62 protein-coding genes (2 of these 62 only partly in view) are annotated in these 54,391 nt (G+C 61.4%); 42 read left to right on the top strand and 20 right to left on the bottom strand.

Annotated features, from left to right (window positions below; genetic code table 11):
- Window positions 1–137, bottom strand: partial view of a GntR family transcriptional regulator gene (locus V8J82_RS16955; RefSeq protein ID WP_339976891.1) — the beginning only. The gene continues 481 nt to the left of window position 1, outside the view; the window shows 137 of its 618 coding nt (coding positions 1–137); its start codon is at window positions 135–137; its stop codon lies off the left edge, out of view.
- Window positions 138–305: 168 nt separating this feature from the next.
- Between V8J82_RS16955 and V8J82_RS16950 the strand changes: the two genes are divergently transcribed.
- Window positions 306–779 (top strand): protein-tyrosine phosphatase family protein, encoded by a 474-nt coding sequence (locus V8J82_RS16950; RefSeq protein WP_339976889.1) that lies wholly within the window; start codon window positions 306–308, stop codon window positions 777–779.
- A 376-nt stretch (window positions 780–1,155) separates the two neighbouring features.
- On the opposite strand, the gene V8J82_RS16945 is transcribed toward V8J82_RS16950, so the two are convergent.
- Window positions 1,156–2,193, bottom strand: a complete 1,038-nt coding sequence (locus V8J82_RS16945; RefSeq protein WP_339976887.1) for an extracellular solute-binding protein — start codon at window positions 2,191–2,193, stop codon at window positions 1,156–1,158.
- A gap of 143 nt (window positions 2,194–2,336) precedes the next feature.
- Here V8J82_RS16945 and V8J82_RS16940 point away from each other — a divergent pair, with 143 nt between their 5' ends.
- A complete protein-coding gene (locus V8J82_RS16940) occupies window positions 2,337–3,218 on the top strand; it encodes a hypothetical protein (protein WP_339976885.1) in 882 nt (293 codons plus the stop codon).
- Here the strand turns inward: V8J82_RS16940 and V8J82_RS16935 are convergent.
- The gene (locus V8J82_RS16935; protein WP_339976883.1) at window positions 3,185–3,937 is read right to left on the bottom strand and encodes a FadR/GntR family transcriptional regulator; all 753 of its coding nucleotides are present in this window, start codon (window positions 3,935–3,937) and stop codon (window positions 3,185–3,187) included. The two genes, V8J82_RS16940 and V8J82_RS16935, sit on opposite strands and share 34 nt — an antisense overlap.
- Before the next feature lie 73 nt (window positions 3,938–4,010).
- On the opposite strand from V8J82_RS16935, the gene V8J82_RS16930 reads away from it, so the two are divergent.
- Genes V8J82_RS16930 through V8J82_RS16915 form a run of 4 tightly spaced genes read left to right on the top strand, consistent with a single transcriptional unit; the run spans window position 4,011 to window position 6,477 of the window.
- Complete coding sequence (locus V8J82_RS16930) at window positions 4,011–4,967, top strand: DUF2182 domain-containing protein (protein WP_339976882.1); 957 nt, start codon at window positions 4,011–4,013, stop codon at window positions 4,965–4,967.
- Window positions 4,968–4,977: 10 nt separating this feature from the next.
- Window positions 4,978–5,682, top strand: coding sequence for a DUF1326 domain-containing protein (locus tag V8J82_RS16925; RefSeq protein ID WP_339976880.1), 705 nt, complete (start codon window positions 4,978–4,980; stop codon window positions 5,680–5,682).
- 19 nt (window positions 5,683–5,701) lie between these two features.
- Window positions 5,702–5,965, top strand: coding sequence for a hypothetical protein (locus tag V8J82_RS16920; RefSeq protein ID WP_339976878.1), 264 nt, complete (start codon window positions 5,702–5,704; stop codon window positions 5,963–5,965).
- Window positions 5,962–6,477, top strand: coding sequence for a DinB family protein (locus V8J82_RS16915; RefSeq protein WP_339976876.1), 516 nt, complete (start codon window positions 5,962–5,964; stop codon window positions 6,475–6,477). The genes V8J82_RS16920 and V8J82_RS16915 overlap by 4 nt, the downstream gene beginning before the upstream one ends.
- Here V8J82_RS16915 and V8J82_RS16910 read toward each other — a convergent pair.
- The gene (locus V8J82_RS16910) at window positions 6,474–6,938 is read right to left on the bottom strand and encodes a hypothetical protein (RefSeq protein WP_339976874.1); all 465 of its coding nucleotides are present in this window, start codon (window positions 6,936–6,938) and stop codon (window positions 6,474–6,476) included. The genes V8J82_RS16915 and V8J82_RS16910 overlap by 4 nt on opposite strands.
- Window positions 6,939–7,008: 70 nt before the next feature.
- Between V8J82_RS16910 and V8J82_RS16905 the strand changes: the two genes are divergently transcribed.
- Both V8J82_RS16905 and acuI read left to right on the top strand, forming a co-directional pair.
- Window positions 7,009–8,112 (top strand): dimethylsulfoniopropionate demethylase, encoded by a 1,104-nt coding sequence (locus V8J82_RS16905; protein ID WP_339976872.1) that lies wholly within the window; start codon window positions 7,009–7,011, stop codon window positions 8,110–8,112.
- A 45-nt stretch (window positions 8,113–8,157) separates the two neighbouring features.
- A complete protein-coding gene (acuI, locus tag V8J82_RS16900; protein WP_339976870.1) occupies window positions 8,158–9,150 on the top strand; it encodes an acrylyl-CoA reductase (NADPH) in 993 nt (330 codons plus the stop codon).
- A 67-nt stretch (window positions 9,151–9,217) separates the two neighbouring features.
- On the opposite strand, the gene V8J82_RS16895 is transcribed toward acuI, so the two are convergent.
- The gene (locus tag V8J82_RS16895) at window positions 9,218–9,676 is read right to left on the bottom strand and encodes an Lrp/AsnC family transcriptional regulator (RefSeq protein WP_339976868.1); all 459 of its coding nucleotides are present in this window, start codon (window positions 9,674–9,676) and stop codon (window positions 9,218–9,220) included.
- Between the two features lie 114 nt (window positions 9,677–9,790).
- Here V8J82_RS16895 and V8J82_RS16890 point away from each other — a divergent pair, with 114 nt between their 5' ends.
- Window positions 9,791–10,024, top strand: a complete 234-nt coding sequence (locus tag V8J82_RS16890) for a DUF6356 family protein (protein WP_339976866.1) — start codon at window positions 9,791–9,793, stop codon at window positions 10,022–10,024.
- On the opposite strand, the gene V8J82_RS16885 is transcribed toward V8J82_RS16890, so the two are convergent.
- Together V8J82_RS16885 and V8J82_RS16880 are read right to left on the bottom strand one after the other, a co-directional pair.
- A complete protein-coding gene (locus V8J82_RS16885) occupies window positions 10,021–10,827 on the bottom strand; it encodes a hypothetical protein (protein WP_339976864.1) in 807 nt (268 codons plus the stop codon). The genes V8J82_RS16890 and V8J82_RS16885 overlap by 4 nt on opposite strands.
- A gap of 117 nt (window positions 10,828–10,944) precedes the next feature.
- Window positions 10,945–11,577 (bottom strand): YitT family protein, encoded by a 633-nt coding sequence (locus V8J82_RS16880; protein ID WP_339976862.1) that lies wholly within the window; start codon window positions 11,575–11,577, stop codon window positions 10,945–10,947.
- Between the two features lie 237 nt (window positions 11,578–11,814).
- Between V8J82_RS16880 and V8J82_RS16875 the strand changes: the two genes are divergently transcribed.
- The 3 genes from V8J82_RS16875 (at window position 11,815) to V8J82_RS23715 (ending at window position 14,349) form a co-directional block, all read left to right on the top strand.
- Window positions 11,815–12,567: a Stf0 family sulfotransferase gene (locus V8J82_RS16875; protein WP_339976860.1), complete on the top strand. Its 753-nt coding sequence runs from the start codon at window positions 11,815–11,817 to the stop codon at window positions 12,565–12,567.
- 227 nt (window positions 12,568–12,794) lie between these two features.
- Window positions 12,795–13,886, top strand: coding sequence for a ribosome small subunit-dependent GTPase A (gene rsgA, locus V8J82_RS16870; RefSeq protein ID WP_339976858.1), 1,092 nt, complete (start codon window positions 12,795–12,797; stop codon window positions 13,884–13,886).
- A gap of 127 nt (window positions 13,887–14,013) precedes the next feature.
- The gene (locus V8J82_RS23715; RefSeq protein WP_439650083.1) at window positions 14,014–14,349 is read left to right on the top strand and encodes a ClpX C4-type zinc finger protein; all 336 of its coding nucleotides are present in this window, start codon (window positions 14,014–14,016) and stop codon (window positions 14,347–14,349) included.
- Window positions 14,350–14,395: 46 nt separating this feature from the next.
- On the opposite strand, the gene V8J82_RS16860 is transcribed toward V8J82_RS23715, so the two are convergent.
- The gene (locus tag V8J82_RS16860) at window positions 14,396–14,857 is read right to left on the bottom strand and encodes a GNAT family N-acetyltransferase (RefSeq protein WP_339976856.1); all 462 of its coding nucleotides are present in this window, start codon (window positions 14,855–14,857) and stop codon (window positions 14,396–14,398) included.
- Window positions 14,858–14,911: 54 nt separating this feature from the next.
- Window positions 14,912–15,706, bottom strand: coding sequence for a LytTR family DNA-binding domain-containing protein (locus V8J82_RS16855; RefSeq protein WP_339976854.1), 795 nt, complete (start codon window positions 15,704–15,706; stop codon window positions 14,912–14,914).
- Window positions 15,707–15,862: 156 nt separating this feature from the next.
- Between V8J82_RS16855 and V8J82_RS16850 the strand changes: the two genes are divergently transcribed.
- On the top strand, window positions 15,863–16,198 hold the full coding sequence (locus V8J82_RS16850) for a DMT family transporter (protein WP_339976852.1): 336 nt from the start codon (window positions 15,863–15,865) through the stop codon (window positions 16,196–16,198).
- 110 nt (window positions 16,199–16,308) lie between these two features.
- Here V8J82_RS16850 and V8J82_RS16845 read toward each other — a convergent pair whose 3' ends face one another.
- The gene (locus tag V8J82_RS16845) at window positions 16,309–17,523 is read right to left on the bottom strand and encodes an NADP-dependent isocitrate dehydrogenase (RefSeq protein WP_339976850.1); all 1,215 of its coding nucleotides are present in this window, start codon (window positions 17,521–17,523) and stop codon (window positions 16,309–16,311) included.
- A gap of 149 nt (window positions 17,524–17,672) precedes the next feature.
- Between V8J82_RS16845 and V8J82_RS16840 the strand changes: the two genes are divergently transcribed.
- Together V8J82_RS16840 and V8J82_RS16835 are read left to right on the top strand one after the other, a co-directional pair.
- Window positions 17,673–17,987: a hypothetical protein gene (locus V8J82_RS16840; protein ID WP_339976848.1), complete on the top strand. Its 315-nt coding sequence runs from the start codon at window positions 17,673–17,675 to the stop codon at window positions 17,985–17,987.
- Window positions 17,988–18,004: 17 nt separating this feature from the next.
- Window positions 18,005–19,582: a methyl-accepting chemotaxis protein gene (locus V8J82_RS16835; RefSeq protein ID WP_339976846.1), complete on the top strand. Its 1,578-nt coding sequence runs from the start codon at window positions 18,005–18,007 to the stop codon at window positions 19,580–19,582.
- 11 nt (window positions 19,583–19,593) lie between these two features.
- On the opposite strand, the gene V8J82_RS16830 is transcribed toward V8J82_RS16835, so the two are convergent.
- Together V8J82_RS16830 and V8J82_RS16825 are read right to left on the bottom strand one after the other, a co-directional pair.
- Complete coding sequence (locus tag V8J82_RS16830; protein WP_339976844.1) at window positions 19,594–19,833, bottom strand: hypothetical protein; 240 nt, start codon at window positions 19,831–19,833, stop codon at window positions 19,594–19,596.
- A gap of 6 nt (window positions 19,834–19,839) precedes the next feature.
- Window positions 19,840–20,493 (bottom strand): alpha/beta hydrolase, encoded by a 654-nt coding sequence (locus V8J82_RS16825; RefSeq protein ID WP_339976842.1) that lies wholly within the window; start codon window positions 20,491–20,493, stop codon window positions 19,840–19,842.
- 194 nt (window positions 20,494–20,687) lie between these two features.
- Here V8J82_RS16825 and iscR point away from each other — a divergent pair, with 194 nt between their 5' ends.
- The 14 genes from iscR to V8J82_RS16755 all read left to right on the top strand — a co-directional run bounded on the left by iscR (window position 20,688) and on the right by V8J82_RS16755 (window position 31,854).
- Window positions 20,688–21,146, top strand: coding sequence for a Fe-S cluster assembly transcriptional regulator IscR (gene iscR, locus V8J82_RS16820; protein ID WP_339976840.1), 459 nt, complete (start codon window positions 20,688–20,690; stop codon window positions 21,144–21,146).
- Between the two features lie 153 nt (window positions 21,147–21,299).
- Window positions 21,300–22,361 carry a cysteine desulfurase family protein gene (locus tag V8J82_RS16815; protein ID WP_339976838.1) on the top strand — a complete coding sequence of 354 codons (1,062 nt, stop codon included), beginning with the start codon at window positions 21,300–21,302 and terminating at the stop codon, window positions 22,359–22,361.
- Between the two features lie 106 nt (window positions 22,362–22,467).
- The gene (sufB, locus tag V8J82_RS16810) at window positions 22,468–23,997 is read left to right on the top strand and encodes a Fe-S cluster assembly protein SufB (protein WP_339976836.1); all 1,530 of its coding nucleotides are present in this window, start codon (window positions 22,468–22,470) and stop codon (window positions 23,995–23,997) included.
- Entirely contained in the window at window positions 23,994–24,215 is a 222-nt protein-coding gene (locus V8J82_RS16805) for a hypothetical protein (protein WP_339976834.1), read from the top strand. Before sufB ends, V8J82_RS16805 begins: the two co-directional genes overlap by 4 nt.
- Window positions 24,212–24,565 (top strand): hypothetical protein, encoded by a 354-nt coding sequence (locus V8J82_RS16800; protein WP_339976832.1) that lies wholly within the window; start codon window positions 24,212–24,214, stop codon window positions 24,563–24,565. The genes V8J82_RS16805 and V8J82_RS16800 overlap by 4 nt, the downstream gene beginning before the upstream one ends.
- 56 nt (window positions 24,566–24,621) lie before the next feature.
- Entirely contained in the window at window positions 24,622–25,377 is a 756-nt protein-coding gene (gene sufC, locus V8J82_RS16795) for a Fe-S cluster assembly ATPase SufC (protein WP_339976830.1), read from the top strand.
- Window positions 25,377–26,681 carry a SufB/SufD family protein gene (locus tag V8J82_RS16790; RefSeq protein ID WP_339976828.1) on the top strand — a complete coding sequence of 435 codons (1,305 nt, stop codon included), beginning with the start codon at window positions 25,377–25,379 and terminating at the stop codon, window positions 26,679–26,681. The genes sufC and V8J82_RS16790 overlap by 1 nt, the downstream gene beginning before the upstream one ends.
- 7 nt (window positions 26,682–26,688) lie before the next feature.
- Window positions 26,689–27,192, top strand: a complete 504-nt coding sequence (locus tag V8J82_RS16785; RefSeq protein WP_339976826.1) for a YIP1 family protein — start codon at window positions 26,689–26,691, stop codon at window positions 27,190–27,192.
- Window positions 27,189–27,788 carry a Yip1 family protein gene (locus tag V8J82_RS16780; RefSeq protein WP_339976824.1) on the top strand — a complete coding sequence of 200 codons (600 nt, stop codon included), beginning with the start codon at window positions 27,189–27,191 and terminating at the stop codon, window positions 27,786–27,788. Before V8J82_RS16785 ends, V8J82_RS16780 begins: the two co-directional genes overlap by 4 nt.
- A 51-nt stretch (window positions 27,789–27,839) precedes the next feature.
- Entirely contained in the window at window positions 27,840–29,060 is a 1,221-nt protein-coding gene (locus V8J82_RS16775; protein WP_339976822.1) for a cysteine desulfurase, read from the top strand.
- 233 nt (window positions 29,061–29,293) lie between these two features.
- Entirely contained in the window at window positions 29,294–30,118 is an 825-nt protein-coding gene (locus V8J82_RS16770; protein ID WP_339976820.1) for a sulfite exporter TauE/SafE family protein, read from the top strand.
- Between the two features lie 2 nt (window positions 30,119–30,120).
- Window positions 30,121–30,858: a hypothetical protein gene (locus V8J82_RS16765; protein WP_339976818.1), complete on the top strand. Its 738-nt coding sequence runs from the start codon at window positions 30,121–30,123 to the stop codon at window positions 30,856–30,858.
- Window positions 30,859–30,940: 82 nt separating this feature from the next.
- Complete coding sequence (locus V8J82_RS16760) at window positions 30,941–31,132, top strand: hypothetical protein (protein WP_339976816.1); 192 nt, start codon at window positions 30,941–30,943, stop codon at window positions 31,130–31,132.
- Window positions 31,133–31,224: 92 nt separating this feature from the next.
- Entirely contained in the window at window positions 31,225–31,854 is a 630-nt protein-coding gene (locus V8J82_RS16755) for a VPLPA-CTERM sorting domain-containing protein (RefSeq protein ID WP_339976814.1), read from the top strand.
- Between the two features lie 21 nt (window positions 31,855–31,875).
- Here V8J82_RS16755 and V8J82_RS16750 read toward each other — a convergent pair whose 3' ends face one another.
- Genes V8J82_RS16750 through ccmI form a run of 3 tightly spaced genes read right to left on the bottom strand, consistent with a single transcriptional unit; the run spans window position 31,876 to window position 33,823 of the window.
- Window positions 31,876–32,112 carry a DUF1289 domain-containing protein gene (locus V8J82_RS16750; RefSeq protein WP_339976812.1) on the bottom strand — a complete coding sequence of 79 codons (237 nt, stop codon included), beginning with the start codon at window positions 32,110–32,112 and terminating at the stop codon, window positions 31,876–31,878.
- Window positions 32,109–32,594 carry a Holliday junction resolvase RuvX gene (gene ruvX, locus V8J82_RS16745; RefSeq protein WP_339976810.1) on the bottom strand — a complete coding sequence of 162 codons (486 nt, stop codon included), beginning with the start codon at window positions 32,592–32,594 and terminating at the stop codon, window positions 32,109–32,111. The genes V8J82_RS16750 and ruvX overlap by 4 nt, the downstream gene beginning before the upstream one ends.
- Entirely contained in the window at window positions 32,591–33,823 is a 1,233-nt protein-coding gene (ccmI, locus tag V8J82_RS16740) for a c-type cytochrome biogenesis protein CcmI (protein ID WP_339976808.1), read from the bottom strand. The genes ruvX and ccmI overlap by 4 nt, the downstream gene beginning before the upstream one ends.
- A 213-nt stretch (window positions 33,824–34,036) precedes the next feature.
- Here ccmI and V8J82_RS16735 point away from each other — a divergent pair, with 213 nt between their 5' ends.
- The 9 genes from V8J82_RS16735 (at window position 34,037) to V8J82_RS16695 (ending at window position 42,134) form a co-directional block, all read left to right on the top strand.
- Window positions 34,037–35,281, top strand: a complete 1,245-nt coding sequence (locus tag V8J82_RS16735; RefSeq protein ID WP_339976806.1) for a sarcosine oxidase subunit beta family protein — start codon at window positions 34,037–34,039, stop codon at window positions 35,279–35,281.
- Between the two features lie 385 nt (window positions 35,282–35,666).
- On the top strand, window positions 35,667–35,903 hold the full coding sequence (locus tag V8J82_RS16730) for a hypothetical protein (RefSeq protein ID WP_339976804.1): 237 nt from the start codon (window positions 35,667–35,669) through the stop codon (window positions 35,901–35,903).
- Between the two features lie 168 nt (window positions 35,904–36,071).
- Window positions 36,072–36,266, top strand: a complete 195-nt coding sequence (locus V8J82_RS16725) for a hypothetical protein (protein WP_339976802.1) — start codon at window positions 36,072–36,074, stop codon at window positions 36,264–36,266.
- 138 nt (window positions 36,267–36,404) lie between these two features.
- A complete protein-coding gene (locus V8J82_RS16720) occupies window positions 36,405–36,728 on the top strand; it encodes a sarcosine oxidase subunit delta (protein WP_339976800.1) in 324 nt (107 codons plus the stop codon).
- Window positions 36,725–37,495: a hypothetical protein gene (locus V8J82_RS16715; RefSeq protein ID WP_339976798.1), complete on the top strand. Its 771-nt coding sequence runs from the start codon at window positions 36,725–36,727 to the stop codon at window positions 37,493–37,495. The genes V8J82_RS16720 and V8J82_RS16715 overlap by 4 nt, the downstream gene beginning before the upstream one ends.
- Window positions 37,496–37,514: 19 nt before the next feature.
- Complete coding sequence (locus V8J82_RS16710; RefSeq protein WP_339976796.1) at window positions 37,515–40,499, top strand: sarcosine oxidase subunit alpha family protein; 2,985 nt, start codon at window positions 37,515–37,517, stop codon at window positions 40,497–40,499.
- Window positions 40,492–41,004 (top strand): sarcosine oxidase subunit gamma, encoded by a 513-nt coding sequence (locus tag V8J82_RS16705; protein WP_339976794.1) that lies wholly within the window; start codon window positions 40,492–40,494, stop codon window positions 41,002–41,004. Before V8J82_RS16710 ends, V8J82_RS16705 begins: the two co-directional genes overlap by 8 nt.
- A gap of 101 nt (window positions 41,005–41,105) precedes the next feature.
- Entirely contained in the window at window positions 41,106–41,450 is a 345-nt protein-coding gene (locus tag V8J82_RS16700; protein ID WP_339976792.1) for a hypothetical protein, read from the top strand.
- A gap of 84 nt (window positions 41,451–41,534) precedes the next feature.
- A complete protein-coding gene (locus tag V8J82_RS16695) occupies window positions 41,535–42,134 on the top strand; it encodes a superoxide dismutase (protein ID WP_339976790.1) in 600 nt (199 codons plus the stop codon).
- Window positions 42,135–42,270: 136 nt separating this feature from the next.
- Here the strand turns inward: V8J82_RS16695 and V8J82_RS16690 are convergent, their stop codons facing one another.
- Window positions 42,271–42,918: a protein-S-isoprenylcysteine O-methyltransferase gene (locus V8J82_RS16690; RefSeq protein WP_339976788.1), complete on the bottom strand. Its 648-nt coding sequence runs from the start codon at window positions 42,916–42,918 to the stop codon at window positions 42,271–42,273.
- 367 nt (window positions 42,919–43,285) lie between these two features.
- On the opposite strand from V8J82_RS16690, the gene V8J82_RS16685 reads away from it, so the two are divergent.
- Window positions 43,286–43,663 carry a GNAT family N-acetyltransferase gene (locus tag V8J82_RS16685; protein ID WP_339976786.1) on the top strand — a complete coding sequence of 126 codons (378 nt, stop codon included), beginning with the start codon at window positions 43,286–43,288 and terminating at the stop codon, window positions 43,661–43,663.
- Here the strand turns inward: V8J82_RS16685 and V8J82_RS16680 are convergent.
- Window positions 43,643–44,182: an LOG family protein gene (locus tag V8J82_RS16680; RefSeq protein WP_339976784.1), complete on the bottom strand. Its 540-nt coding sequence runs from the start codon at window positions 44,180–44,182 to the stop codon at window positions 43,643–43,645. The genes V8J82_RS16685 and V8J82_RS16680 overlap by 21 nt on opposite strands.
- Window positions 44,183–44,326: 144 nt before the next feature.
- Here V8J82_RS16680 and V8J82_RS16675 point away from each other — a divergent pair, with 144 nt between their 5' ends.
- A complete protein-coding gene (locus tag V8J82_RS16675) occupies window positions 44,327–45,763 on the top strand; it encodes a LysM peptidoglycan-binding domain-containing protein (RefSeq protein ID WP_339976782.1) in 1,437 nt (478 codons plus the stop codon).
- Window positions 45,764–45,832: 69 nt separating this feature from the next.
- Window positions 45,833–47,698 carry an ABCB family ABC transporter ATP-binding protein/permease gene (locus V8J82_RS16670; RefSeq protein ID WP_339976780.1) on the top strand — a complete coding sequence of 622 codons (1,866 nt, stop codon included), beginning with the start codon at window positions 45,833–45,835 and terminating at the stop codon, window positions 47,696–47,698.
- 76 nt (window positions 47,699–47,774) lie between these two features.
- On the opposite strand, the gene V8J82_RS16665 is transcribed toward V8J82_RS16670, so the two are convergent.
- From V8J82_RS16665 to V8J82_RS16655, 3 genes are read right to left on the bottom strand one after another with little or no spacing between them, the layout of a single operon-like run.
- A complete protein-coding gene (locus tag V8J82_RS16665) occupies window positions 47,775–48,689 on the bottom strand; it encodes a fatty acid desaturase (RefSeq protein WP_339976778.1) in 915 nt (304 codons plus the stop codon).
- Between the two features lie 54 nt (window positions 48,690–48,743).
- A complete protein-coding gene (locus V8J82_RS16660) occupies window positions 48,744–52,550 on the bottom strand; it encodes an efflux RND transporter permease subunit (RefSeq protein ID WP_339976775.1) in 3,807 nt (1,268 codons plus the stop codon).
- A complete protein-coding gene (locus tag V8J82_RS16655; protein WP_339976773.1) occupies window positions 52,547–53,830 on the bottom strand; it encodes an efflux RND transporter periplasmic adaptor subunit in 1,284 nt (427 codons plus the stop codon). The genes V8J82_RS16660 and V8J82_RS16655 overlap by 4 nt, the downstream gene beginning before the upstream one ends.
- 251 nt (window positions 53,831–54,081) lie before the next feature.
- Here V8J82_RS16655 and V8J82_RS16650 point away from each other — a divergent pair, with 251 nt between their 5' ends.
- Window positions 54,082–54,391: the 5' portion of a hypothetical protein gene (locus V8J82_RS16650; RefSeq protein WP_339976771.1), read on the top strand. The gene runs 575 nt beyond the window's last position; only the first 310 of its 885 coding nucleotides appear in the window; the start codon lies at window positions 54,082–54,084; the stop codon falls past the right edge of the window.

The following is a 54,391-nucleotide window of genomic DNA, read 5'->3' as shown; positions in this document are numbered from 1 at the left end:
TGCCGGACGGGGGTACGCGAGACGCCGAATTCCTCGGCCAGAGACTGTTCATGCAGGACCGGGCTGGCGGTCGGCGGCTCAAGGCAAATGCGTTTGCGCAGCGCGTTGGCGATTGTATCGGCGTTATGTTTTGCCATGGGATGCCTTTGTTGAAGAGTTGCGCGGTAAACAATACTGGTATAGATGTATACATCTTATTTATAGAAGTGTCTGCATCCATGTCAGCAAAATTGTCGTTGTGTGACGACGAGTTGCCGGGCGCACTGCGCGCGGTCGTTCCTGTGCCTGCCGGTGGACACATCGTCATGACAGGATTCCCGGGCCTGCGCACTGCCATGGATGGGCGCGCCTTCACCGACCCAGAGCATTGCCGCGACACGATCAAAGGCTTGGTCGAGCTGGGCGCAAATTCGCTTTTGGTGCTGGTGGAACGCGAAGAGCTTGAGGATCTGGCCTTTGAGGTGCTGGAACAGATCTGCGCGGCGATGAAGGTAACGGTCAGCTATCAATCCATCACCGATTATTCCGTTCCAAACCATGAATTTAGCGAATGGTGGGCCAGCCATCGTCCGGATCGCGAGGCGGTGTTTGCTGCTGGCGGTACAATGGCCTTTGCCTGCCAATACGGCGCCGGGCGCAGCGGTATGATGGCGGCGCTCTGCCTGATCGAACAGGGGGTGGCCCCCGACGACGCCATGGCGCGGGTCCGCGATGCCTTTCCGCCCGCAGTGGAAAGTGATGCGCAAGAGGCCTGGCTGCGCAATCGCGGTGACGGCTAGACCGGGCGATCAGCATACCCGTCCGAATAGACCTGTCTAAAAATACACTTGTATACTTCCATTTTCCCTGTATACAGGTACTCGAAAGCAAGCGGGGCGATTGAAGCGTGCCCGGGGAGACCCGGAAATCCCTTCGCGAGCTTCACCTCTTCGGCGGCGACCGATTTACCCGTGTCGCGGCCGCCGCTGAAGAGGTGCACTAATAATTATATAGGGCTGATATAGTCCGACCTGGGAGGTCACCTGAAAACGCACCGGAGCTAGTCCGTGTGCGTTTTTTCTTGTCCGCAAGTCTGACCATGAAACCGTGCCAATCGGCACGAAAAGGCGCGGCGCCAAGTGACGCCGCGCCGTGATGCTTATTCAGTTCAATGGTTTAGAAGCCGGCCTTGATGCGCTCGAAGGCCTCGGCCTGGCGTTCACGCTGGTCGTTGGAGATCGGCAATTGTGCCAGGACCGGCACCGTCACCTCGCCCAGACCGGCCGCCTCCATCGCCTCGGCGCCAAGCGCCTGCAATGCCGCGTCATTGGCCGAACCAAAACCGTTCTCTAACAGCGGACCGGCGGAGGCATCGCTGAGAACGGCATTCACGTAATCATAGGCCATCTCTTCGGGGCCGGGTGCCTCGACCATGTTCACATAGCCGCACAGCCAGACACTGGTGCCCTCGGCGGTGTTCCGCGCAAAGCCCACATTGAATCCTTCATCGGCCAGCGCCACGGGCACCTCGTTCCAGACCCAGGCGGCCAGAACTTCGCCCGATCCCATCAGCTGGCTGATCTCGGCCGGATCGGTCCAGTAGGTGCGCAGGTTCGGATGGATGCCGCGCAGCCAGGCGGCGGCGGCCTCGAATTGCTCATCGGTCACATCCGCCCAATCGGTCACGCCGGTTGCCAGATAGGCCAGCGCAAAGGCGTCATCCACATTGTCGGGGATCGACAGGCGCCCGGCAAAGGCGGGGTTGTTGAAGATCTCCAGGCTGGCGACGTCTTCTTCGCTGACCTCATCGACATTATAGGCGACCGCGGTCGAGCCATAATCGGTCGGCAGGAAATACAGGTCCTCGGACCCGGCCAGCACGTCTTGCCCGACAAGATCGGCATTCAACGTGTCGAACGCGGTGATCTGATCGGTGTCCCAGGCCTGGATGATGCCCGAGGCCTGCCAACGCGGCACGGAACCCGCACAGATATGGGTCACGTCCGATTGGAACCCGGCAAGCAGGCGCTGGAACGCTTCGTCCTCATCGCCGAAAAACACGAAGTCCGGGCCTGCGCCATGGGTCTCGATGAATGGCTGGTGAAACGCCGCATCCTCAAAGCCCGAATAGTCGAAAACGGTCAGGTCTTGGGCCAAGGCGGGCGCACCGAAGGCCAAGGCCGCGGCACTGCCCATCAGGAAAGATTTGGTCATGTGTGTGGGGTCCCTGTTGGTATGGAGATTGAACAAATCGGATCGGACCCTAGGGCGGCATGTCGCTTGCGGCAAGCGGATTTGCTTGACGCTACCGCAGCCGGGTGCTCGTTTGCACGCGCAGCAAAGCGGAGCGACACGGCATGGCGCAGACAGTGACGGGCGTAAGCATTTTCTTCGGTGCGCTTGGCGATGTGTTTCGCAATCTGCCTGTTGTGGCGCGGATCATTGCGCTGCCATTGGCGCTGTACCTCGCATTGGAAGTGCCCATGACCCGCGCCGATATTGCGGATTACGAAAGCTTTGAGGCCGGTTTTGGCGGCGCTTGGCTCTTTCGCTATATCGTTTTTTTGGGCGTCGTCGGGATCGTGTCGGTCTCGTGGCACCGATACAAATTGCTGGGCGAGGTTCCAAAGTCGATTGTTCCGCCTTGGCAATTCGGGCGCTGGTGGCGCTACGCGTTGGCGTGGCTGGTCCTTGGTCTGATCGTGGGCTTTTGGGTCGCGCTCTTGGTTGCTGCCCCTTTGTTCATTGCCATAGGCTTCTTCGCACCGGACCTATGGGATCGGATCCTAGGGTTCGGATACGGCACGGGCGGATTCTTCGACTTTGCTGATCCTGTCGCCATGTCCGTTGCGGCGGCGGGGTTGTCCATGATGTTGTTCACGGGCCTCTTTTTCACCTACCGTTTGCAGACTGGCCTGCCTGCGATCGCGATTGAACGCGCCGACGGGTTCAACATGACGCAGTCATGGCGTCAAACCGCGCCTTTGGGTGCGAAACTGTTGGTTACAGCTCTCCTCGCCACAGTCGGGCAGGCGATATTGATCTTCGTGCCCGAGATGTTCCTGTACAATGATCCTGCTTGGTCCGATCCGGCCATTCCCTACAGCTTCAGCTATATGTATTTCGACAATGTGGTTGTGGCGATCTCGGACGTTGTGTTGGCGATTTTCGGGGCCGCGATCCTGGCCCGTATCTACGAGGCCATTCAGCTTGCAGACGATCCCGTCGCCGTGTTCTGAGCCCGCGCGGCGAAGACCGATTGCGCCAACGCCTTGGTATAGGCCTCAAGCTCGACCAATGCATCGCTGACAGCCATGCCATCGCGCGCCTCGGCTGCATCGGCGATGCTGGTATGTAGGCGCACGATTTCCGCGCGGTCGCGCGCGGTGAAGGTGATCATGTTCATCAGCGGCTGCATCGCCTCGACGGCGCCGGCCAGTTGATAGGACATCACCGGATTGCCTGCGCCATCCACCAGCGCCCGATGCAATGCCACGTCCGAGGCGCAAAACGCCTCGTCGCTCAGGCCCGGCTGCGCCTGGCGCACGATCTCGGCCCGCATCGTGGCCAGATGATCGGGCAGGCGCCGCTCTGCCGACAAAGTGGCGCAAGCGCGCTCCAGCGCAAACCGCGCCTCGCAGGCCGTATCGAAGCTGACGCCGTTCATCCCCAGCAGCAGGGTCGAGGTCGTGATATGCTGGTTATACGCGTCCTGATAAGAGAGCCGGTTCACGAAGGCGCCACCAAAGGCCCCGCGCTGCGTGCGGATCAGCGATTGCGCAGCCAGCCGTTTCAGCGCCTCGCGCACGGTGGGGCGGGAGACGTTGAAATTGTCGGCCAGCTCTGCCTCGGATGGCAGACGTTCATCGACAATCAGATCGCCACCGATGATCGCATCACGGATGGCGGCGGCAATTTGCGCAGACAGATCGCCGGGGCTGTTGGGATCAATTTTCATTTGTCAGACATTTAATTGTCTGACATTGATCATGGCAAGAGGAGTCGCGTGCTTTTTGAGGGAGGAGCCGCCTTTGACCCACACCATTCGGTCCGCTTTATGGCTGATGTTCTTCTCGGGCATCCTGGTCGCCTGGGTCGTGCTCTATCAAATGAGCACGGGTATGGGACTGGACCTGATTGGGCGCCCCAATATGGATATGGGCATGGAGATGGCCGACGACGCGATGCCGATGGACATGGCGGATGGGGCCGCGCCGATGGACACGACCACGTCCGACGAAGCCAGTATGCCGACGGACGGGGCCACTGGCACGGAAGGTACAATGCCCATCGACGGCCAGATGCCTATGGGTGAAGGCACGGCGGCGCCCATGGATATGGCCGAGATGGAGATGGGCGGCATGGATATGTCCGCCATGACCCGCTTCGGTCCGCTTTTTGGAATGTGGTCGATCATGATGGCGGCCATGATGCTGCCCACGCTGGTCCCGACGCTCACAACCTACGAGCGACTGATCACCTCCGCCAATGGCACGCGGCCCGGCTGGCTGGGTGTGCTTGCGGGCTATTCCGTCGTCTGGGTTGGTGTGGCCGCTTTGTTCGCCATCCTGCAGATCGGCCTCTTACGCGCGGGGATCATCGATATAATGGGCATCGCCCAATCGCGCTGGATTGCGGGTGGCCTCTTGCTTGCCGTGGGCGCGTTCCAATTCACCCGCGCCAAGGAAATCTGCCACGGCGTCTGCCACGCGCCGATGAACTACTTCCTGGGCTATTGGTGCACGGGCTTTCAAGGCGGCGCGCGGATGGGCGTGGGCCTGGGCGTCTACTGCGCGGGTTGCTGTTGGGGATTTATGGCGCTAGGCTTTGTGGGTGGCATGATGAGCCTGCTTTGGATGGGCCTCGCGACACTGTTCATGGTGATCGAAAAGCTGCCCCAGATCGGGCACTACGTCACAAAACCCCTTGGAATTGCATTGATATTGGGTGGCCTCGCGGTCTTCGCGGCGCCGCTTGTCACCGGGTAAGGAGAAAGACATGGCCATCAAAAAACGCCCCGATGCGGATCGCTTGCCCGTCAGCCAGCGCATCGACCAACGCATGGACAACCCCAAGCGGCGGCAGATGAAGCCACGCGATTGGGCGATCAAGGGCGAGCTGTTCCTGAACTGCTCCTGCACCGTGTTCTGCCCCTGCGTGGTGTCGCTTGGCAAACACGACCCGACCGAGGGCGATTGCAAGGCCTGGATGGCGATTGCCATAGATGAAGGCCATTTCGAAGGCGAAAGCCTGGCCGGTCTGAATGTCGGTCTGATGGTCTACATTCCCGGCAAGATGGCCGAAGGCGGCTGGCAGGTCGCGGCCTATGTGGATGAACGCGCCTCGGGCAAAGCCTATCAGGGCATTCTTGAGATCTTCTCGGGTGCGGCGGGCGGCACGACGGGGCTCTTCACGCTATTGGTGTCTGACATCGTCTCGGCCGAGCGTGAAAAGGTCGAGATCGTGCGCGAGGGCAAAAAGCGCGGGCTCTATGTGGGCCGTAAGATCCAGGGCGAGATCGAGATGATCGACGGCGGTAATCCAGATCACCCGGTCATGATCACCAATTCGAAATACTGGATGGGCCCCGACATCATCGCCGCGAAGGGCCTGAAATCGAAGGTCCGTGACTTTGGCAAGATGTGGGATTTCTCCGGGAAATCCGCCGAGATCTGTCCTATCGAATGGGGAGGAAACGCCTAGCACGCAAAGGGGCATCGCCATGCCAATTCTCATCGCAATCGCCATCGCCGTGATCGGTTTCATCTGGTGGTCTTGGGGCCGCCACCGTGTGGGCGGCGAGGTTGCGACGCGGTTGGATGCGCTGACCCGGCGACGTGCGTGCAAATGGTCGGCCACGGGCGACAGGAACGGGCGGTTTGTCGAATACCGCTGCGAGACCTGCGGAAAGGCGGCCTATTCACGGACCGGAAGCGCGCCAACGGCGTGCCAGCGCAATCAGCCCGGCAAAGGGGGAACAAGATGATCGGACCAGATTATGCGCGCCACATGGCGCGGTACAATGCCTGGCAGAACCATTGGATGTTTGCGGCCAGCGACAAGTTGAGCGATGCACAACGAACACAAGATCGCGGCGCGTTCTTTGGCAGCATTCAGGCAACGCTCAGCCATTTGGCCTGGGGCGATCAGATCTGGACCGCGCGCTTTGACGGCGGACCGGGCCCGGACACTTCACTGGCCGAGTCGCATGATGCCTATGCCTGGGATGTGCTGATGACGCTGCGCCCGCAACTCGATGCGCGGATCGCGGCCTGGGCCTGGTCGACTGAGCAGAGCGATTTCGAAGGCGATCTGACCTTCACGCCCAGCTCGACCGGCATTCCGAAGACGCTGCCAAAGGCGATTTGCATCGCGCAGCTTTTCAACCACCAAACCCACCATCGCGGGCAGGTCCATGCGATGCTGACGGCACTTGGCGTTAAAACCGACGTCACCGATCTGCCTTTCATGCCCGATGAGGTGCCGGAATGGGATTAACGGCTGGCGGGCAGTGCGGTGTAGCGGTCGCGCGGCATGATCCTCAGATCATCCAGGCCCCAACTATCGTCGCCGGCACCGTCCAAGCTCAATCTCAGCACGATCAGGCGCCCATCTGCGCCGGAATTCAACGACAGCGCCTCCGGGCTTGCCTCGATCGCATAAGGAATGATCGCGCGCCCGTTGTCGTCATAGCGCACCGGCAGGACAGAGCCGTCCCAATTGGCGGCGGCACGCCCCTCGATTCCGTTGAAAACAAGCGCATCGTCCTGCTCTCCGGCCAGCACATCACCAAAGAAGCTGGCATTCTGCGCATTGCTGAAGCGGGCGATCTGCGCCACATCGCGCGCCACAAAGGCGTTCAGGATTTGCCCAGCCACGACATTGGCGGGCTGCGTTTGCGCGACCGACATGCTCGGTGCGCCGATCAGCAAGGCAAGCGGAAGAAAAAATCGTTTCATCACACCATCTCCTTCGGGATGGAAAGGTAGGTCGGGCATCGTCCCCTTGGCTAGGTAAGGTTTTCCCCAAATGACGTCCATTTCGCCTTCGCGCCGATTGCGGCGCACACCGTTTTCCGACGGAGTCGAGGCCGCTGGTGTCAGCGCCTATACAATCTATAACCACATGTTATTGCCCACTGTTTTCCGCTCGGTTGAGGAGGATTACCGACACCTGAAAGAGGCGGTGCAGATCTGGGATGTCGCCGCCGAGCGTCAGGTCGAAGTGCGCGGGCCCGATGCCGCCAAGCTGATCCAGATGCTGACGCCCCGGGATTTGCGCGGGATGCTGCCGGGCCAATGCTATTACATGCCCGTCGTTGATGAGACCGGCGGGATGCTGAACGATCCGGTCGTCGTCAAACTGGCCGAGGATCGGTGGTGGATTTCCATCGCCGATAGCGATTTGCTCTATTGGGTCAAAGGCGTGGCCTATGGGTATCGGCTGGATGTGCTGGTCGACGAACCCGATGTGTCGCCCCTCGCCGTGCAGGGCCCCAAGGCCGATGATCTGATGGCTAATGTATTCGGCGACAGCGTGCGCGACATTCGGTTTTTCCGTTTTGGCTGGTACGAATTCCAGGGTCGTGACCTTGCCATCGCGCGCTCGGGATATTCGAAACAGGGCGGGTTTGAGATCTATCTGGAGGGCGGTGAGATCGGCATGGATCTGTGGAACGCCTTGATGGAAGCCGGACGCCCCTATGATGTGCGCGCCGGATGCCCCAACGGGATCGAACGGATCGAGGGTGGATTGTTGAGCTATGGCAATGACATGACCGATGACAACACACCTCATGAATGCGGTCTTGGGCGGTTTTGCAACACCGCGACCGCCGTGGGTTGTATCGGACGCGACGCGCTGCTGCGGGTGGCCAAGGAAGGGCCGGTGCAACAGGTGCGCGCCATTGCAATCGACGCGAAGACGCTGCCATCCTGTGATCGCTATTGGCCGCTTATGGCGGGCGAAAAGCGTGTGGGGCGGGTGAGCTCGGCGGCGATCAGCCCTGATTTCGGCTGCGGCGTCGCCGTCGGCATGGTGCGCATGACCCATTGGGATGAGGGCACCCAATTGCGCGTCGAGACGACCGAAGGGGCGTATGACGCCAAGGTCTACGAGAAATTTTGGATTTGATTGCAGTGCGTTGCGCAGCGATCTTCAACGAAGGGAGATGAGGATATGAGCTTTAACGCATTGGTGGTCGAGAAAGGTGAAGACGGCAAAACCAGCGCTTCGGTTGAGGCCATCACCGAGGATCGTCTGCCCGACGGAGATGTTACGGTCGCGGTGGAGTATTCGACGCTCAACTACAAGGATGGTTTGTGTGTCGGGCCCGGCGGCGGGCTCGTGCGGACCTACCCCCACGTGCCGGGGATCGACTTCAGCGGAACTGTAGAAGCCTCTGATAGTTCAGCTTATTCCCCCGGCGACAAGGTTGTATTGACCGGTTGGCGCGTGGGCGAGGTGCATTGGGGCGGCTATGCGCAGAAGGCGCGGGTCAAAGGCGATTGGCTGGTGCCGCTGCCCGACGGGCTGACCACTCGACAGGCCATGGCGGTGGGCACGGCGGGGTTCACCGCGATGTTGGCGGTGATGGCGCTGGAAGATCACGGGCTAACCCCCGGAAACGGCGAGGTCTTGGTGACCGGCGCGGCCGGGGGCGTCGGTTCGGTCGCAACCGCGATCCTGGCCAATCTGGGCTACGAGGTCGCCGCGGTGACCGGCAGGCCCGAGCAGGAAGACTACCTCAAAAGCCTTGGTGCGAGCCGGATCGTGCCCCGCGAAGAATTGAATGAAACCACAAAGCGGCCGTTGGAGGCCGAGACCTGGGCCGGCTGTGTGGATGCGGTGGGCGGCGACATGCTCGCGCGTGTTCTGGGCCAGATGAAATACGGTGCCTCGGTTTCGGCTGTGGGCCTCGCAGGCGGCGCGGGCCTTCCGGCCACGGTCATCCCATTCCTTCTGCGCGGTGTGAATCTGTTGGGCATCGACAGCGTCATGCAGCCCTATGATAACCGCCTGCGCGCCTGGCAGCGGATCGCCAAGGATCTGCCGATGGATAAGCTGGAGGCGATGGTGCACCCCGCGACGCTCGGCGATCTGCCGGATCTGGGCCGGGCGATCCTGAAAGGCGGGGTGCGGGGCCGCGTCGTCGTCGATGTAAACGCCTAGTATCCGATATATCAGTATCGGATATCGAAGCGGTGCTGATATTCACTATCCGAATACCAAGTTCGGGTCAGAGGGGCAGGGCATGCCCCTCTTTCAATTCCTCCATGACAAAACTCGCCGACACATCGCTCATCTCGATGCGCGCGATCAGCCGCTGATAGAGCGCATCGTAACCGGCCATATCCGCGACGCGGGCGCGGATCAGATAGTCGAGATCGCCTGTCATGCGGTAGACGCCCAGGATCTCGGGCATGGCGCGTGCGGCGCTGCGAAACTGGTCCAGCCAATCGGCGGAATGATGTGCGGCGCGGACCTGGATAAACACCATCAGCCCCAGCCCGACGGCGCCCGGATCGACCAGCGCGACACGGCCCGTCAAGACGCCGCGATCCTCCAGCCCCTTGATCCGGCGCCAAACGGCATTTCGGCTGAGCCCGACATGGCGGCCCAGCTCCTCTAACGGTTCATCGCAGCGGCGTTGCAAACGGGCGAGGATGCGGCGGTCAAGATCATCAAGTGTTTCCATATCAAGCAGGTTAATGGGAAATTATCCCGCGCAAAATGATAAATTTTTATAAAAATGGGAGCGTTTCCCCGCCTGCAGGTGACACAGTGATGTGTAAGCCAACAGGAGCGTCCGATGATCAAAACCGTCTTTCTCGATCACCCCAAAAGCGTCAATGAAACCTATCTGGAACATGCAGCTTTCGCGGGGAAGTTCTCGGGCAAGCTGTTCCTGGCTGCGGGCGCCGCGGCAATCCATGCGGTGATCCCCTGTCTGTTCGAAAAGACCGCCAGCCGGATGATCGCCGAGATGTACGCCAAGACCCATAATCGCGGCGTGCAACCGACGCCCGAGGCCGAGACTGCCTAAACCGCCACCCCGATGCGTCTGGGCCGAGCAGCAGAGCGATGGCGCGCAATCAGCCCACCCATCGCGAGGGCGCTGAGCAACAGCGCGCTGCCCGCTGGAACGGGCACGGGGGCGATGGTGCCGGGCAGGACATCCGGAGGCGCGACAGGGGCCGTGTAGGTATAGGAAATGCGAAATTGTGGCTGTCCGTTGCGCGGCCTGGCATAGGCGGTGCTGCGGATTTGAGTGCCTTGGAACACCTCGGCGCCGACGGTCAGATCAAGGGCGATGAAGGTGCCGTTCCGGGTGAGACTCTGCCAAACGGAAGCCGGAACGGAAATGGCAGCCGACACACCCGCCCCGCCGGTGATGTCAAATCCGTAGGCATTGTCTTGGATGTCGGAGCAGGGCGCGCCACGGAGGTTCACGCAATTGATGAGTTGCGATCCACTGGCGCTGCCGAATGGGCCATCGGCGCCGATGCGCAGTGTTGCGCTGGACGTGGCAATCCCCGCACCGGCGGAGGGGAGGATCGGTGTGCCTTCGATGAGCGTGCTTTGCCGTACCGAGATGTCGCCGAACATCTGCACCGTGACCGCGCTTAAGATGCCCAGGGACGGGTCAAAGCCGATAAACGGCGTGACACTGACCGTGCGGGTCGCCGACACAAACCCATCGCCGTTGCGGGCGACGACCTCGACGGTTTCGTCGGGATCCAGGACAACCGGCGCAGTCACGGTGATCCGTGTGAACGGAACGGTGTCGGCCGAGGTGGGCCCGCACAGACACATTGCGGCCAACGCCGCCGAGAGCACAAATCGCATCACCTATATCCCCTAATCAATTGGTTAATCAAACCAGGGCATCGGATAAAACTCAACTGAATTTCAGCGATTTGTTTGATATGGGCGGGCCGTGGATACGACCGCCATGGCCATGCGTTAACGCCCGATATACAGATCGCCGCGGTGGTTTACGGCAACGATGACGTTCACAATCACGGCGCCCATCAACGACCAGGCCAACAGCAGCGGGTCGAGCACGGCGAAGGCCACGGCGAACAGCATCGCATCGAAGCCCAACTGCACCAGGCCCGCGCGGATATTGAAACGGTCTTGCAGGTAGAAGGCCAGGATGCCGATCCCGCCCAGCGATGCGCCGTGGCGAAACATAGCCAACAAGCCAAGGCCAAGCGTGGCGCCCGCCAGAAACGCGGCGAGGCCCGGTGCGATATAGTCGATCCGGAACACCTGCGGCGCAAGCTCGGTCATCGCCGACAGCATCGCGACGCCAATAACGGTTTTAATGACAAAGGCGCGGCCCATGCGCAGCAGCGCCAACAGGTAAAACGGGATGTTCACAAGGAAGAACACCCAGCCAAAGGACCAACCGCTGAGATAGGTGATCAGCACGGCGAGGCCTGCTGTCTGACCGGTGATCAGCCCGGCATGGGTCAGGAAATGGATGCCGAGGGCGCACATCGACGCGCCCAAGATCAGCGCCAGAGCGTCCTCGGCCCAGGTATGGGGTGTTTTCAGATGGGGCTCACGCCCTTGGGCGGCAGATTGGGTCATAATGCATGACCTAATTATATCCAACGCGAAGGCAAGTCCTAAGAATGGGCCAGCGCCAGGGGGCGTGGATGCTGTCAATGGGCCCGTAGGTCAGGATGGGACTCAGGCGGATCATATCGAGGAGGATGTGGATTGAAAACGTGTATGGCAACGCCGGAGCACAGATGGCGCGGCGAGACGCTCGGCGATACAGGCCCTGTCGTTGAGCCGTCACCGAAGGCGCGGTAGAACCGCCGAATGGATATGGTCGAGGCCTATATGATCTGTACCGCGCCGCGGTCGGGCAGCACGCTGCTGTGCCGAATGCTGGGGGATACTGGCGTGGCGGGGCAGCCGCAGAGCTATTTCTTTGAACAGACGCCCGCGGAGTGGGCCTCGAAACACGGCGGCGGGCCGGTGGGTGATCCGCCCAGCCGCACAGATCTGGCGCGGGTCTTTGCCGCGATCCGCGACACGGGCCGGGGCAGCACTGATCTGTTTGCGGTGCGGATGCAGGCGCCGAACCTGCCGGGCTTCCGGGCGGGACTGGCACAGTTTCTGCCCGATCTGGCAGGCGATGTGGCGCGGATCAACCGGGTGTTTGGTGCAATGCGCTACGTGCATCTGCACCGCGCCGATAAAGTGGCCCAGGCCGTGTCCTATCTGCGCGCGCAGCAATCGGGCCTGTGGCACCGCCATGCCGATGGCAGCGAATTGGAGCGCCTCTCGCCGCCCGCCAGACCCCTTTACGATGCGGAGGCGATTGCCGAACGTGTGGCAATGTTTGAGGCCTATGATGCGGCATGGGAGACGTGGTTTGCGGCAGAAGGTGTGAACCCTTTGCGGTTGGATTACGGGGCCTTATCACACGATCCGGGCGGCACGCTCGGCCAGGTTTTGGCCTATCTGGGCCTCGATCCCGATCTCGCCCAGGGGATCGCACCATCTGTCAAACGCCTCGCCGATGCGGAGAGCGCCGAATGGATTGCACGGTTCCGCGGAACGGCCTAACGCGCGCCTCTTGATCGGGAGCGCGGGTCGACGTATTTGTGAAGGGCTTAAACGCGGAGTTTTTATGACCTGGTAGGGGTGGAAGGCGGCAGCGCCTTCCGATGCACATCATCCAAGACATCACGTCACCGATATGGATCGGCGGCGATCTTTTGATGTGCAGCTATCCCTCATCAGACATCCGATCCAAAGCGTCGCTTTGGACCCCGCCATGAAAGCATTTCACAATGACACGGGACTATTCCCAATTCTTTCCGTCCGCGGCCTCAAGCCGCGTACCACCCCCGAAGGCCTCTGCCCTGACTGCGTTGGGCTGGGGCCCGTTTTTCGCCCAGCAGATCACCGTCGACGCATTGGAAACGACGCCCCCGGTACGGGTGGTTGCCGTCCATCGCTCGGGCCTTCAGGTGCAAGGGGACGACATTGATCAGATGATCCCGCCGGGCCCCGAGGCAACAGTGGGCGATTGGCTGTGCCTAGATTGGGCCCATCCGACGCGCAGCCAGGTGTTGCATCGTAAATCCCTGCTGAAACGCCGCGCGCCGGGCACGGATCGGCGCGTACAGCTGATCGCGGCCAATATCGACACGGTTTTTGTGACGACCTCGTGCAACGCGGATTTCAACCTCGCGCGGTTGGAGCGCTATGTCGCTTTGGCGCTTGAGGCCGAGATCACCCCGGTGATCGTGCTGACCAAAGCCGATCTGGCCGAGGACATTGCGCCGTATCTGGCGCAGCTTTCCGGTCTGGCGCATCTGGCCCAGGCCGTGGCGCTCGATGCGCGGGGGGCGGCGGCGCGCATGGCCCTGGCGCCCTGGTGCAAGCCGGGCCAGAGCGTTGCCTTTTTGGGCTCGTCCGGGGTGGGAAAATCCACTCTGACCAATGCGTTACTGGGCAAAGATGATGTCGCTACGCAAGGCATTCGCGAGGATGACGCGAAGGGGCGCCACACTACGACCGCGCGGCATCTGCACTTTGTGCCGGGCGGGTGTCTGGTGCTGGACACGCCGGGCATGCGCGAATTGCAATTGACGGATGCCGCCGCCGGGCTGGCCGATGTCTTTGCCGACCTGGAGGATCTGGCGCGGGCCTGCCGGTTCGGCGATTGTCAGCACAGTTCCGAGCCCGGCTGCGCGGTGCTGGCCGCATTGGAGGCGGGTGATATCGATGCCGCGCGCCTGCGCCGGTGGCGCAAGCTGCAAGCCGAGGAGGCGTTTAATGCCGCAAGTCTGGCTGAGCGACGTTCGAAAGACAAAGCTTTCGGCAAACACGTGCGCGCGATCACCAAGGGCAAGGACAAGCGCAAATGGGACCGCTAGGCGCGGCATAGCTGCTGTCGGCCCGGGATGATCAGGCCCGGGCCGGTATGTCAATTTTGCGCCGGTGCCTTGAAAAGGCGTTGTCAGGTCATACCTGACTGTCAGGTTTTTCCTGACGGAGGTTCTGATGAGACACTTACATTGTTCGTTCTGCGGCAAGTCGGATCAAGAGATCGCCAAACTCGCCGCTGGCCCGGGCGGGCTGCATATCTGCAATGAATGCGTTGAGGTCTGCCAGGTGATGATGAGCGGGGCGGATGTGCCGCCCGACAGCTTTGATCCGACGACCTGGCCAACAGATCGTTTGCTGGGTGCATTGGCGGCTTTGGACGCGACCGCGGATTCCTACAGGGAACACTTGGCCCGCGCGGTCGATGCCCTGCGGGCGCGCGAGGTGAGCTGGGCCAAGATCGCTGCGCCGCTGGGGATCTCGCGACAATCGGCGTGGGAGCGCTTTAGCTAGGTTCGGGTCACGACAGGCGTGGGCATTCTCTCTCCACCCTTTGTGGTCAGCGCAGGTTGAAGCATTTGCAGATTGCGCCCTCCGCCTTGCGATAGTCGCGAAAGCCCATCGCCTCGTAATAGGCTTGGCCCTCCAGGTTCGTGGCGCCGATAAAGGCCTCAATCGCTGGAACCTCGGCCGCTTGGGCGGATGCCCGGGTCGCCGCAAACAGCTTTTGCCCTATCCCGCAGCGCGCTGCATCGGGATGGATATGTGTTCCGATCAAGGCCCAGCCGGGCGGCGCGCCATATTCATTGCCGTCGAGCGCCAGTTTGAACGACTGAAATCCCAGCACGGTGCCATCATCGGCCACCGCGACATGACATGCGATCTTGTTGGGGTGGGCGACATAGTTTGACAGCGCGAATGCCCTGTCGCTTGGCCTGCTGCGTTTCCCCGCCTGCGTGAGCGCGTCAAGGACCTGGGCAATGCCGTCGGCGTCTTTTGGGTCTGCGGATCGAATGATCATGTGAACTCCTCCAACGCCCGATGTGGTCCCTTTTGTTCCGTGGGCGCGCGTCATTTAGCCGGACGTCTTGGACAATGCCTGCTGCACGGACCGGCGGTAGGTGCGGCCGATGGGCAATTCGGAGCCGTTATGCAGCACGACGACAGGTGACCCATTGCGGTATCGGCAGGTTTTCACCGCGGAGCGCGCAACCCACCAGGATCGGTGCAGACGCAGGCCATGATCTCCAAGGTCGCGGGTCGCCTCCTGCAGCGTTGTTCTGATCAGCGCGTCGCCCAAGGCCGTTTCCGCACGGACATAGTGATCCTGGGCCTCCAGCAAGATCAGATCCGTGCCCAGATGGGCGGGCAGCTGATCGAGCCAGGGGGATGGGGTGCGGGGCGTGTCTTCGGCGACAACAGGGGCCATGTCGCGTGTGTCCAAGACCTCGGACAAGGCCGCAGCGCCGAGGCAAATCGCCATAACATAAGGCAGAAGCACCACGGCGTCGGTCCAGAACGGCGTCGCAAACAGGGCCATGTGCAGCGCCGCGAGCCAGGCGGTCACTGGCAGGCTGGCGATGAGTGCACCGAGGCCCAGGCTGAGATGTGCCGAGAAGCCACGGATCTCTGCAGCGGTCGCAATGGCGAATGACACCAGGTATCCCAGCCAGAACGTCGTCGTCGCGACACATATCCAGTACATCACGCGCGCGCCGAGCGGCAAGGTATCATAGGTGCCGAAGGGACCCGTTAGCCCAATGACAAATCCGGCGCCCAAAAGACCCGCCCAGACCTGCGCGCGCCGAGCAAGCGCGCGCGCTTCGGCGGTGGTGGTCGCCACAAGTCCGTCGTTCGCGATGTTTTCCATGTCGTTGGCGCCAAACCGATATCGTCCGCGGTTTTTGAACGCTAGCAGGCCAGCGAATGACCGGCAACGCGGCCCGGCGGGACGGGGCGTGCGCTCTGGCGCGGCGGGGCATCACCGCGAGGATCGGCCCCCACCTGACCAACCAAGGAGAGACCCTTGCCAACGCATTATCTCTATCTCATCGCGTCCGTCATCGCCGAAGCCGTTGGGTATTCCGCGCTGAACGCGGCCGCACAATTCACCAAATTCTGGCCGTCCGTGCTGGTGATCGCTGGATTTGGCGGCTCGTTCTACTTCCTCACCTTGGCGCTGAAATACATGCCCCTGGGCATCACCTATGCGCTGGCATCTGGGTTGGGAATTATCGTGGTCGCCCTGGCGGGCGTCGTCGTTTTCGGACAGCGCCTGGACCTGGCCGCGGCGATTGGTCTGGCGCTGATCATCGCCGGGATCGTGGTGATCAACGCCCTGTCGGATTTTGCCGTCCACTAGGGGCGTTGGTGGAGGGGCGCCGCACCACATATCCGACCGCGCCGAAAAACGGAAAAGCCCCGCAAGGTACGTGACCTGGCGGGGCTTTACATTGACGGATTGGGCTGCGCCTAGCCAGCCAGCGCCTTGTTCAGATTCTCGTCGATCTTCTCCAGGAAGCCCATCGTCGTCAGCCATTTCTGATCCGGGCCCACCAGAAGCGCGAGGTCCTTGGTCATGAAGCCGCTTTCGACCGTATCCACGATAACCTTTTCCAGCGTCTCGGCGAAATTGGCCAGTTGCGTATTACCGTCGAGCTTCGCGCGGTGCTTCAATCCACCAGTCCAAGCGTAGATCGAGGCAATCGAGTTGGTCGAGGTCTCTTTGCCGTCCTGGTGCTGCCGGTAATGGCGCGTCACGGTGCCGTGGGCGGCCTCGGCCTCGACGATCTTGCCATCGGGCGTCATCAGCTGCGAGGTCATCAGACCCAGCGAACCGAAGCCTTGGGCCACGGTATCCGACTGCACGTCGCCATCATAGTTCTTACAGGCCCAGACAAAGCCGCCATTCCACTTCATCGCACAGGCGACCATGTCGTCGATCAGGCGGTGTTCGTAGGTGATCCCGGCCTCTTTGAACTTGTCAGCGAATTCCGCATCGAAGACTTCCTGGAACAGCTCCATGAAGCGGCCGTCATATTGCTTGAGGATGGTGTTTTTGGTCGACAGATAGACTGGCCAACCCAGGCTGAGGCCGTAATTCATCGAGGCGCGGGCGAAATCCTTGATGCTTTCATCGAGGTTGTACATCGCCATGAAGACCCCGGAGGCAGGGGCATCGAAGACCTCATGTTCGACCACCTGGCCGTCTTCGCCGACGAATTTCATCGACAGCTTGCCCGGTCCCGGGAATTTCATATCTGTCGCGCGGTATTGGTCGCCAAAGGCGTGGCGCCCGATGACGATGGGCTGGGTCCAGCCCGGCACCAGACGCGGCACGTTCTTACAGATGATCGGGGCGCGGAACACCACGCCGCCTAGGATGTTGCGGATCGTGCCATTGGGCGAGCGCCACATCTTCTTCAGGCCAAATTCCTCGACCCGCTGCTCGTCCGGGGTGATGGTGGCGCATTTCACGGCTACGCCGACCTCTTTGGTCTTTTCGGCGGCGTCGATGGTGATCTGGTCGTTGGTCTCGTCGCGCGCTTCGATGCCCAGATCGTAATACAGCAGGTCTACATCCAGGTAAGGCAGGATCAGCTTGTCTTTGATGAACTGCCACATGATGCGGGTCATTTCATCGCCATCCATCTCGACGATGGGGTTTTCGACCTTGATCTTCGTCATTCTCGGGGGCCTCCGGTCCGGGGTGGTAAGCGTTGTGGGGTCTGTAGCGGAGGGGGCGGGACAAGGGAAGGGGGTATACCATTGCATACCGGCGCCCCATTGTCGCGGCCCTTAACGGCTTTGAAGGATTTCACACTTAGACCAACAGGATGACTGAGCGTGCAATGGCCATCTGTTTAGGGATCGCTGCGTTGTTTTGCGTGGCGTTGGTGGTGCCGGTGAGTGTTCTCACCATGCCTGCTCAGGCTGGTGAAGTTGTGTTGGTGATTGCTCCGCCTTGGTCTGAGACCGGCGGCGCGGCTGAGATTGTCGCAGCTTTGTCCGGGCGTTTTGTCGGCCCAGTCGAGGCGCCCTTTGGCGTTCTGGCGGTGTTGGACGCGCCTGATTTGGCAAGGGAATACGGGGCTTGGCTGGTCCTTGATGGACGGCTGGTTGCACAGATTTGCGGTTTGCGGCCGGGTTAGGTGAAGGGTTGGTTGGGATGACGGATCAAGACAGCACGCCTGAGCGCGATAGCTTTGTCCAGGTAAGGCTGGGACATTGGGCGGTCTTTGCCATGGTGCTGGTGGTCGGCTTGTCCACGGCACTGATCGGCGGTCCGATCTGGAGCGGTCTGGCGCCCGCGCTTGTTTTAGCCGGTCTCGCGACATTGGCGCGCCGGTTGTCGCCGCCGTTTCAGGCGGTGATCATTGCAATCGTCTTGGCCGGGCAGGGCATCGCCTTCACGGCGAGTTTCGCCGGGCACCCGTTTCAAATCGACAGCCACATGATGTTCTTTGCGCTGTTGGCTGTGGTGGCCACGATGCGTTCGATTCCGGCGCTATTGGCGATTGCCGCAGTGGTGGCGGTGCACCATCTGAGTTTCGGTTTCCTTCTGCCCACATTAATCTATCCGTCGGTCGACCCTTTGGTAAATCTGGAACGCACGTTTTTGCACGCAGCGATCGTGGTGCTGCAGGTCGGCGTGCTGACCCTGTCGATCCGGGCGCAGTCACAGCAAAACAAGAGCATCGAGCAGGCCCACGATATGGCAATGGAGGCCGCGGTCAGCGCCGAGGAGGCCCGCGCGGAGGCCGAGGCGCGGCAAGCCCAGGCCGACGCGGCGCGCTTGGCGATCACGCAGGTGGTCGAGGCGCTTGGCCTGCGCTTGCGGGAAGTGGCGGCGCGGGATCTGACAGGCCGACTTGGTCAAGACGTGCCCGACGCGTTCCGCGACCTGGCGCGGGACTACGACACAGCGCTGCTGATGATGGGGGATGCGTTGGCCGATACGCTGACCATCGCGACCGAATTTCAGCAGGAGGCCGGAACATCCGCCGAAGCGTCGCAAAAGATGGCAGATCAGCTCGAAGCGCAGGCCGCACAAATCACCGAGACATCAAATGCGATCCGTGATCTGTCGGCCTCTCTGACCGGGACGGAAACTGCGATCGGAGAGTTGAAGAACCGGGCGGGAGATGCGGCCGAAAAAGCCAATCGCGGTGGCGATGTGGTGCGCCGAGCCGTCGTGACGATGGGGCAGGTGCGACAATCCTCGGACGAGATCAGCTCCATCATTGAAGTGATCGAGGATATCTCCTTCCAAACCAATTTGCTGGCCTTGAATGCCGGTGTCGAAGCCGCACGCGCCGGAAGTGCTGGATCGGGCTTCGCGGTTGTCGCCGCAGAGGTACGCGCGCTGGCCCATCGAACATCTGAGGCCGCCAGCCAGGTGAAAGCGCTGATTTCCTCCAGCGTGGGTCACGTCGCCGATGGCGTCGAATTGGTCGATGCGGCAGGCGCGGCGTTGGAAGATATCGAAGCGACGATCAACATCGCGGCGGATCAGGTGGGGGATCTGGCCGACCGGGTGTCGGATCAAACGGCGCAATTGCGCGACATGTCGGGTGCGGTCGAGGCGATTGACATGGCCCTTCAAGGATATGCCGCACGGACCGAAGAGGTGTCTGCCATGGCCGCCAGAATAGCCAAATCCGCCACGGATTTGCATCGTGGGATGGCGCAGTACACTCTGGGAGACGGCGCGGCCAGTCCGCCGCGCCTCCAACGGGCCAGCTAAACAAAAAAGCGTCAGCCGCTCTCGTCTTCCGACGCCTTGAAACCTGCGATCTTCGCTTCGAGAAACTTGCGTGCGCGCCGTTCAGAGATGATCACGCGCACGGCCGTGCGGAACAATTCCTCGGTCGTGGGCGAGGAGGATCCGATATTGCGCGCGATCTCCTCCGGCAGATCTTCATTGCCGTATTTCTCGGACGCGTTCACTGTGTCGAGGGCCAGCTTTTCGGCCAGATCCTGGGCAAAACTACTCATCGCGGGTTACCGTGTGGTTTCGGTCAAGCGGCGGCGGACATAGGTCTGCACATGGTCGATCATTGGATCCATCGCCGGATCCTCGAAGAAATGCCCGGCGCCTTCCATCTCGGTATGGGTGATGGTGATGCCTTTTTGCTCGTGCAACTTGTCCACCAGGATTCGCGTATCCTGGGGCTTGGCCACACGGTCGGATGTGCCGTTGATGATCAGGCCGGAGGACGGGCAGGGCGCCAGGAAGCTGAAATCATACATATTCGCGGGCGGGCTGACCGAGATGAACCCGGTGATCTCGGGCCGCCGCATTAAAAGTTGCATGCCGATCCACGCCCCAAAGGAAAAACCGGCGACCCAGCAATGTTTGGAATTGGGGTTGAGCGATTGCAGATAATCGAGCGCCGAGGCCGCATCCGACAATTCGCCGATGCCCTGATCATACTCGCCTTGCGACCGGCCAACGCCGCGGAAATTGAACCGCAGGACCGTAAATCCCATATTATGGAAGGCGTAGTGCAGATTGTAGACCACGCGGTTGTTCATCGTGCCGCCGAACTGCGGATGCGGATGCAGGATGATGGCGATCGGGGCATCTTTGGCCTTTTGGGGGTGGTAGCGGCCTTCCAGGCGGCCTTCTGGTCCGGGGAAAATCACCTCGGGCATCCACGTCTCCTCGCGTCGTGTCGTATGCGGGCCGGGTGCAGCCCTTCCTTGACGGAACGCTGACCTGACCTTAGAACGATTCCAAGTTTGGGCGCGCCGGGATGGTCGCGCCGCAGGGCTGCATCGCAGTTAAGCGTGGGGCGCTGAAAGGTCAATCATTCTAGCGGGTCTCGACCTGATTTGCGGAGGGTGGCATGAAGCTGAGCACCAAGGGGCGCTATGCCATGGTCGCCATGGCCGATCTGGCTCTGTTGAAACCGGAGACATTGTCACCGCTTTCGGATTTGTCGAAACGGCAGGATATCTCGCTGCCCTATCTGGAGCAGCTCTTTGTGAAGTTGCGACGGGCGGATCTGGTGATCTCCGTCAGGGGGCCAGGCGGCGGCTACCGTTTGGCGCGGCCCGCCTCCGAGATCCGGGTGGTCGAAATCTTTGAGGCGGTCGATGAGACGGTCAGCGCACTTTACACCGGTGCGGGCGCGTCGGGTGGCGCGTCGGGGAGCCGGGCGCAGAGCCTCAGCAATCGTCTTTGGGAAGGCCTCAGCGCCCATGTCTATGTCTTTTTGCACCAGACGCGGCTATCGGACGTGGTGAAAAACGACCTGACGCCCTGCCCAGCCGTGCCAAACCTGTTCGAGGTTGTGGATGATTAGGGATTGCGCCGACTGTGCCGTCGCCGGAGGCACATGTTCTGGCAAAAATTTGCAGCGGCGCAGATTTGACGGTTTGGGATTTTGGATTTCGGTCTCGCTATTCGTGAATGTCGGGTGCCTCCGGCGGGAGTTTTTTGGCCAAGATGAAGGAGCATGCGCTGCTTTGGGGCGGGGCGCGTGAACCGGACCTATCTCGATTGGAATGCCACGGCGCCGTTGCGAGCGGAGGCGCGCGACGCAATGGTCGCGGCGATGGATTTGGTTGGCAATCCGTCCTCGGTTCATTCCGAAGGGCGTGCGGCGAAGGCGGTTCTGGAGCGCGCGCGGGCGCGGGTGGCAGAGGCTTTGGGGGCGCAGGCCGCGGATATCGTGTTTGTGTCTGGCGCGACGGAAGCTGCGGCGCTTGCCCTGGCCGGGCGCGGTTTGCATGGCGCGGGCATTGAACATGACGCCGTACGTGCCTGGGTGGTGGAAGATCTTGCCGTGCAAGGGGACGGTCGTGTTGCGGTGCCGAACCCCGCCACAGCCTGCCTGCAGGTGGCCAATTCCGAGACCGGCGTTCTACAGGATCTACCCGAGGGGCTCGCCGTCAGCGATTGGACCCAAGGATTTGGCAAAGTGCCCTTGGCGTTCGATTGGTCCGGTGTGGAGATGGCGTTTGTTTCGGCCCATAAGATCGGTGGCCCCAAGGGGATCGGCGCGTTGGTGCTGCGGCGTGGCCTGGATCTTGAGGCGCGCATCAGGGGCGGTGGGCAAGAGATGGGGCGCCGCCATGGAACCGAAAACCTGATCGGCATTGCTGGATTTGGCGCTGCGGCTGAGGCTGCGACACAAGATTTGGCCAAAGGGAATTGGGACGAGACGCACAAACTTAGAAATATTCTAGAAAACACCCTGGAAGCCCGCGCCCCATCGACTATTTTAGTCGGGAAAGGGGAGAACCGGCTGCCCAACACCACGATGTTCATCACGGAAGGGTGGAAAGGCGAAACCCAAGTGATGGCGATGGATCTGGCGGGATTTGCCGTTTCGGCGGGTTCGGCCTGTTCCAGCGGCAAGGTCAAAGCCTCGGGCGTGTTGCGCGCCATGGGGTATTCCGAGGCCCAGTCGGCATGTGCATTGCGCGTGTCTTTGGGCCCCGACACGACAGAGGCTGAGGTGGCCGCGTTTTGCGACGCTTGGCTGCGGGCCCACGCAAAGAAATTCGCGCGCTGACATCGCGCGAGGCGGCACGCGCGCCGATGGCGCGAAACGGCATATGCGCCTCTGGATGCGGCGCGACATATCAGGACTGCGCCGCTTTGGTGCGATGGAGGACGACATGAACGCACTCGATACCGAGATGACCCAAGTCAAAGAGGGCGTCGATCAGGAGACGGTCGATGCGGTCAAGGATTTGGGCGGCAAGTATAAATACGGCTGGGAAACCGAGATCGAGATGGACTACGCCCCGAAGGGCGTGAATGAGGACATCGTCCGCTTGATCAGCGACAAGAACGGCGAGCCGGAATGGATGACCGATTGGCGCCTGCAGGCGTTCAAGCGCTGGAAGCAGATGGACGAGCCCGAATGGGCGATGGTCGATTACCCCGCCATCGACTATCAGGATCAGTATTACTACGCGCGCCCGAAAAGCATGACCAACAAACCGAAATCGCTCGATGAGGTCGATCCGGAGCTGCTGCGCACCTACGAAAAGCTGGGCATCCCGCTGAAAGAGCAGATGATCCTGGCCGGTGTCGAAGGCGCCGAAGATATGCCAGCGGAGGGCCGCAAGGTCGCCGTGGATGCCGTGTTCGACAGTGTCAGCGTCGGCACGACGTTTAAGGCGGAGCTGGCCAAGGCAGGCGTCATTTTCTGTTCGATCAGCGAGGCGATCAAGGACCACCCGGATCTGGTGAAGAAGTATCTGGGCTCGGTCGTGCCGATTACAGACAATTTCTTCGCGACACTGAACTCGGCCGTCTTCTCGGACGGATCCTTCGTCTATATCCCGGAAGGTGTGCGCTGCCCAATGGAGTTGAGCACCTATTTCCGCATCAATGCGGAGAATACGGGCCAGTTCGAGCGCACGTTGATCATCGCCGATAAAGGCAGCTATGTCAGCTACTTGGAGGGCTGCACGGCGCCGATGCGCGATACCCATCAGCTCCATGCGGCGGTCGTCGAGATCGTGGCGCTGGAGGATGCGGAGGTGAAGTATTCCACCGTCCAGAACTGGTATCCCGGCGATGAGAACGGCAAGGGTGGGATCTACAACTTCGTGACCAAACGCGCCGATTGCCGCGGGGATCGCTCGAAGGTGATGTGGACCCAGGTCGAGACCGGCTCAGCCGTCACTTGGAAATATCCGTCTTGCATCCTGAGAGGTGATGACAGCCAGGGTGAGTTCTACTCCATCGCGATCGCCAACAACATGCAACAAGCAGATACCGGCACGAAGATGGTGCATCTGGGCAAACGCACGAAATCGCGGATCGTCTCCAAGGGGATTTCCGCGGGTCGTGCGCAGAACACCTATCGCGGGCTGGTCTCCATGCACCCCAAGGCGAAGGATTCCCGCAACTACACCCAGTGCGACAGCCTTCTGATCGGCGACAAATGCGGCGCCCATACCGTGCCCTATATCGAGGTGAAGAATAACTCCTCGCGGGTGGAGCATGAGGCGACCACGTCCAAGGTTGACGATGATCAGATGTTCTACTGCCAATCGCGCGGCATGGATGAGGAAGAAGCCGTGGCGCTGATCGTGAACGGGTTCGCCCGCGAAGTGCTGCAGGCGTTGCCGATGGAATTCGCGATGGAAGCACAGCAATTGGTCGCGATCTCGCTGGAAGGATCGGTGGGGTGAGAACCTATGGCGGCATGATTGGCGGTGATCTTACCGTGGAAGAGAGCGGTGAGATCACGGCCATGGTCCAAGGGAATGTGACCATTGCGTCGGGATGTGACGTCGTTGTCTCCGGCATGGTGAACGGCGATGTCGTCCTGCGTCCGGGCGCAACTGCGCAGGTGACCGGTTTGATCAACGGCACGCTTCGCGACGAGGGTAGGGCCAAGGTCGAATGAACGCGGATTTGGCACCCTCCCGCGCAACCGGCCTGCGACCGTTTCTGTTCGGCGCAATCGGCGTTGCGATTGGTTTTGTCGCGGCGCGAGGGCAGTTGGTTTCGGACCGGCTCTACGATCAGGTGATCGGTGTCGAGACGCCAGTCCCAGCCGTGGAGGCCGAGTTTTTCGGCAATCTCTTTGCCTTTGCGGGCGGAGCGTTGCTGGCGGCCTTGCTGTTTCTCTATGCGCTTGGCGCGATGCTCTTCGGGCGCACGCGACCCGGCGTGATTGTGATGTTTGTCGGCTTTTTGCTGGCCTTCGGCGCGGTGCATATCGCGGCCGAGTTTAACCTGATCCCGGGGCTTTAGAACCTGCGCCCCACCCAATACATGCGCCGTGTGGCGCCACGGAACGGAGACAAGAGATGCTTGAGATCAAAGGCTTAGCCGTCAAACTTGAAGAAGAAGACAAGCAGATCCTGAAGGGTGTCGATCTGTCGGTAGAGGCCGGAAAGGTCCATGCGATCATGGGTCCCAACGGTTCGGGCAAGTCCACCTTGTCCTATGTCTTGTCGGGCAAGGATGGCTACGAAGTGACCGACGGCTCGGCTCTTCTCGAAGGTGAAGACCTGCTGGATATGGACCCGGAAGAGCGGGCGGCGGCGGGTCTGTTCCTCGCATTTCAGTATCCGGTGGAGATCCCCGGGGTCGGCAACATGACCTTCCTGCGCACGGCTCTGAACGCGCAACGCAAGGCGCGCGGCGAAGAGGAAATCAGCGCAGGCGATTTCCTGAAGCTGATCCGCGCCCGGGCGAAGGATCTGAAAATCGATGCCGATATGTTGAAGCGTCCGGTCAATGTGGGCTTCTCGGGCGGTGAGAAAAAGCGCAATGAGATCCTGCAGATGGCCATGCTTGAGCCCAAGATGTGCATTCTGGATGAAACGGATTCCGGCCTGGATGTCGACGCGATGAAGCTTGTCAGCGAAGGCGTGAATGCACTGCGCGATGCGGGGCGCGGGTTCCTTGTGATCACCCATTATCAGCGGCTGCTTGATCATATCAAACCCGATGTGGTGCATATCATGGCCGATGGGCGCATCGTGAAATCCGGTGGGCCGGAACTGGCGCTTGAGGTCGAACAAAACGGCTATTCCGATATCCTGGCGGAGGTGGCGTGATGGCTCAGGCTGCCACAAAACTGGATGTGACCGATGCACGGTTGGAGGGGCTGAGTTTTCCCGAAGGTGGTGCCGCGTGGGCGATGTCCGCGCGCGAGGGGGCATTGGCCAGACTGCGCGAAATGCGCCTGCCGACAAAACGTGATGAATATTGGCGCTATACCGATCCCAGCAGCCTGACCCAGGCTGTCGCACCTCGGGCGGCGGTGTTCTCGGCGGGCGATGATGTGCCGCTGTTCCAGGACATCGACCGATTGAAGATCGTTTTTGTCGATGGGGTGTTTTCGCCTGATAAATCGGATGATCTGAGCCTGGCAGGGCTTGAGATTGAGCGTCTGAGCGATGCGCTGTCTAAAGACATCCATTGGGCGAAGGATCTTTACGGCGCGCGTGAAACCGCGGGTCAGGATCCTGTCGCGCGGCCCTTGGCGGCGTTGAACACGGCCTTTGCCAGCGATGGCGTGGTGATCCGGGCCACTGGCAAGGCGGAAAAGCCCGTCGCGCTGATCTACCTGCACCGCGACGAGAGTTCGGATGCAATCCTGCACCATCTGGTGCGGGTGGAGCCCGTCGCCGAGCTGACCTTGCTAGAGGTCGGACCCGCCGCGGCGCGCTTCAACAAATGTATGGAGATCGACGTGGCCGAAGGTGGCGCGTTCCACCATGTGCGCGCCCAGGGCCGTGACCATGAACGCCGCTGCGTCAGCCACATGTTCGCCCGCGTGGCGGCGGAGGCTTTGTACAAAAGCTTTACCACCACCGCCAACGGCGTGATGACGCGCAATGAACATGTGATTGAAATCATTGGCGATAGCGCCACCGCCCATGTCGCGGGTGCGGCGCTCGGCGACGGCGCCTATGGCGCCTTCCACCACGACGACACGGTGTTCATCACCCACGACGCCGTGGATTGCGAAAGCCGTCAGGTCTTCAAGAAAGTGCTGCGCAACGGGGCGGAGGGCGTGTTTCAGGGCAAGATCCTGGTCAAAGCAGGCGCGCAGAAAACCGATGGCTATCAGATCAGCCAATCGCTCCTGCTGGACGATGACAGCTCGTTCCAAGCCAAGCCCGAACTTGAAATCTACGCCGATGACGTGATCTGTTCGCATGGCTCCACGACCGGTGCGATTGATGAAGACGCGCTGTTCTATCTGCGCTCACGCGGTGTGCCGACGGATGTTGCGACGGATCTGCTGGTACTGGCCTTCTTGGCCGAAGCCATCGAAGAGATCGACAATGACGCATTGCGCGACGACATTACCGCAAGATTGGCCGAATGGCTGGAAAGGCGGCGTCTGGGCTGAAGCAACTATGAGCGTTTCGACCGACATGATGGCCACGTGGCGGCGCCCACGTGCGGTGATGCGCAAGCTGCTGACCATGGGCCAGCGGGAGGATCGCGCTTTGGCATTCCTCTTCGGGGCCTGTGCGCTGATCTTCGTGGCACAATTGCCGCGCCTGGCGCGGGAAGACACCCTGCGCCCCGACGAGGTGCCGTTTCAGGCCGAACTGGCGACAACATTTTTCGGGATCATGCTGGTTTGGCCGCTCTTGCTTTACGGCATTGGCAGCCTGACGCACCTGATCGCGCGGGCCTTCAAGGGGCGCGGGACGTTCTATACCGCACGGCTGGCTCTGTTTTGGAGCCTTCTGGCCTCCACCCCCGCTTGGCTCTTCTACGGTTTGGTGGCGGGCTTTGTGGGGCCGGGGCCGGGCCAGCAGATCGCGGGCGTGATCGTTCTGGGCGCATTTCTGACCTTCTGGAGCATTTGCCTGCGCGAGGCCGAAAGCAACCCCGAGGGGGCGGCGGCGTGACAGATGTGTTGAACCTGCGCAGCCTGTTGGGCATGGCGCGCGCGACCGTGATGGATCCGCAAGGCGGTGGCCGCGTGATCCTGGATACCGCCCGCGGAATGCCGGCGGGCGCAGTGTGGCTGTGTTTCTCCATCATTATCGTCGGTTCGCTGATCATGGGCGAATTGGCCAGCCTGATGCTGGGGCCATTGGATGACGGTCCACTGACCGGGCAGCCGACCTTGGTCATGGGTCTGGTACAAGCGGCATCCTTGTTTCTGGTGGTCCATGCGATCACCCATATCGGGCGGCTTTTCGGCGGGCAGGGCGAGTTCCTGGGCGCCTTGGCCCTGATGACGTGGTTACAATTTGTCTTTCTGCTGGTGCAGGTCGTGATGCTGCTGACCACCTTGGTGCTGCCGCCTTTGGGCGCCATCGTCATGACCTTGGCCTTGGGCCTGTTCCTGTGGCTGTTTTTGAACTTCATCGCGGTGCTGCACGGGTTCCAATCCCTGGGCGCGGTGTTTGTGATGACCCTGGTCAGCTTCATAGCGATCATATTCGTGATCAGTCTGGTTCTCAGCCTGCTGGGCATCGTCACGGTGGAGCCTACATGACCTATCCGAACGATTTGGGGCGTGACCGCCCGAGCACTTGGAGTGTGCCGCATGTATGACATCGACAAGATCCGCGCGGATTTCCCGATCCTGTCGCGAGAGGTAAACGGAAAACCGTTGGTCTATCTCGACAACGGGGCCTCGGCACAAAAACCGCAGGTGGTGATTGATGCGATCAGCCAGGCCTATGCGATGGAATATGCCAATGTGCATCGCGGGCTGCACTACCTGAGCAATCTGGCGACCGAGAAATATGAGGGCGTGCGTCAGACAATTGCGCGGTTCCTAGGTGTGAAGGATGCCGAAGAAATCGTGATGAATTCCGGCACCACCGAGGGCATCAACCTGGTCGCCTATGGCTGGGCAATGCCCCGGATGCAGGCGGGCGACGAGATCATTCTCAGCATCGCCGAACACCACGCCAATATCGTGCCGTGGCATTTCCTGCGCGAACGCCAAGGCGTGGTGTTACGGTGGGTGGATGTAGATGCCAATGGCGATCTGGACCCGCAGGCAGTGATTGACGCGATGGGGCCGAAGACCAAGCTGGTGGCTCTGTCCCATATGTCGAACGTGCTGGGTACGGTTTTTGACGTAAAGCCGATCATTGAGGCCGCCCATGCGCGCGGGATCGCCGTGCTGCTCGATGGCAGCCAGGCTGCGGTGCATATGCCGGTGAATATCGATGATCTGGGCGCAGATTTCTACGCGATCACGGGACATAAGCTTTATGGGCCGTCAGGCTCGGGTGCGATCCATATCAAACGCGAACGGATGGACGAGATGCGGCCCTTTATGGGCGGCGGCGACATGATCCGCGACGTGCATCGCGATCAGGTGACCTGGAACGACCCGCCGATGAAGTTTGAGGCGGGCACGCCCGGCATCGTGCAACAGATCGGCCTTGGCGTGGCGCTCGACTATATGATGGGCGTTGGTATGGACCGGATCGCCGCCCATGAGCGTGATCTGACAGCCTATGCGCGAACTCGTCTAGAGGGGCTGAATTGGCTGAATCTGCAGGGAAAATCCGCGGACAAGGGGGCGATCTTCAGCTTCACGATGGCGGGCGCGGCCCATGCCCATGATATCTCTACGGTGCTTGACAAGAAGGGTGTGGCCGTACGGGCCGGACATCATTGTGCGCAACCTTTGATGGAGCATATGGGTGTGAATGCCACCGCGCGCGCCTCTTTCGGGATGTACAATACCCGTGACGAGGTGGATGTATTGGTGGACGCTCTGGAGCTTTGCCACGAGCTTTTCGCGTAAATATTTCAAAACGAGGCTCTCCCGCATAGGACATGGCAGCAGAGCTGCAGGTCCCATTTTGGGCCCGGCGCGCCGTCGCTTTCCGCGCTGTCGGCGCGGGAGCGTTGCGCGTCACCTGTGAACTTGGCGCCTCGTTGCATCTGTTCTTTGGGTATTTGGGGGCCAGTGGGAGACAGGGAGGGGTTCCACCTCGCGGCAAGGCGCGGTAGAGCGCGTCGACGGATGGAGGGGACATGCCGGAATTCTCAGAGCTTCTACCGATGTTGGTGTTGATCCTGGCGATTGGCGGGATCGCGGGGGTGATTGCGGGCCTATTGGGGGTCGGTGGAGGCATCGTGTTGGTGCCAGCCTTTTTCTTTGCCTTCGAGGGTTTGGGATATTCCACCGATGGGCTGATGCAGATTTGCCTCGCCACGTCCCTGGCGACGATCATCGTGACGTCTGTGCGTTCGGTCTTGGGCCACAACAAGAAGGGGGCGGTGGATTGGGAGATCCTGCGCGCCTGGGGGCCGGGCATTGCCATTGGCGCGGCGTTGGGCGTGGTGGTGGCCAGTGGGTTACGCAACGAGGTGCTGATGGGCATTTTCGGCGTTCTCGGCATCGCGGTGGGTCTTTACATGGCGTTTGGCCGGTCTGAATGGCGGTTGGGCGACGCTATGCCCGGCGGGATTGGACGCGCGGTCACATCCCCGACCTTGGGCTTTCTGTCAGTATTGATGGGGATCGGTGGCGGGTCCTTCGGGGTGCCGTTGATGACGCTTTACGGGCAGGCGATCCACCGGGCCGTGGCGACCGCGGCGGGCTTTGGTGTGATTATCGCGGTGCCGTCGGTCATGGGATTTCTGCTGTTGCCCGTTGAGGGCGACGGGCGTCCGCCCTTCACATTGGGGCAGGTCAACTTGGTGGCCTTCGCGGTCGTGGTGGCGATGACATTAATCACCACACCGTTGGGTGTGAAACTGGCCCATGCGATGGATCCCAAGCCGCTGAAGCGGGTCTTCGCGGTGTTTATCCTGATCATGGCGGCCAATATGCTGCGCCGCGCTTTGGGGTTTTAACCATGCGCGATAGCGGCTGGCAGGTTTTCCCGCCGGAGCCTGTGGTTTTGGACTGGGTGGCGTCGGCGCTCAGCGCTGCGCTGGCCCATGACGAGCCGCTGCGCCATGGCGGGACCTGGCAAGTTGGCGTCGATGCGTTGCCGAACGATGCGGCCGGGCGCGTGGGCGATGGTCCGCCCTTCGGCGGCGCGGCGTTGCGGGCGGCGGGCGCGATGCCGCTGCATCCGGCGCAGATCTCGGTTGTCCATCCCGGATATCCCAGGCGCGATCCTGAGGAGAGCGAGGCCGCCCATCGGTTCCGGCGCAATCGCGATGCGGCGCATCTGGACGGGCTGTTGCCCGAGGGCCCGGGGCGGCGGCGGCATTTGCGCGAGCCCCATGCCTGGATCCTGGGCATCGCCCTCACAGAAGCTGATGCGCAGGCCGCCCCGCTGGTCATCTGGGAAGGGAGCCATCATGTGATCGGGGTCGCATTCGCGCAGATCTTCGAGGGTATCCCGCCCGGCGCATGGGGCGATCTGGACGTAACCGAGGCCTATCAGGCGGCCCGGGCGAAGGTGTTTGAGACCTGCCGACGGCGTGCCCTGCCATTGCGCGTGGGGGAGACGGTCTTGCTACACCGTCATCTGATCCACGGTGTTGCGCCCTGGGCCGAGGGGGGCAGGGCTGATCCGGCGGGGCGGGCCATCGCCTATTTTCGTCCGTGTTTTGAGCAGGTTGAGCGCTGGCTGAACGCCTAGCCGGGAAAAACCTGGCGCGTTGAGAATAATTCCGGCTGCCCAGGCGTAACCCATCCGAACACAGATTGTTTCGGAGGCTCCCATGCGCCCGCTGACCCTTGCAACCGCCCTTATCATGCTAATCATCCTGCCTGCCGCGGCGGCGCTGGACAGTGACGTGCCAGCACCCGCCGCATGGCGGATGCCGGAGATCCAGTTGAGCTTCATGCCCGAAAATGGCTGGCCCGCCTCGATGTCGGGCTTGGCGTGGACCTTCGACGCCATCGCACGCTGATCCAACCTTGATTGCGCCGTTCTCCTTCGGGCGGCGCGCAGCCATATCCGCGATACCCGGCCCTATTTTTTGACAGAATAAGGATGCATTTTATGAAACACGTCTTTCTTTCCGCGGCGCTTTTGGGCGCGTTTGTCTCACCCGCCGCCGCCTCGTTGGTCATTAATGTCGATGGTGCGATTGGCTCGGGTTTCACCACATGGACGTTTTCCGGGAGCGCCGTTGCCCGCGACAGCGGTCGGTTCAGCGCAGATGATACGTTTCAAAGCGCTGAGCAGTTTTTCGATCTTGGAGATTTCACGGATGTGGATTCCTTTGATGTCCCCGACAACGGTGGGGCTGTATTTGGAAATGCCGTCATCTCGGTGGACACTCAGTTGCGCAACATCGATGCCATTTTGATCGATGATGACAATACCGGCCTGGATGATCTTGGTATCGGTGTCGACGGCAATCGTGACCTGGCTTTTGACCTTGGCGATCTGGTGGCATGGTCCGGGGTGCTGACGGTTGAGGGCATCGATATCGGTGATCTCGATGAAGGCGGATTGGGCCAGACCTTCACCACATCGTTTTTCGGCGGCAATCGGCGCGACGCGCTTGATCTGCAATTGGTGATCGGGGGTGCCGAGATTGCCCCGGTGCCTTTGCCTGCGAGCCTGCCAATGCTGCTGGCAGCGCTCGGGGGGGCGGGTTGGATGGCCCGGCGCAAGCGCGTTTGACACGTGGCCCCGGCAACCCGCCTAGGGCGCGCGGTTCAGGCGTGCCGCGCGCCCGCCTCGCCGTTTCTGCAATTGGTCGCGGCGGTCCGGAAGGGTCGCCATGACCGAACGCCGGGCTTCTGGCGCCATACGCGACCATTGGGTGATTTCATCGATGGAGCGCAGGCAACCGGTGCATAGGCGCGATTCGGGGTGGATCACGCAGATCTTCACGCAGGGGCTCTCGACCTCGTCGCGGCTCCAGATATCGTCACTCATGCCTGTTCCCTCAAATGGCGCAACCGGTCGAGCGCCCCTTGCAAGATATAGCCCGCGGCGACAGCGTCGATCACCTCAGCGCGACGTTTGCGGGTGGTATCCGCCTCAAGCAAGGCTTTTTCCGCGGCCACAGTGCTCAGCCGTTCGTCCCAAAAGGTGATCGGCAGGGCGACAAAATCAGGGCGTCCGGACAGATTGCGCGCAAAGGCACGCGTCGCCTGGGCGCGGGGCCCTTCGGAGCCATCCATATTGCGCGGCAGGCCCAGGATCAGCCCCGCCACATCGCGGGCCCGGGCCAATGTCGACAAGGCATCGGCATCAATACCGAATTTCTGACGTTTCAGCGTCTCCAATGGGCTGGCCGAGGACATCAGCCGATCCGACAGCGCCACGCCGATCGTCTTGGTGCCCAGATCCAAACCCAGAAGCGGCGGCATCGGCGGCAGGGCGGCGGCAAAATCTTCGATACGATCGTAAATCATTCCAGTGTTTGCCCGGCCTGCGCCATGGCTGCGCGGAAGGCGCGGTCGATCAGCGCTAGCGCTTCAGGGGCGTCGGCGAAGACGCTTTGCGCGTCGTCATGGACGATTTGGGCGGCATTGCTGCGGCCAAGCGCGCCATAGGCTGTGATCAATTGCGCCCAATCCTGCGGCGTGCCGCCTTCGGTCGCCAGGCGATCGGCGAGGCCTGAGACCATGCCTTCGATCATCTCGCGTTGTTCATCGGGGCTGAGCCCTTGGGCGGCGGCGATATCGGCGGCGGTCGGCCCGCTGGGTTGAGGCAGGGCGGCCGGATCGAAGGCAGCGCCTGCCGCGCGCGCGACAGAGCTGATCTGCAGTTGAATGGGCTCGACCCATGGCGCATCGGGGCGGCTTTCCCCAAGAAGGTTTGACCAGATCGGCAGTGCCAGATCGGGGCGCCCCTGCTGGGCATACATTTCGCCAGCATAATAGCGGGCCGTGCCGTCGCGCGGTTCCAGTTCAAGCCCGCGCAGCAGCGCCTCCTCGGCTTCGGGCGAGACATAGCCCCCGGCGGCAAAAATCATCATCTCGGCATAGTCGATCCAATGGCGCCCGGTGGCGTCCTCGCCCAACAGGGTCAGCAATCGCGATTGCGCGTTGTGGGCGGCGCGAAAATTGCCCAGCATCGCCTCATTGGCGGCCAACAGGGTCAGGCCCTCGACATCGCCGGTGCGCAATTCCATCACGCCGCGCAATTGCTCGACCAATTCCAGCCGCTCGGGGTCGACCTCGGGGCGCGGGCGTTGAGGCGCCTGTGCCTCGGCGGTGGCTTGGTCCGGGCGATTGGCGCGGGCGGTTTCCACTATGTCGATCCGCGTCGCCAAGGGCAGATCGGCATAGCCAGGCGCGCCGATCATCGAATAGACGCCGAAGGCGCCCACCAGGCTGATCCCAAGCGCCACCGTGATGCCCATAAGCCCAAACTTGCCCGCCTGATTGTCATGGCCTTCGCGTTGCAAGGCGCGGTCGGCCTCCAGGATGCGGCGGCTGACCTCGGTGCGGGCGCGCTCGGCCTCGTCTTCTGTGACAATCCCGCGGGCAACATCGCGGTCGATTTCCGCCAGCTGATCTCGGTAGACGCGCAGGTCGTAGGCGGCTGCCGGGGCTTCAATATTCGTTGGGCGGCGCGCAGCCAGCACAACCATGACGGCGACCACCAGGCAAAGCGCGCCTGACGCAATCCAAAACACCAGCACCGTTTATCCTCTCCTCCGTGTCCAGCCCTGACATAAGCACCCGAAAGGTCAAACGAAAGACGGCACCGGGCCGCAACCCTCACATCCGTGTGGGTCTGGCCGCGACAAGATGCGCCAAGGTCGCAAATTGCACCTGTTTCGTCGCGCTGAGTATCCTGTCATCCAGCATCCTACCGCACATCAGATAGGACAGGATCGGAGCCCGATATGCGCAGATATTCCGCCTTTGCGATCGCCAAAGAAGCCATGCGCCACCATTCGGGGTGGGAGCGCGCGTGGCGGTCGCCAACACCCAAACCCAGCTACGATGTGGTGATTGTGGGGGCGGGCGGGCATGGGCTGGCCAGCGCCTACTACCTGGGCAAGAATTTCGGGATCACCAATGTCGCAGTGATCGAGAAAGGCTGGCTGGGCGGCGGTAATACCGGGCGAAACACGACGATCATCCGGTCGAATTATTTGCAAGATGCCAGCGCTGCGATCTACGAAAAGTCCCGATCCCTGTATGAAACGCTCAGCCAGGATCTGAACTACAATGTCATGTTCAGTCCGCGCGGCGTGATGATGTTGGCCCAGACGCAGGGCGAGGTGCGGGGATATCTGCGCACCGCCCAGGCCAATGCGCTGCAGGGCGTCGAGACGCGATTCATCGGACCGGCCGAGGTCAAAAAGCTGTGCCCGATCATGAATATCGACGGTCCCCGCTATCCTGTATTGGGTGCCCTGTGGCAGCCCCGCGGCGGCACGGCGCGCCATGACGCGGTGGCCTGGGGCTATGCGCGGGCCTGTTCGGATATGGGGATGGATATCATCCAGCAGACCGAAGTGACGGGGATTACACGCGACAATGGCGCGGTCACCGGGGTCGAGACCACCAAGGGCTTTGTCGGCTGCAAGAAGCTGGGTGTCGTGGTGGCGGGCCATTCCGGTGTGCTGGCCGAAATGGCGGGATTCCGTCTGCCGGTGGAATCAGTGGCGTTGCAGGCGCTGGTGTCTGAGCCGATCAAGCCGATCATGGATGTGGTTGTGATGGCCAACACCGTCCACGGCTATATGAGCCAATCCGACAAGGGCGAGATGGTGATCGGCGGCGGCACAGACGGCTACAACAATTACACCCAACGCGGATCGTTCCACCATATCGAGGAAACCGTCCGTGCGCTGATCGAGACCTTTCCCATGCTGTCGCGGCTGAAGATGCTGCGCCAATGGGGCGGGATCGTGGATGTGACGGGCGACCGGTCCCCCATCCTGTCGAAAACACCCGTTGACGGCGTCTTCTTGAATTGTGGCTGGGGGACGGGGGGCTTTAAGGCCATTCCAGGCTCGGGCTGGGGCTTTGCCGAGCTGATCGCCAAGGGCCACTCGCCCTTGACCGCGGAATTCGGGCTGGAGCGGTTCCGCGAAGGCAGGTTCATCGACGAAAGCGTGGCGGCGGGGGTGGCGCATTGAGGGCGCATAATCTGTCTTTGACAAATTGCTCTGCAAGCGGTGGCGCAGCAGCTCGCCATGCCGCGCGGGGCGATATTCGAGGGCGTGCATTTGGCCCTATGCCTATGGCGTATCTACCGAATCATCCCCGCTCAACGGACAAGGCGCTTGCGGGATTCATCAGGCCAGAGCCCGGTTTCGGTATCGTTGAGATCACGCAGATGGCCCTGCGAAACGCTGGCGAGATCTTGCACAGGGGCAGTTTTCGGCGGGACTTGGCTATTTTTAGCCAACACAATAGGTCCAGATCGGCCCGATTTAGCGCAAGCTCAGCGCGCGTTAACCATTTCATTGAGACATGGCCCCGGCTGTTGCCAGAGTTCCCCACCTTACAGGAGGAACTCCCATGGCTGACTACGAGTATCGCAATAAGGCCTTCGATTACACACCGCCGAACCGATCCGGTAGCGGTGCCGGGGGCGCTCTACTTTTCATTGGCGGCATCTTCGCGCTGTTTATCCTCGCGATGGTGTTCATGGGCGGCGGAGATGGTGGCGTCACCGCTCCAGAAGCCGCAGGTGGCGCAACGGCACCGGCCGTTGAAACGGCCCCGCCCGCTGTTCCGGCAGTGCCAACCGAATAAACCCATCCACTCACGGTACGGGCCTCCGTCGGGTTTCACGACCCGGGCGGGGGCCTGTCGCGTTTGGCGCGGTGGTAGGGACGTCCGGCAGAATCTCGCGCCCCCATGGAACCGATCCCACGCTCGCCCCGTTGTTCGTCGGAGAATAACGGAAAAGGAGCTGTATCCATGGCTGACAACACCAATTCATCTTCCGGCAGCAATTCCGGTTTGGCCTTCATCCTCGGCGGGGTCGTCGTGGCGCTTGGCGTTTTGGCATGGGTTGTCTTCGGCGGTGGATTTGCCGCCGACGAACCCGACCTGCGTATTGAGTTGCCAGGCGGCGCTGCGTTGGAAGGGTCCGTTGAAGAGGGCGGCGAATAACACCGAGCCGTCACATCCAAGTCATCATGTTTCTATTGGCCACGCCCTCTGTTCCGAGGGCGTGGCCGTTTGCGTTCCGGCGGCGTGTGTATCCAACATGCAGGCAATGACCGGACCGATGAACCAGGAGATCCCGCTATGCTGACACTGACTTGTCCCGTCTGCGGGATCGCCGCCTGTGAGACCGAGCTTGCACCCGGCGGTGAGGCGCATCTGAAGCGGTTTGGTCCTGGATCCTCGGATGCCGATTTTGAGGCTTATCTGTTCCTGCGCTCCAATGTGCGGGGTGTGCATTTCGAACGCTGGCGCCATGCGATGGGCTGCGGCAAATGGTTTCTGGCCGCCCGCGACACCGCCACGCTTGAGGTCTTCGGCACATATTCCGCCCAAACGACCGAGCCGCCCGCCGAGATCATAGACGCGATCAAAGCCAAGCGCCCGGGTTGGAGCCCGGAGACATGAGCCGTCCTGCCCTGACAGACGCGCAGGTCGATATGCTGATCAATCCCGGCTACGAGCGGGAAAGCACCGTGATGACCCCATCGCCGGAGCGTCTTCTACCGCTGATCGGGCAATTGCGCTTTGAGCTCGACGGCGCAGAGGCGGGCGCCCCCATGACCGATGGACAAGCACCGCTGGTCGATGCCGCCCCGTGGGAGGCCGTTGGTGCCGCACTTGGCGCAGGCGACCCACAGACGCTGTTGGATGGTTGGCTGGATCTGCTGCCGTTGCTGCGGCTGGCCAGCTTTTACGGTCAGATCGAACCCGGGCGGTATCGGTTGCAAAACACGACACCCGAGGCAGTGCTGGATCGGGTCAGCGGCTATGGTGACATGACGTTAGAGCGGGCCGGGTTTGATGCGGAGGGGCAGGTGATGCTGACCGAGCCACATATTCGGCTGCTGCGGGACGTGCAATGGCGCTGGACCCATGACGAAATCGCCGAGGATATCTATTTCTCCTTCGATATGTGGCCGGGCCCGGCCATCGACCCGAAACGGGTCTATGGCGATATGTCGTTTATCGAACTGGACATGCACCGGATCCTGAACTTGCCGGTTGAGGAACGCAATGCCGACGGCTTCATCGAGCTGAGTGCGACCCAAGAGCAGGAATTGGCCGCGCTCCATCTGACGCTTTTGGCGGCCACCCAAGCCTTTGTTGAAAACGTCGCGCTGGATTTGGCTGCGGATGAAGCTCAGCAAACATTGCGGAGATGGTCAGAGTGATCTTGGGACAATATCGCATATGAGCACACGTTTATCCAAAGGCGGCCGCCTGATTGACCGGTCGCGCAGTGTCAAATTCACCTTCAACGGCAGGTGGATGCGTGGATTTTCGGGCGACACGCTGGCCTCTGCCTTGCTGGCCAATGATCAGATGATGGTAGGCCGGTCGTTCAAGTATCACCGCCCGCGCGGCATCGTCGCCAGCGGCGCGGAAGAGCCCAACGCCTTGGTCAATCTTGGCCGCAAGGACTGCCACGAGCCCAACCAACGCGCCACCACGACCGAGTTGTTCGACCGCCTTGAGGCGCGCAGCCAGAACCATTGGCCGTCGTTGGATTTCGACGTGGGCGCGATCAACGCACTGGTCGCGCGGTTTCTGCCCGCTGGCTTTTACTACAAGACGTTCATGTTTCCGCGCCCGTTCTGGAAACACGTGTTCGAGCCCTTTATCCGCAACTCAGCGGGTCTGGGCGCCGCGCCGGACCCCGAAACGCGCGACCCTGATACCTACGAGCATTTCTACGCTCATCTGGATGTGGTGATCGCAGGCGGCGGTATTGCGGGGCTGATGGCGGCGCTGGCCGCCGGGCGCGCGGGCAAGCGTGTTTTGTTGGCCGAACAAAGTGCGTTTTGGGGCGGGCGGGCCCCGGTGGATGGCGATCTGATCGAGGGGGGGCCAGCAGAAGACTGGATTAACACCATCATCGAAGCCCTTGAAAAGATGAAGAACGTGCATCTGAGGCTGCGGATGCAGATTTCGGGCATTTACGATCATGGCTATGTGTTGGGCTATGAGCAATTGACCGACCCGGACGGCCCTCGGCACCGGTTGTGGCGCATTCGCACTGGGCATGTGATCGCCGCCACCGGCGCCATTGAGCGGCCCTTGAGCTTCCCGGGTAATGATAAACCGGGCGTCATGCTCGCCTCGGCCATGCGCGACTACATCGTAAACTATGGCGTTTCACCGGGGGACAACGTGGTCGTGGTCACGAACAACGACGATGGCTATCGCACGGCGCTGACGGCACATCGCGCCGGGATAAAGGTGGCTTGCATCATCGATCCGCGTGAGACCTCCGATGGCGATTTGCCCGCTGAGGCCCGCGCGAATGGGATCCGCATCCGGACGGGCGCGGCGATCTCGAAGGTGAAAGGGCTGAACAGGGTCGTTTCGGTCCGGGTGCAAGCTCATGGGGCGGATGATGGCGGTTTTGAGGAAATCGCCTGTGACGCCGTAGCGATGTCGGGCGGCTGGTCACCGGTTGTGCATCTCTGGTCCCATTGTGGCGGCAAGTTGACCTGGGACGCGCAGCAGGCCTGCTTTGCGCCAGACACGAACCGCCCACCCACCAACCAGACCGGAGATGGGTTCGTCACCTGTATCGGCGCTGCCGCGGGTGGGCTTTGGGCTGGTGAATGTGTGGCTCAGATCGCCAATCCGCTGAACGGCATGGGTTTCCCGTGCGATCCACCCGCGATAGACGCGCCCCATGAGGCGCCTCTTGCGCCGGTCTGGGTGATGCCAGCCGATGCGGGGCCCAAGAAACGCGCCAAGATGTGGCTGGATTTCCAGAACGATGTGAAGGTCTCTGACGTCGCCCTGGCCGCACAAGAAGGCTATGAAAGCGTCGAACACACAAAGCGCTACACCACACTCGGTATGGCGACGGATCAGGGAAAGTTAAGCAATATTAACGGTCTCGCCGTGCTTGCTGAAGCATTGGATGAAGACATACCGCGCGTGGGCACCACCACCTTTCGCCCGCCTTACACGCCGATCTCTATGGGGGCCATCGCCGGTGAGGCGCGCGGCGACATTTTCCAACCCCTGCGCCGGACCCCGATCCATGGCTGGCACGAAGCGCGTGGCGCGTATTTTGAGCCCGTTGGCCATTGGCGGCGCCCCTATTGTTTCCCGCAGGATGGCGAGAGCCATGAGGATGCCGTCAACCGTGAGATCGATGCCACACGGCGGTCACTCGGTCTGCTGGACGCCTCGACCCTGGGCAAGATCATCGTCAAAGGCCCTGACGCGCCGAAATTCATGGATATGCTCTACACGAATATGATGAGCAGCCTGAGACCGGGCAAATGCCGCTACGGACTGATGTGTTCGGAAAACGGATTTCTGATGGATGACGGCGTGGTGGTGCGGCTGGATGAGGACACGTTCCTCTGCCACACCACGTCGGGCGGCGCCGATCATGTCCATGCGCATATGGAGGATTGGCTGCAATGCGAGTGGTGGGATTGGCAGGTCTACACCGCCAATGTGACCGAGCAATTTGCCCAGATCGCGGTGGTCGGCCCCAAGGCGCGGAAGGTCTTGGAAAAACTCGGCGGCATGGATGTCTCGGCCGAAGCGCTGCCGTTCATGGCGATGGCCGAGGGCAAGCTGGGTGGTTTTGATACGCGCATCTTCCGGATCAGCTTTTCGGGCGAATTGAGCTTTGAAATCGCCGTTCCCGCGGGCCAGGGGCTCGCTTTTTGGGAGGCGCTGCACAAAGCCGGCGCCGAGTTCAACGCGACCCCTTACGGGACCGAGGCCCTGCATGTGATGCGGGCCGAAAAGGGCTTTATCATGATCGGGGATGAGACAGACGGCACCGTGATCCCGCAGGATTTGGGTCTTGGCTGGGCGATTTCCAAGAAGAAGGACGATTTCCTGGGCAAACGCGCTCAGCAGCGATCTTTCATGGACAATCCGGACAGGTGGCAATTGGTGGGGTTGGAGACGCTGGACGGCTCGGTGCTGCCCCATGCGATCTTGGCGGTCACCAAGGGTAAAACCGCCAATGGCCAAGCGCTGACCGAGGGCCGTGTCACATCGAGTTACTACTCGCCCACGCTCAGCCGCGGCATTGCCATGGGGCTGGTGCATAACGGGCCCAACCGCATGGGCGAGATCTTGGATTTCGTCGATTTGGGCAACAAATCCATTCGCGCGAAGATCGTCAGCCCGGTCTTCTACGACCCGGAGGGGGAGAAGCAGAATGTCTGATGTGACCGTCACACAAATGGGCCCGACGGGCATGGTGGCGCTGAAGGGTGATATCTTGGCCATGGGCGCGGCGCTCAACGCTGTGACAGGTTGCGCCGTACCAGCGCAGCGGCGGATCGAAACGGCTGACATGTCGGTTGCCTGGATGGCGCCTGATGAGCTGTTGATCCTGTGCGATCATGCGGCGGCACCTGATGTGGCCGCGGATCTATCGAAGAGACTTGCGAAAGTGCATCATTTGGCGGTCGACATTTCGGATGCGCGGGTGGGATTTGTCTTGGATGGCGGGACCAATCGGGACGTACTGGCAAAGCTGACGCCAGCGGATTTAGGTGCCTTGGCGTTGGGAGAGATGCGGCGGACGCGTCTGGCTCAGGTGCCGGCGGCTATTTGGCTGGAAACAGAGACGCGCGCTCGCGTTATCTGTTTCCGATCCGTCGGCCAATATGTGCATGACCTCTTGGTCACATCCGCAGACCCCGCCACAAGCGTCGGTTTCTATTGAACCGGAATTGACCGGCAATTAGCGTTGGACGTGCAGATCAATTTACGGGTATTTTCATGCTGTCTGTTCGATCCACGGCCTTGGCCGCTTGTCTTTCGTTGATGCCTGTCGCCGCTGCGGCTGAAACCTACATTTGCGTGCTTCAAAGTCGCGTCGGTGCCGTCATCCCACCGGATTTTCAGATCGCTTATTCTGGAGACACAGCGACCATATCCCATGGCTGGCACGATGGCCTGCGCCAACATCAATCACGCGTGCGTGGCGACAGCGCCCGGTCGCGCGTGGCGTTCTCGATCACCAATTTCAGGGGCTTCGGCGGCGCGCGCGCCACACTTCAATTTCAACTGGTCCATGCGCGTGCGAGCAATACGCTGAACGTGACCGTGCGCCCCAGCGGGTATTCCAACAGGTTTACCGGTTCCGGCACCTGTCAGCGGCGGGGGTGATGCGCAGACTGCCCCTTGACGTTAACACCCTGAGACCTCCATTTGTGATGCGAACGCACCACACTGAAACGACAGGGGGCCAAAATGGCATTCGACCTTCCCGATCTTCCCTATTCCCACGACGCGCTTGCCGGCAAAGGCATGTCCGCCGAGACGCTGGAATATCACCACGACCTGCACCACAAGGCCTATGTCGATAACGGCAACAAGCTCATCGCCGGGACCGAATGGGACGGCAAATCGATGGAAGAGATCATCACCGGCACATACGACGCGAACGCTGTCGCGCAGTCGGGAATTTTCAACAACATCAGCCAGTTGTGGAACCACAATCAGTTCTGGGAGATGATGGGGCCCGGCGATGCGGGCATGCCGGGTGAGCTGGAATCCGCTATCACCGAAAGCTTCGGCTCGGTCGACAAGTTCAAGGAAGAATTTTCCGCCGCAGGCGCAGGTCAGTTCGGCTCGGGCTGGTGCTGGCTGGTCAAAGATACGGATGGCGGCCTGAAAGTCACCAAAACCGAAAACGGCGTGAACCCGCTCTGCTTTGGTCAGACCGCGCTGTTGGGCTGTGACGTGTGGGAGCATTCCTATTACATCGACTTCCGCAACAAGCGGCCCGCCTATTTGTCGAACTTCCTCGATAACCTCGTCAACTGGGAAAACGTCGCCAGCCGCATGTGAACCAAGGACGTGACGCTTACGAATGGGGGTCTGCCCGGAGGGGATCTTGGCAGGCCCCTGTATTTTGAGTGATCTGCCGAACGACGGGTGCAGCACGTTTTCGGATGATGGGAGCGGTCGGCGGCAAGACAGCCCGCTATTCGCGTCCAAGCCTCGGCAAAAGGCGGGGCGTTCTGGCGGCATAGACCTCCCAGTCTGTGCCAAACTCATCCGCCATCATCTGCTCTTCCGGGCCCACGCGGGTGACGTAGAGCAAGGTGAACGCCAAAAGGCCCGCGGGCCCGGCCAGCCAATTCGTCAGCAACAGGGCCTGCGCAATCGTGATCAGAAAGATCGCCGCGTACATCGGATGGCGCATGCGGTTGTAGATGCCGCGCGTAACCAGCGCATGGTTCTCGCGGACCTCCAGATGGGCCGACCACATCGATCCCAGATCGGTATGGGAGCGCCAGAACAGGTAGAGCCCGGCAAGTGCCGACAAAGCACCTGCGATAAGCTGTCCGGGAAATGCTCCATAGGCGGCAAAATCCAGCACCGGCGTGGCCAGCGCGAGAAGTGGAATGAAGATCATGCCAATGCCGACGATCGCGGCCAACGGTCGCTCTCGCGTTGCGTCGCGCTCTTCCTTGATGGTGGCGGGCGTGGTGTCGGTCAATGCCATGCGCGCCGTGTACCAGGCCAGCATGGCGGCGATGAATGGGATTGTGGCATATGGCGCGCCGCGCCACAGGGCGAGGGCGGTTGCCACTGCGATAATGAGATATGGAATGAGTTTGCCGACCACGATTCTTCCTCACCAGTGCTTCAGGAAAAGCTCGCGGGACGTGTTGCTGGCTTATCTCTCCACAATACATCATTTGCGAGTCACTCGCAACTGGCTTGGGGCCGCCCTGCCGTAACGTGACGCGAAGGGCCCGTGAGCGCAGTCGATCCGCAAAGCCGAGATTTCGCCTGGCCTGCCGTGCTGGAACATCGCTCTACGCAGGGCGCCGCTCACCCGGGGCGAACGACAACGCGCTCACATCGCTTGTGATTGTCGGCTACTCTCGCAATCAATGACTCGATATCGGCCCGCAACCCGCTCTGACATTCCCGCGCTTCTTGCGCTGTATCGCCATCTGATCCAATAAGAGGATAGCGCGGCACAGGAGGTGGCGGAGGCGCGATTGCAGGCCTTGGCGGCTTATCCGGGATCATGCGTGTTGCTGGCCATCGATGGCGACATGCCGGTTGCAACCGTGACTTTGATCATCGTGCCGAACATGACCCGCCAGGGCGCACCTTACGCGTTCATCGAAAACGTTGTGACCCATGCCGATCATCGGGGCAGGGGCCACGCCAAGGCTCTGCTGGCCGTGGCGGAGCGCCGGGCCTGGGAGGCAGGCTGCTATCGGATCATGATTGTCAGCGGCAATCACAACGAGGCTGCGCATGAAACCTACCACGCCGCGGGCTATGCCGGGACGAAGACCGGCTTTCAGAAGCGCAAGATCCCCGACCGCACGCCCTCAGCGCAACGCAGCGATTAGCGCGGGCACGTCTGAAACGGTCTGGAAAAAGCTCAACAGGCTGGCATCGGCAAAGCCCTGATCCACGATGTGATCCAGCAAGGCCAACAAGGGATCCCAATAGCCGTTGGTGTTCAGCAGCAGGATGGTCTTGTCATGCAAGCCCAATTGCCGCCAGGTCAGAACCTCGAACAGCTCATCCAGACTGCCCGCACCGCCCGGCAACACCGCGATGGCGTCTGCGTTCATGAACATCACCTTCTTGCGCTCATGCATGGTCTCGGTCACGACAAAACTGGTCAGGTCGGTTTTGCCGACCTCGACACTGAGAAGATGGGTTGGGATCACACCAAAGGTCTCGGCCCCTGCCGCCTGCGCCGCCCGTGCGACCGCCCCCATCAGCCCGATATCGCCGGCGCCATAGACAAGCCGCATATTCTCCGCCGCCAGCGCATGGCCAAGCGCGGTCGCTGCCGCCTCATAGGCCGGATCGGCACCGGCCCGTGATCCACAATAAACACAGAGTGATCGCGTTTTCATTCCTGCACCTTGCACTTTGCCATCATATCGGTCCTGATAGATGCGCTGATCGACGGGCTCAAGCGGCACGTGATCGGTGCAAAGGGACGGCAAAGATCCCACAGATCGCAGCGTTCGGGGGGATGGCATGCGAGGGCGAAAGCCATGAGTTTCAAGACCCGGTTTGGATCGGGCGGACCGGCAGTGGCCTTGGCTGCTGTTGCAGGGCTCGCCGTGATCGGTGCCGCCGTGGCCGTCGTGACCCTGGGGTCGGGTGGTGAGGACCCGGTGGCAATTGGCCCGGCACCGGGGGGCACAGAAGACGCAAATTTGACCGTTCCGCAATCCGAAGACCCCGTGGCAGATGCCGACCCTGCACCGGAGGCGCCTCGACTGGATGTCGTGCGGATCGCACCCGATGGCGCGGCGGTGATCGCCGGGCAATCCCCGACGACCCTGTCGCTGGATATCCTGTTGGACGGCGAATTCCTGGCCGAGGCGATCCCTGACCGAAATGGCGATTTCGTGGCGTTGGCGACGGTCTTGCCCTCGGATAGGCCGCGAAGCCTGACGATCATCGGTCGCGGGCCTGGGGGCTTGGAGGTGTCGGGGGCTGAGACCGTCTTGGTCGCCCCGTTTGGCGGCAGGGCAGAAGACGCCTTTGCTGCGGCGGAGGATGTGCTGGAACCGACCCCTGACGCAGAGGCGGAGGCTTCGCTTGCACTGCCCGCGCCAGATCCCGATCAGATCGCACCGCCCGGCGACGAGACACCGCCGCCCGATGCGATTGCCTCCGGTCAGGTCGCCACCGACCCGGCAACTGAGGTCGCACCTGTGGCTGAACCCGAAATTGCCGATGCCACAGCGCCAGATCCAGGTGAACCGCTAAGCTCCGACGCGGCGGATCTGCCCGCAGAAGCGCCCGCAGCGCCCGCTTCGGGCATGGCAGATAATACAGGGACCGAGACGCCAGACAATGTCGCAGCCGCCCCTGCGGAATCCGACGCGGCGCCCGATACTGGCCCGACCGCGCAGGTCCCACAGGCGCCGACCCTGGTGATCGCCGGCCCCGATGGGGTGCGCGTCACACAGGGCGGTGCGCAACCCCAGGCTCAGACCCAACTGCTGCTCGATGCGATTTCCTACAATGTCGAGGGCGATGTGATCCTGGCGGGCCGCGGACCGGCCCAGGCGGATCTACGGATCTCGCTCAACAATCTTCCGATCCAACTGGGGGAAGTTGGCCCCGACGGCGCCTGGTCGCTGGAGTTGCCCGATGTGGATCCGGGCACCTACACATTATCGGTGGCAGAGTTGGGCGCTGATGGGCGTGAAGCGAGCCGGGTGGAAACACCCTTTCTGCGGGAAGATCCCGAGCGGATCGCAGCCGCACCCGAGCAGGCCGCGGCGCAGGGGGTGGATGTGATCACCGTACAGCCGGGATTCACGCTATGGGGGATCGCGGATCAGACATTTGGCGAGGGGCTGCTCTACGTGCAGATCTTCGAAGAAAACCAGGATCAGATCAGCGATCCGAACTGGATTTTCCCCGGACAGATCTTCCGCTTGCCCGATTTGTCCCAGACGGCCGAGGATAACTGACCCCGCAGTCTGGCCCTTTGGCCTGCACTGACCTAGATAAAGCGTTCCGCTTTGAAGAAGGCCAGCCCAATGCCAGCCGATACCACCGCTCACTCCGCCCTTGATCAGAGCGCGGCGCCCAACAACGCCCCTACGGCGGAAGACGCGGCGCAGCGTCAATCGGGCTTGCGCACGATCCGCAAGGTCGCGCCTTATCTGTGGCCGGATGACAAGCCTTGGGTGAAACAGCGGGTGGTCTTATCCCTGGCGATGCTGGCGCTGGCGAAAGTTATCGCCGTGACGACGCCGTTTTTCTACAAGGCGGCCACCGATGCGCTGGCGGGCGAGGCCACGGATGCCGCCTGGATGCTGGGCGCGGGCGCGGTTGGCATGACGGTGGCCTACGGCGTGGCGCGGGCGCTGAATGTGGGGTTCCAACAGCTGCGCGATGCGATCTTTGCCCGCGTGGCACAGCGGGCGCTGCGGCAATTGGCGCTTGAAACATTCCAGCACATCCATGCGCTGTCGTTGCGCTACCATGTCAGCCGCAAGACCGGCGGGCTCAGCCGGATCATCGAACGCGGGGTGAAAGGGGTCGAGTTCCTGCTCCGATTCCTGCTGTTCTCCATCGGGCCGCTGGCGCTGGAACTGGTTCTGACCGGTGTTATCCTCGCGGTTGTGTTCGATCTGTCCTACCTTCTGGTGCTGGTTGTGACGATTGTCGCTTATGTCGCCTTCACCTTCCGCGTCACCGAATGGCGCGTTCGGATCCGCAAGGAGATGAACGACCAGGATACCGATGCCAATCAAAAGGCCATCGACAGCCTTCTGAACTTTGAAACCGTGAAGTATTTCGGCGCCGAGGGTCGGGAAGCGGCCCGCTATGACAGCGCGATGGAAGGGTATGAGGCCGCGGCGCTGAAAACCTCCTATTCGTTGGCGTTTCTGAATTTTGGTCAATCGATCCTGATCACCACAGGCCTTGTCGTTGTGATGGTGCTGGCTGCGATGGGCGTGCAATCGGGCGATTTGACAGTTGGTGATTTTGTGATGGTCAACGCCTATATGATCCAGATCACCATGCCGTTGAACTTCCTCGGCACGGTCTATCGTGAGATCCGGCAGGCCCTGGTGGATATGGGTGAGATGTTCGACCTGCTGGAACAGCCGCAAGAGGTGAAGGACAAGCCCGATGCCAAGCCGTTGCAGGTTACGGGCGGTCATGTCTCGCTGAAAGGCGTGCGGTTTGGCTATGAAGACAACCGCGCGATCCTGAAAGGTGTCGATATCGATATTCCGGCAGGGCAGACGGTGGCGGTTGTTGGATCGAGCGGCTCTGGCAAATCGACCATCGGTCGGCTGATGTTCCGCTTCTACGACGTGGGTGAAGGGGCGATTGAGATCGACGGCCAGGATCTGCGCGATATCACGCAAGACAGCTTGCATGCGCAGATCGGTGTGGTGCCGCAGGATACCGTCCTGTTCAACGATACGATCTTCTACAATATCGCCTATGGCCGGGCCGACGCCACCCGCGCCGAGGTCGAGCAAGCCGCCAAGGCCGCCGCGATCCACGATTTCATCCTGTCGCTGCCGGATGGATATGAGACGACGGTGGGGGAGCGGGGCCTCAAGCTATCGGGCGGTGAAAAACAGCGTGTTGGCATCGCGCGGACCTTGCTGAAAGATCCGCCGATCTTGGTTCTGGACGAGGCGACCTCGGCCTTGGATACCGATACCGAGTTGGAGATCCAGCAAGAGCTGCGCGCCATGGGCGAGGGGCGTACGGTTCTGACCATTGCGCATCGGCTCTCAACCATCGTGGATGCCGACCGGATCGTCGTGCTGGAAAAGGGTATCGTCGTCGAAGAAGGCAGCCACGAGGCGCTGCTGGCCACTGATGGACGCTATGCTCAGCTTTGGCATCGCCAGGCCGCCGACGAGGATGCCGCCTAGCGGTCTTCTGACCACGCGCTGGCGGATCGGCGCCAGATTGCAGCGGGGCAGAGGCCGTCTGCGCCTGCCGAACGTGTTAGCTGCGTGGGGTTTGGGCCGCCTTCCAGCTGTCCTTGGCGAAGTCTGCATAGCCGTTTGCGATTTCCTTCAGATGCGGTTTCGCGATGGCATGCAGGTCTGGCAAGCGATGATAAGGGACCGCGGGCCAGGCGTGATGTTCCGCATGATAGGGCATGTTCCACGCCAAAGCGCGGATCGCACAGCTGGTAAATGTCGTGCGGGTATTGGCGAACATATCAGTCACGTGCGGGCAGCGATCATGTTCCGCCAGAAGGTAGAGCCGCAGCACCGGAAAGCCCAGCACGAGGGGCAGGAGCCAGACATAGAAAAGCCAGGGCGCCACCATGACCATGACCAGGGTGATCGCCGCATAAGCGGCGAGGTAGGCGCGGGCCTCGGTTCGGATCAAACGAGATTGGCGACGAGTGATATAGGAAGCTGGTTCGGGCCCGATAGCGTTGCGCCAAAGCAGCCGCGCCTTGCTGATCCAATAGGCCAGGCTCAAGAGATGCCATATAAGGGCGCGGCGCGTGTCGGGCTTGCCCTCGGCCAATTCGGGATCGTTGTCCGGATCATTGGTGTATTTGTGATGCGCCATGTGAAAAGCCCGGAACCACAGGAAGGGCTGCATTAGGATCAGCCCAGTGACGTGACCCATGATCTCGTTCAGCCATGGCGTTTTAAACGGTGTGCGGTGGGTACATTCGTGCTGCAGCGTGAAGAGGAAGGCGAGTGCAATGCCAAGTGGCCATAGCGCCAGGCCCCAAAGCGGCGCTTGGGCCGCCACATAACCTCCCAGGGCCAGGATCAGGCCGAAATGTCCCGCCAGATGCCGCAGACCCGGCCCGTCGCGCAACGTGGTCAGGTGGCGGCGTGTGTCGGGTGGAACTTGGCGAAGGATGTCTGTGTGCGTGCCGGGCTGCATGGTCATACGCTAACGCCCATGACGCCAAAGGGCGACCCTGCGGCCGCCCTTTGGATATGCTCATTCCGCCGCCAAAGGTTTGCGGGGCGGAACGTTGCCTTCGTCCAATTCGGTCCCGTCATAGGGATCCGAGGTGTCAGGGCTCGGTTCGGCCTCGTCTGGCTCTGAGGCACGATCCTCGTCGTTGCCGGTGCCGATGGGATCGAGGCGCGGATCCTCATCCCAGAAGATCACCGGATTCTGGGCGCGGCGCGCCTCCCGTTGCAATGCCCAATCCTGGGCGCGGCGGCTGACCCGCTCGGCACCGACCATGGCAAGCCCCCGGGCCGCCATGCCCAGTAGCGTCCAGAACCAGATCCGCAGCGCCAGCAAGGACGGCGTGAAGATCAGCGTCAGCACGGTTGCGATGCCCAGGCCCCAGACGACGGCGGTGGCCAATTGCATCCACCACAGCGCCGTCGGGCTTTGCACGGTATAGCCGCCAGATCCGAAATCCAGGCTGATCCCGTACATCATCGGCGCCAAACCGGCCATCGTGGTGATGGTGGTCAGCAAAACGGGGCGGATCCGCGCCTCGGCCGTGCGCACGATCGCCTCCAGCCGCGGCATGTAGCGGGAATATTCCTGATAGGTGTCGATCAGAACGATGTTGTTGTTCACCACGATCCCGGCCAGGGCCACAACGCCCGTACCCGTCATGATGATCGAGAAGGTCTGGTCCATGACCAACATCCCCCAGAGCACCCCAGTGGTCGACAGCACAACCGCCAGCAGCACCAGAACGGCATTGTAGATCGAGTTGAACTGCGCCAGCAGGATAATGAACATCAATCCCAACGCCGCCGCGAAGGCGGTCATCAGGAACTGGCCGGATTCCTCCTGTTCCTCCTGGTCGCCGCCCCATTCCCAACTGACGGAATTGGGCAGCGGCTCTTCGGCCTGCAGCCATTCGGTGATCCGCTCGATCCGCTCGTTGGCATTGATCGGGGCAAGGGTCAGGCTCTGATCCGCCAGCCCCGCGCTGATCTCGTCCGGTGCAATGCCGGTATCGTTTGCGAAAACGACATAGTCGGTCTCGCCAAAGGTCAGGGCCGCCAGGGCACCGCTCGATACCGTTGCGATGTCACGTAGAATGGCAACCTGTTCGCCATCGGAATCCACCACCGACGACAGGCCCGGCAAGACATCGGCGAGCACTTCGAAAAAGCGGCTTTGATTGCGCCGGTCGATGGTGGCCAATTGTGGTGTCGGCTCGTAGCTGACAAAATTGGACAGCGGCACCAGCCCATCCGTGGTGCGTACGCGCAAACTATCCAGGGTGGACAGAACGCGCGCCTCTTCGGGGAAGCGCACCCGGATATCGATTTCCTCGTCCGACGTCGGCACCCGCATCGTATCGAGCAGGATCCCACGCGTGACCAATTGCACCATGGCACCTACGGTAGAGACATCGGCGCCGAAACGGCCAGCCGCCTCCACATCCACATTGATCTGCCAATCGATCCCGGGCAGGGGCAGGCTGTCATCGATCAAGGTCAGGCCGGGCAAGTTCTCGTAATAGGTCCGGACGATCTGCGTCGCCTCTTGCAATTCTTCCCAATTGTCGCCGCTGACACGCAGGGTCACGGGCTTGCCGCTGGCCGGACCGGTGGAAACCGAGAAGATCTCGGTCTCAAACCCGGGCAAACCCGCAAGGCGGCGTTCGAGTTGGTCCAGGATCAGGTCACCGTCCGGGCGCGTCCCCCAGGGTTCCATATCCATCTGGACCTGACCAATCGTATCGGCGGGCGCCGCCGCGCCGCCGGTATTGTTGTTCAAACCGCCGGAGCCTGAGAAGGCAAACACGTCGCGCACCCCGTCTTGGGTCAGGACAATCTCTTCGACCTGGCGCACCAGAGCATCTTGTTCCTCAACGCTGAGATTGCCGCGGGCGCGGACATAGACGATGGCGTTTTCCGGCTCGGTTTCGACGAAGAATTCAACGCCATTATTGTTCTCGCCGAAATACATGAACGTGTAGGCCACAAATCCACCCACGGCGACGATTGCGACCAGCGGCATGAACGGATTGCCCGTCATCAGATGGATGAAGGACCCAAACCAGGTGCGGCGATACCCGGCCTTCACCTGTGTGTCCTTGCGGTGAATTTGAACCGTGGCGATCAGCACAGACATCAGGGTCGCGGCCAGCAGGAACATGATCCCGGCGATCGCAATCGGGACCAGCGGTGGCGCGTCTGGCAGTGCCGGGGTCAACACGCCCGGCCGCACAAGGTTCATCACCGCCATGAACATGAGATATCCGGCCGCCAAGGTCATGACGATGCGTGCCCAATACCACGGCACCAGCGCCGTCACGACCGCCGCGGCGCGGTCGACGATCCGTGTGAAACGTGCCGCAACGCCGCCCAAAACGGGCAGATAGATCAGCGCGACGATCAGCGAGGCCGACAGAACGAAAATCAGCGTGACCGGCAGCATGCCCATGAATTCCCCCGGCACACCGGGCCAGAACAGCATCGGCAGGAAGGCGCAGAGCGTCGTGGCCGTCGAGGACACAATGGGCCAGAACATGCGCTTGGCAGCGTCCACATAGGCCTGCATCGGGCGCGCACCCTGGCGCAGGCGCCGGTCGGCATATTCAACCACCACGATGGCGCCATCGACCAGCATCCCCACCGCCAGGATCAGGCCGAACATCACAATGTTCGAAATTGTGATCCCCATGATACCCAGCAGGATGAAGCACAGCAGGAATGAGGTTGGGATCGCGAAACCCACCAGCAGGGCCGAGCGCGTGCCTAGGGCGGCCAGCACCACGATCATCACCAGGGCAATTGCCGTCAGAACCGAGCCTTCAAGCTGACGCACCATGCCGTCCACCTGCACCGATTGGTCAAGCGTGGTTTCCACATGCACCGAGGCGCGCAGATCCTCGGGCCAACTCGCCTCGATCCGTTCCACCTCTTCGCGGATCAAGGCCACGGTATCGATGATGTTGAAGCCTTGGCGTTTGACCACCTGCAGCGCCACGGATGTTTCGCCGTTAAAGCGCGCTGTGCCGGAGCGATCTTGGTAGGTAAGCCGGATTTCGGCCAATTCGCCCAAGGTCACCACGCGGTCGCCATTCACGGTGATCGCCAGATTGTAGACGTCCTGTGCATTGTCGAAGCTCGACGGAATCGTGACCGAGATCGAGCCGCTGGCGGTCTCGACTTCACCGGCGGCGATCAACTGGTTGTTGCCCTGGACCGCGTTGATCAGATCGGCGGCGGTGACGTCATAAGCCTCAAGCGCCAGGGGATCGAGGATCACCTCCAGCATCTCTTCGCGGGTCCCGGCCAGACCGGCCTCAAGTACGGGGCTCAGCGTTTCAAGCTGTGCCTGCATTTCATTGGCCAGCCGGATCAGCGTGCGCTCGGGCGCATCACCGGACATCGCAACCACGATAATCGGAAATTCCGAGAAGTTGATTTCGTCGATTTGGAAGCTTTCGGCGCCGTCGGGGAATTGCACCTCGGCTCGGCCCATAGCATCGCGGACATCCGCAATTGTCGCGCCCTTGTCCCAACCGAATTCGAATTCCAAGAAGATCCCGGCAAATCCCTCAGCGGCGGTCGAATTAATCGATACGAGCCCGTCGAGATCCTGAAATTCCGATTCCATCGGCCGGATCAGCAGCCGTTCGCTATCCGTTGCCGAAATGCCGGGGAAGGGGACCGACACAAACAGGCCCGGGATATCGATATCCGGTTCGCCCTCTTTGGGCAGGCCCACATAGGCCAAGGTCCCCGCCGTCAGTGACAGGATGACGAAGGCCATGACCATTCGGGCGCGGCTGGCGGCCCAGTCGATTATGCCGGTCATTGGGTCAGCTCCTCAAGCGTGGTGCGCACTTCGACGCCGGCAGTGACAAACTCCTGTCCCACCGTAATGACATCGGCGGTTTGCGGCAAACCCGACAGCCAAACCCCGCGCGCGGTGTCGCGCATCATCGTCACGGGCGCGAATTCGACAACGCCATCCACAACGATACGCACGCCAAGTTGGCCATCGTCACTCAACGTCATCGCCGATGATGGCAGCAGATGCGCGGGTGTGCCTTCGGTTTGGATCAGGATATCGGCGGTCTGGCCGTCGCGGATCGTCAGATCGACATTTGGAACCGTGATCTCGACGCGGAATGTGCGGGTTTGCGGATCGGCGGAGCGGCTGACAAAGGTGACCTCGCCCTGAACCTCGCGCCCTGAGGCCAATTGCGCCCCTGCGGTGGCGCCAAGCGAGATGCGGTCGACCTGCGCCTCGGGTACGAACCCAACCAGCTTGATCGGGTCGAGCTGGATGATCGTGGCGCAGATCGTGCCGGGCTGCAGCAAGGCGCCCAATTCCGCCGTATCGGTTTCCAAAAGCCCCGAAAACGGCGCCACAATCGTCAGATCCTCGATCGCGTTTTCGGCGCGGGTCACCTGCGCCTCGGCCGAGCGCACGCTGGCCAGCGCCGATTGCACACCTGCCTCCGCGCCCTGCACCGTGGCCGCGGCGCTTTCGACACCGGCCTCTGCCGCGGCGGTGGCTGCGGCGGCGGAGGCGGCCCGGGTCTCTGATGCAAAGCCCGACTCGTTCAGGCGCGCGGCGGCATTGCCGTCGATCTGCGCCGATTCCAATTGCGCGCGCGCCTGGGCGAGCATGGCACGGGCTTCGGGCAGGCGGGCGCGGGCTTCGGGCACACGCGCCTCGGCTTCAGCCAATCGCGCCTGGGCCTCTTCCAATTCGGTCTGGCTGGTGCCCGGGTCGATCTCACACATCACCTGGCCTTCGCTCACGAAGGCTCCGGCCCGGATCGGCGTTGAAATGACCCGACCCGAGGTTTCGGCGGCCACATCGACAAGGCGCAATGCTTCGGTGCGACCCCGCAAAAGAACCGCATTCTCGGTGACTTGCGCCTCGGACCGGCGCACGATCACATTCATGCGACCATCATCTTCCACGGCTTCGGTATCGGCGGGCAATTCGGCCAATTGCGTGGGCGCATTATTCGGCTCAGGCACGAAGCGCCCCGCAAATCCCAATAAGGTTGCGCGGTCCAACACCACAAAATACAGCGCCACACAGACCAATATCGCCGTAACGATTGGAAACAATTTCATGCCGTAATGCCTTTTCCCGTATAGGACCGCAGGGTGAAACGTGGTCCTGCAAATGCCATCATCTGAACGGAATACGCTAAACCGCCCGGTTCAGATTACATTTTCCGCCAAGTGAGAACAAGACTGAACTGAACGGTTCAGAATACTCATTGGCTCGTCCTCAATTTGGCTGTCTTTTCCGGGGCCTTGCACCTTTGGGCGGTGCCGGGGTACTCCTCGCGCAATATATGGTTCTGGGGTTTGCGCGTCTGATGTCCGACACCGACAGTTTTATTGATGAGGTCAGCGAAGAGCTGCGCCGCGATCGGCTTTATTCCCTGTTCCGCAAATGGGGGTGGATCCCAATTCTTTTAGTGATCGCAATTGTCGGCGGTGCCGCTTATTTCGAGTGGCAGCGCGCACAAGCCGAGCAGCGCGCGCAGGCCTTCGGAGATGCGTTGTTGACAGCGCTGGATGCCGAAGATCCGGCCACCCGCATCGGCGCGCTGGAAACCGTCGCGACGCCGAACGCCCAGACCCGGATGATTATCGCGTTGATGGCCTCGGCTGAGGCGGCCAGCG

The sequence above is a fragment of the Gymnodinialimonas mytili genome (genome assembly GCF_037544085.1).
GTDB classification, from domain to species: Bacteria; Pseudomonadota; Alphaproteobacteria; order Rhodobacterales; family Rhodobacteraceae; genus Gymnodinialimonas; species Gymnodinialimonas mytili.
Note: the sequence above shows the minus strand (reverse complement) of the source record. Positions and strands in the feature narration are given on the sequence as shown.

Bases quoted from the DNA above. Each gene is read 5' to 3' on its own strand.
- V8J82_RS16890 (WP_339976866.1), top strand. From the start codon at position 9,791: ATGATCAAAACCGTCTTTCTCGATCACCCCAAAAGCGTCAATGAAACC.
- V8J82_RS16705 (WP_339976794.1), top strand. From the start codon at position 40,492: ATGTCTGATGTGACCGTCACACAAATGGGCCCGACGGGCATGGTGGCG.
- V8J82_RS16765 (WP_339976818.1), top strand. From the start codon at position 30,121: ATGCGCGATAGCGGCTGGCAGGTTTTCCCGCCGGAGCCTGTGGTTTTG.
- V8J82_RS16895 (WP_339976868.1), bottom strand. From the start codon at position 9,676: ATGGAAACACTTGATGATCTTGACCGCCGCATCCTCGCCCGTTTGCAA.
- V8J82_RS16905 (WP_339976872.1), top strand. From the start codon at position 7,009: ATGACGTCCATTTCGCCTTCGCGCCGATTGCGGCGCACACCGTTTTCC.
- ruvX (WP_339976810.1), bottom strand. From the start codon at position 32,594: ATGATTTACGATCGTATCGAAGATTTTGCCGCCGCCCTGCCGCCGATG.
- V8J82_RS16830 (WP_339976844.1), bottom strand. From the start codon at position 19,833: ATGAGTAGTTTTGCCCAGGATCTGGCCGAAAAGCTGGCCCTCGACACA.
- V8J82_RS16750 (WP_339976812.1), bottom strand. From the start codon at position 32,112: ATGAGTGACGATATCTGGAGCCGCGACGAGGTCGAGAGCCCCTGCGTG.
- V8J82_RS16755 (WP_339976814.1), top strand. From the start codon at position 31,225: ATGAAACACGTCTTTCTTTCCGCGGCGCTTTTGGGCGCGTTTGTCTCA.
- V8J82_RS16800 (WP_339976832.1), top strand. From the start codon at position 24,212: ATGAACGCGGATTTGGCACCCTCCCGCGCAACCGGCCTGCGACCGTTT.
- V8J82_RS16670 (WP_339976780.1), top strand. From the start codon at position 45,833: ATGCCAGCCGATACCACCGCTCACTCCGCCCTTGATCAGAGCGCGGCG.
- V8J82_RS16925 (WP_339976880.1), top strand. From the start codon at position 4,978: ATGGCCATCAAAAAACGCCCCGATGCGGATCGCTTGCCCGTCAGCCAG.
- V8J82_RS16835 (WP_339976846.1), top strand. From the start codon at position 18,005: ATGACGGATCAAGACAGCACGCCTGAGCGCGATAGCTTTGTCCAGGTA.
- V8J82_RS16885 (WP_339976864.1), bottom strand. From the start codon at position 10,827: ATGCGATTTGTGCTCTCGGCGGCGTTGGCCGCAATGTGTCTGTGCGGG.
- V8J82_RS16940 (WP_339976885.1), top strand. From the start codon at position 2,337: ATGGCGCAGACAGTGACGGGCGTAAGCATTTTCTTCGGTGCGCTTGGC.
- V8J82_RS16735 (WP_339976806.1), top strand. From the start codon at position 34,037: ATGCGCAGATATTCCGCCTTTGCGATCGCCAAAGAAGCCATGCGCCAC.
- V8J82_RS16845 (WP_339976850.1), bottom strand. From the start codon at position 17,523: ATGACGAAGATCAAGGTCGAAAACCCCATCGTCGAGATGGATGGCGAT.
- V8J82_RS16770 (WP_339976820.1), top strand. From the start codon at position 29,294: ATGCCGGAATTCTCAGAGCTTCTACCGATGTTGGTGTTGATCCTGGCG.
- V8J82_RS16935 (WP_339976883.1), bottom strand. From the start codon at position 3,937: ATGAAAATTGATCCCAACAGCCCCGGCGATCTGTCTGCGCAAATTGCC.
- V8J82_RS16715 (WP_339976798.1), top strand. From the start codon at position 36,725: ATGAGCCGTCCTGCCCTGACAGACGCGCAGGTCGATATGCTGATCAAT.
- sufB (WP_339976836.1), top strand. From the start codon at position 22,468: ATGAACGCACTCGATACCGAGATGACCCAAGTCAAAGAGGGCGTCGAT.
- V8J82_RS16945 (WP_339976887.1), bottom strand. From the start codon at position 2,193: ATGACCAAATCTTTCCTGATGGGCAGTGCCGCGGCCTTGGCCTTCGGT.
- acuI (WP_339976870.1), top strand. From the start codon at position 8,158: ATGAGCTTTAACGCATTGGTGGTCGAGAAAGGTGAAGACGGCAAAACC.
- V8J82_RS16875 (WP_339976860.1), top strand. From the start codon at position 11,815: ATGGATATGGTCGAGGCCTATATGATCTGTACCGCGCCGCGGTCGGGC.
- V8J82_RS16725 (WP_339976802.1), top strand. From the start codon at position 36,072: ATGGCTGACAACACCAATTCATCTTCCGGCAGCAATTCCGGTTTGGCC.
- V8J82_RS16915 (WP_339976876.1), top strand. From the start codon at position 5,962: ATGATCGGACCAGATTATGCGCGCCACATGGCGCGGTACAATGCCTGG.
- V8J82_RS16855 (WP_339976854.1), bottom strand. From the start codon at position 15,706: ATGGAAAACATCGCGAACGACGGACTTGTGGCGACCACCACCGCCGAA.
- rsgA (WP_339976858.1), top strand. From the start codon at position 12,795: ATGACACGGGACTATTCCCAATTCTTTCCGTCCGCGGCCTCAAGCCGC.
- V8J82_RS23715 (WP_439650083.1), top strand. From the start codon at position 14,014: ATGAGACACTTACATTGTTCGTTCTGCGGCAAGTCGGATCAAGAGATC.
- V8J82_RS16815 (WP_339976838.1), top strand. From the start codon at position 21,300: ATGCGCTGCTTTGGGGCGGGGCGCGTGAACCGGACCTATCTCGATTGG.
- V8J82_RS16655 (WP_339976773.1), bottom strand. From the start codon at position 53,830: ATGAAATTGTTTCCAATCGTTACGGCGATATTGGTCTGTGTGGCGCTG.
- V8J82_RS16775 (WP_339976822.1), top strand. From the start codon at position 27,840: ATGTATGACATCGACAAGATCCGCGCGGATTTCCCGATCCTGTCGCGA.
- V8J82_RS16825 (WP_339976842.1), bottom strand. From the start codon at position 20,493: ATGCCCGAGGTGATTTTCCCCGGACCAGAAGGCCGCCTGGAAGGCCGC.
- V8J82_RS16660 (WP_339976775.1), bottom strand. From the start codon at position 52,550: ATGACCGGCATAATCGACTGGGCCGCCAGCCGCGCCCGAATGGTCATG.
- V8J82_RS16695 (WP_339976790.1), top strand. From the start codon at position 41,535: ATGGCATTCGACCTTCCCGATCTTCCCTATTCCCACGACGCGCTTGCC.
- V8J82_RS16950 (WP_339976889.1), top strand. From the start codon at position 306: ATGACAGGATTCCCGGGCCTGCGCACTGCCATGGATGGGCGCGCCTTC.
- V8J82_RS16910 (WP_339976874.1), bottom strand. From the start codon at position 6,938: ATGAAACGATTTTTTCTTCCGCTTGCCTTGCTGATCGGCGCACCGAGC.
- V8J82_RS16710 (WP_339976796.1), top strand. From the start codon at position 37,515: ATGAGCACACGTTTATCCAAAGGCGGCCGCCTGATTGACCGGTCGCGC.
- sufC (WP_339976830.1), top strand. From the start codon at position 24,622: ATGCTTGAGATCAAAGGCTTAGCCGTCAAACTTGAAGAAGAAGACAAG.
- V8J82_RS16665 (WP_339976778.1), bottom strand. From the start codon at position 48,689: ATGACCATGCAGCCCGGCACGCACACAGACATCCTTCGCCAAGTTCCA.
- V8J82_RS16785 (WP_339976826.1), top strand. From the start codon at position 26,689: ATGAGCGTTTCGACCGACATGATGGCCACGTGGCGGCGCCCACGTGCG.
- V8J82_RS16840 (WP_339976848.1), top strand. From the start codon at position 17,673: ATGACTGAGCGTGCAATGGCCATCTGTTTAGGGATCGCTGCGTTGTTT.
- V8J82_RS16675 (WP_339976782.1), top strand. From the start codon at position 44,327: ATGAGTTTCAAGACCCGGTTTGGATCGGGCGGACCGGCAGTGGCCTTG.
- V8J82_RS16860 (WP_339976856.1), bottom strand. From the start codon at position 14,857: ATGATCATTCGATCCGCAGACCCAAAAGACGCCGACGGCATTGCCCAG.
- V8J82_RS16720 (WP_339976800.1), top strand. From the start codon at position 36,405: ATGCTGACACTGACTTGTCCCGTCTGCGGGATCGCCGCCTGTGAGACC.
- V8J82_RS16700 (WP_339976792.1), top strand. From the start codon at position 41,106: ATGCCTGTCGCCGCTGCGGCTGAAACCTACATTTGCGTGCTTCAAAGT.
- V8J82_RS16920 (WP_339976878.1), top strand. From the start codon at position 5,702: ATGCCAATTCTCATCGCAATCGCCATCGCCGTGATCGGTTTCATCTGG.
- V8J82_RS16880 (WP_339976862.1), bottom strand. From the start codon at position 11,577: ATGACCCAATCTGCCGCCCAAGGGCGTGAGCCCCATCTGAAAACACCC.
- V8J82_RS16760 (WP_339976816.1), top strand. From the start codon at position 30,941: ATGCGCCCGCTGACCCTTGCAACCGCCCTTATCATGCTAATCATCCTG.
- V8J82_RS16790 (WP_339976828.1), top strand. From the start codon at position 25,377: ATGGCTCAGGCTGCCACAAAACTGGATGTGACCGATGCACGGTTGGAG.
- V8J82_RS16730 (WP_339976804.1), top strand. From the start codon at position 35,667: ATGGCTGACTACGAGTATCGCAATAAGGCCTTCGATTACACACCGCCG.
- V8J82_RS16680 (WP_339976784.1), bottom strand. From the start codon at position 44,182: ATGAAAACGCGATCACTCTGTGTTTATTGTGGATCACGGGCCGGTGCC.
- iscR (WP_339976840.1), top strand. From the start codon at position 20,688: ATGAAGCTGAGCACCAAGGGGCGCTATGCCATGGTCGCCATGGCCGAT.